This is a genomic window from Variovorax sp. Soil_C_33 (assembly GCF_057656935.1).
The window spans coordinates 113,366-159,067 of sequence record NZ_JBDGJK010000016.1; the positions used below are offsets into that span (position 1 = coordinate 113,366).

The window sequence follows — 45,702 nt, forward strand, 5'->3', positions numbered from 1 at the left end:
CGCGGCCGCGCTGTTATGCGCTGCCGGCATCGCCGTGGCGGTGATCTATCCGAATCTGCCGGATGTCTCGGAGCTTTCCGACTACCGGCCCAAGCTGCCGCTGCGAGTCTTCACCTCCGACGGTGTGCTGATTGGCGAGTTCGGCGAAGAGCGGCGCCAGCTCATTCCGATCGCCGACATGCCCCGGTCGCTGAAGAACGCGGTGGTCGCGGTCGAGGATGCGCGCTTCTACGCGCATGGTGGCGTCGATGCCAAGGGCCTGCTGCGCGCGGTGCTGGCGAACCTGCGGCACGGCACGCGCCAGGGCGCATCCACCATCACGCAGCAGGTGGCGCGCAACGTCTACCTGAGCTCGGAGCGCACGCTGACGCGCAAGGCCTACGAGGCCCTGCTTGCGTTCCGGCTCGAAGAGCGGCTCAGCAAGGACCAGATCCTCGAGATCTACCTGAACCAGATCTTCCTCGGCCACCGTGCTTACGGCTTCGCAGCGGCTTCGGAGGTCTATTTCGGCAAGCCCCTGAAGGACATCACGCTCGCGGAGGCCGCCATGCTGGCGGGCGTGCCGAAGGCGCCCGATGCCAACAATCCGCTGAAGAATCCCCGCCGCGCGCGGGCCCGCCAGTTGTATGTGCTCGATCGCATGCAGGAGGTCGGCGCCATCACGGCCGCGCAGGCGGCGCAGGCGAAGAAGGAAGCGCTGCATCTGCGCGACCCCTCCGAGCCGAAGCGCCTGCATGCGGAATACGTGGCCGAGACGGTGCGCCAGCTGATGTATGCGCAGTACGGCAGCAGTACCTACACGCGCGGCCTCCAGGTCACGACCTCGCTCGTGGCGGCCGATCAAGCGGCGGCCTACAAGGCGCTGCGCCGCGGCATCATGGACTACGAACGGCGCCAGCCCTATCGCGGGCCCGAGCGCTTCGTCGACCTGCCCGCCGAACCCGCCGAGCTCGACGATGCCGTCGATGAGGCTCTGGCCGCGCATCCCGACAACGACGATGTGCTCTCCGCCGTGGTGCTGCAGGCCGACGCGAAGGAGGTCAGCGCCGTGCGTGCCAACGGCGATCAACTGAGCATCACGGGCGAGGGCCTGCGCCTTGCGCAGGCGGGCCTGTCGCAACGGGCCGCGCCGAACGTGCGCGTGCGGCGCGGCGCAGTGATCCGCGTGGCGAAGACGCCCAAGGGCGCGTGGGAGATCGTCCAGATGCCCGAAGTCGAAGGCGCCTTCGTGGCGCTGGACCCGCGCGACAGTGCGATCAAGGCGCTGGTGGGTGGCTTCGATTTCGGCAAGAGCAAGTTCAACCACGTGACGCAGGCCTGGCGCCAACCGGGCTCGAGCTTCAAGCCCTTCATCTATTCGGCCGCGCTCGAGAAGGGCTTCACGCCGGGCACCATCGTCAACGATGCGCCGCTGTTGTTCGACCGCGCCGCGACCGGAAGCCAGCCGTGGGAGCCGAAGAACTACGACGGCAGTTTCGATGGAGCCATGTCGCTGCGGCGCGCGCTCGAGCAATCGAAGAACATGGTGACGATCCGCGTGCTCGAGTCGATCGGCCCACGCTTCGCGCAGGACTGGATCGGCAACTTCGGATTCGAGCGTGCCAAGCATCCGGCCTACCTGCCGATGGCGCTCGGCGCAGGCTCCGTCACGCCGATGCAGATGGCGGCCGCCTACGGCGTGTTCGCCAACGGCGGCTATCGCGTCAGCCCCTGGCTCGTGACGCGCATCACCGACCCCAAGGGCCAGGTGCTGTTCGAGGCCGAGCCGCCGGTGCGCGACGAGAGCGTACGCGCCATCTCGCAGCGCAATGCCTTCGTCATGGCTTCGCTGCTGCAAAGCGTGGTCACGAACGGCACCGGCTTCAAGGCCCATCAGGCGCTCAAGCGTGGCGACCTCTACGGCAAGACCGGCACCACCAACGATTCGATCGACACCTGGTTCGCCGGCTTCCAGCCAAGCCGCGTCGGCATCGCCTGGATCGGCTACGACACGCCGCGCCAGCTCGGCGTTCGCGGCGAGACCGGCGGCAGCCTGAGCCTGCCGATCTGGACCGGCTACATGCAGGCGGCGCTGCAGGGCGTGCCGATGGCCGAGCTGCCGGCGCCCGACGGCGTGGTGAAGGTCGACGGCGAGTGGTACTACGACGACTACGCGCCGGGCCGCGGCATCACCAGCCTGGGCATTGACACCGGCCCGACGCCGCCGGCCGAGGCGCTGGCCGCGGTGCCGGTCAGCGCGATGCCGCCGCCGGAGGAGCGCAACCGCATCCTCGACTTGTTCAGGTAGCGGATGCCATCCGGCTGTCGTCGCGGCCCTTCTATGATCGCGCGCATATGCAGCCGCACCGCGTGATGCCAATCGACCAGGACGCCGTGACGGTGGGTGTGGTGCGCTACGCGCCGGCCAAGTCGCTGTGGTTCGTCGGCATGTCGACGGTCGCGATCATCGGCGGGGCGCTCAGTTTCAGCTGGAGCGCCTTGCTGCTTTTTGCGGGGAGCACCGGCGTCGTGCTGCTGTTCGGTCATTCGCTGGGCAGTCACCGCAAGCTGATCCACAACAGTTTTCAATGTCCGCGGTGGCTTGCGTATGCCTGGGTCTGGTGCGGCGTGCAGGTCGGGCTGGGTGGGCCGTTGGGGTTGTTGCGTCAACACGATCTTCGCGATTGCGCGCAGCGCCTGCCGGTATGCCACGACTACCTACGCCATGGCCGTGCGTGCTGGATCGACGCCTGGTGGCAACTGCATTGCGAGCTGCAATTGGCTGATCCGCCGCACGTCGAGATCGAGGCCGCGGTGGCCGAAGACCCTTTCTATCGCTGGCTCGAACGCACGTGGATGCTGCAGCAATTGCCGCTGGCGGTCCTGTTCTGGTTTTGGGGTGGCTGGGGATACGTCGTTTGGGGGGTCTGCGCACGCATCGCTGCCGGCGTCTTCGGCCATTGGCTCGTCGGCTGGTTCGCGCACAACCATGGCGGCATGCACCACGAGGTGCGTGGCGCCGCCGTGCAAGGTCGCAATATTCGCTGGACGTCCCTGCTGACCATGGGCGAGGGCTGGCACAACAACCACCATGCGTTTCCGGGCTCGGCGCGGCTGGGCCTCAGAGCCGGGGAGTGGGATCCGGGCTGGTGGGTGCTCAGCGCGCTGAACCGCATCGGGCTCGTGTGGGAGCTGCGCCTGCCTGCCGATCTGCCGGCACGTCCCGAGCTGATATCGCTGGGTGATTCTGGCGAGCCCACGGTGTCGGGTGCAGAACCGAAGAGAGTCACTGGGGCAGGAGTTCCGAGAATGAACGGCTGACGCCGGAAACCTCCCTGAAGGCTGCCGCTATCGGTGCGGCTGTGTGGGCAGCGTGAGCGTCGCAAGCGCGCCGCCGCGCGGCGCGTTCGCGAGCTCGATGCGGCCGCGGTGCAGCGCCGCGATCTCCTTCACGAAGGCCAGGCCGAGGCCGGTGCTCTTCTTCTGGCTGTGCGGGCGCGCAAGCGAATAGAACTTCTCGAACACCTTGTCCTTCGCGTAGTCGGGGATGCCGCGGCCGTGGTCGCGTACCGTGACGCGGGCCTCGCGCGCGCCGGCATGCAGCGCGAGCGCGACCTCGGCGCCCGGCGGCGAGAAGTCGATCGCGTTGTCGAGCAGGTTGCTGACCGCGCGGCGCAAGAGGAAGGGATCGCCCTCGACGCGGGCCTCGGTGTCGATCGCGACATGCAGCCGGATCTCGCGCGCCGCCGCGGCGCCCTGCGCGCTCGCGGCGACCTCCCGCAGCAGCGGCGCCAGTGCGACCGGCTCGCTGCGCTCCAGCGCGCGCTGGGTCTCCAGTGCCGTCAGCTCCATCATGCGGTCGACAATCTCCTGGATGCGCTCGGTCTCGCTCGCGATGTTGGCGAGGAAGCGCTCGCGCTCGGCCTGCGGCATGGAGGGTTCCTGCAGGAGCTCGGCCGCACCGCGGATCGCCGACAGCGGGCTCTTGATCTCGTGCGTGAAGGTCTGCACGTAGTCGGCTACGTAGTTGCGGCCGGTCAGCGCGTCGCGAATCTCTCCGACGCCGCTGCGCAGCGTGTCGACCGCGCGGCGTACCATGCGCCCGAGGCTCCAGCTGCGCTGGCTGCGCAGCCAGCGCCAGTAATCGGAAATCAGACCGAAGGGCCGCACCAGCCAGACCGACATGATGAGCGCCAGCAGCAAGAGCGCGAAGGCCGAGCCGACGCCGACCCACAGCGTGCGCGCGCGTGCGTCCTCGACGAACTGGCCGAAGCTCTGCACCGGCTTGCCGACGCTGACCACGCCGACGATCTCGTTGTTCCAGCGCACCGGTGCGGCCGCGTACATCACGGAGGTCATCGGGTCGCCTTCGATGTCGCGCGAGGTGCGCGCGCCGTAGACGCCGGCCAGCGTGCGGCTCACGTCGCTCCATTTCGAGAAGTCGGCGCCGACGCTGCGGCCCAGCGAATCGAAGAGCACGCGGCCTGAGCGGTCGGTGACGTAGATGCGCAGTTCGACGCGGCTCTTGTGCAGGTTGTAGATCTGGGCCGAGAACTGGCGCGCGTAGGCCGAACGGAACAGCGGCTCCAGCCGCGCCGTGTTGATGGCGCCGGCGATCACGTCCTGCTCGATCAGGCTGGCCATCAGCTGCGAGGTCTCGACCAGCGACTCCTCGGCCGACTCGCGGTAGCGCGGGTCGATGTCGGACACCACGCGGTAGAGCAGGAAGGCGATGCCCGCCGTGTAGATCAGCAGGATGCCGATGAAGATGCGGGTTCTTCTGCTCAAGGGATGGGCCCCATGCCCGGCGCCGGCCTGGTGCTCATCTCCGATTCGCCGGCAACTCTTCGTTGAGCGCGTAGCCCGTGCCGCGCAGGGTGCGGATCGGTTCGACCTCCGGCGCGATGGCGCGCAGCTTGGCGCGCAGGGTCTTGATGTGCGCGTCGACGGTGCGGTCGAAGCTGTCGCTGGCATCGTCCCAGACCAGTTGCAGCAGCTCGTCGCGCGTGAACACTCGGCCCGGGCGCTGGATCAGCAGGCGCAACAGGCCGTACTCGTAGCGCGAGAGTTCGAGCAGGCGGCCGTAGTAGCGGATCTGCATGCGCTCGGCATCGAGCGTGAAGGGCGCGGGGGGCGCACTCTTCGGCGGTGCAGCGGGCGCTGCCGAGCCGTTGCCGCGCCCGCTGCGCCGCAGGATCGTGCGCACGCGCGCCACCAGCTCGCGCGGAGAAAAGGGCTTGGCAATGTAGTCGTCGGCGCCGAGCTCGAGGCCGACCACGCGGTCGATCTCGTCGCTGCGCGCGGTGAGGAAGAGCATCGGCACCTCGGCGCCGCCGGCTTCGCGGTTCAGGGCCTGCAGGCGCTTGAAGAGCTCGAAGCCGTTCATGTCGGGCAGGCCGACATCCAGGATCGCGAGCGCGGGCGGATCGGCGGCGAATTGCGCGATCGCCTCCTCGGCCGTGGCGCACCAGACGGGCGCGAAACCGTCGGTCTTGAGCACGTACTGCAGGGTGTCGGCGATGCCCGACTCGTCTTCGGCGATCAGGATCCGGGGGTTGAAGGGCATGTTTCGGATGGTAGCGGGCCGGAACCTTTGCGCGCGATGCCGAACGAACAGGGCCTTGCATTCTGGAGAACCGCACCGTGACCCCATCCGAAACCCGGGCCATCGTCACCCTCAGCCTGCTGGCGGCTTTCGTCGACGGCGAGAAGCACGAGCGCGAACGCGCAGAGATCAAGCGCATTGCCGAAGGGCTCTCGCAGGCCGACGGCGTGCAGCTGCCCATGCTCTATCAAGACGTGCTGATGAAACGCGTGTCGCTGCCCGCAGTGGCGGCGGAGTTGAAGAGTTCCGAATCGAAGCAGCTCGCCTACGAAATGGCGGTCTGCGTCTGCGATGCCGACGGCACGCAATCGGAGGCCGAGCGCATGTTCCTCGCCGACGTGCGCAGCTCGCTCGGGCTCGATGCGCCGGCGGCGCAGCAGTTCGCCAAGGAGGCCGAGGAGATCGCGGCGGTGCCGCTCACTACGGGTGCCGCCACGGTTTCCGCGGCGCCGGCCGCCACCGTCGACAACGCCGAGCTCGACCAGGCGATCCTCAACGCCGCGATCCTGAACGGCGCGCTCGAGCTGCTGCCCGAGACGCTCTCGACCATGGCCATCATCCCGCTGCAGATGAAGCTGGTCTACCGCATCGGCCGCGCACACGGCTACGAGCTCGACAGCGGCCATGTGAAGGACTTCCTCGCCACGGTCGGCGTCGGCCTGACCTCGCAGTACCTCGAACAGGCCGGGCGCAAGCTGCTGGGCGGCCTGCTCGGCAAGGTCGGCGGCGGGATGCTGCGCGGCCTCGGCAAGCAGGCGGTGAGCTCGGGCATGAGCTTCGCGACCACCTATGCGCTGGGCCATGTCGCCAAGCGCTACTACGCAGGCGGGCGCACGCTGTCGACGCAGATGCTGAAGGAGGCGTATGCGAGCGTCACGCAGGAAGCCCAGGGCCTGCAGACGCGCTACCTGCCGGCGATGCAGGAGAAGGCGCGCACGCTGGACGCCGGGAAAATCCTGTCGATGGTGCGCGGAGCCTAGCCTTGGCGCTTCAATGCAGATCGAAGCAGCAGCCCGCGTAATAGGGCTTGTCGCCGCCGTCGACGAAAGGCACCTCGATGGGCTTGCCCTCGTTGCGCCAGGCGTCGCGCCGCTTGTACCCGGCGGCGGCGAGCTCGGCGAAGAGCTCGTCGTGGTGCTGGATCCGGTAGGGACAGACGGCGAAGCCGATGCTGTTGAGCGTGTAGAGCGTGCGCTCGGGATGCACCGCCGTCGTGTTGAGGATGATGCGCCGCGGCTTCACGGCAAGCGCGGCGATGATTTCGGACATGTGCGTCGGCAGGTACTGCAGGCTGCCCGAGGCGTAGAGCACGTCGCAGCCGCTCGCGTCGCGCCAGTCGGTGGTGAAGCCGAGCTGCGCGCTGGCCTCGCGCTGCACCGCGAGCTCCCGGCCGCTCTCCACCACCTTGGGCACGTCGCAGACGGTCCAGCGCAGGTCGGCAGGGTAGTGGAGCATGCGGCGAAAGGCGTAGTACTTGATGCCGACGTGGCCGCCCAGGTCGAAGATGCTGCGCATGCCGTCGTCGAGCGCGCGGCCTAGCCAGAACAGGCCCGGGTAGTCGTAGAAAGCGACCTGGTGACTGTAGAAGGCATCCGCCGGGGCGTTGTCGTATCCGACGGCCTTGGAGGGCGGCGCGCCGGCTTCGGCAGCGGCGAAGCTCTCGAAGGAACCCATGAACAGGTTCTCTTCGCGGTTGTCCAGGAACTTGCGGCGGTAGGCAGCTTCGCGGACCGATGACGGCAGCAGACTCGACAGCATGGAAGCCCTCTTTGCTCACGGTGGATGCAGCGCATATTTTGCACTTTGAAACATAAAGTATTCAACTGTTTCGTGCATTTTCCGGTGTCTCCGGCTGGCTTCAGCTCGGGCCTGGCTTCACTGCGCCTGGTAGCCGGCGTTCTCGATCGCCACGATGATGTCCTGCCGCGGCTGATGGCTCAGCACGTCGACATGGCCGGTTTCGAGATCGACCGTGACCTGCGCCTCGGGATCGACCGTCTGCACTGCGTTCTGAACGGCGCTCGCGCAATGGGCGCAGCTCATGCCCAGGACCTGGAATTTCTGGCTCATCGTTGCTCCTTTCATGGGGATGACGCGCAAGTGTCAACCTTCTCACGTTGTCAACGTCCAGTACAGGGGCGCTCGCCGCTTGCCGTATCCTCGCCTGCGGCCCGCGGCATGCCCCGGTAACGAACTCTCCACTCCCTGTCCCATGCGAATCCTGCTGGTCGAAGACGATGCGGTGCTGCGCGGCGTGATGCTGCGCAGCCTGGGCGATGCCGGGCATCGCGTGGACGTCGCGGCGAACGTGGAGGATGCCGACCACCTGTGGCGCGTGCAGCTCTTCGATGCGGTGCTGCTCGATCTCAGCCTGCCGGCAACCGCCAGCCCGACCAGCGGCCTCGCCAGCGGGCTCACCGTGCTGCGCCAGGCACGCGCACGCGGCGACCGCACGCCAGTGCTGGTGCTGACCGCGCGCGATCGCACCGAGGAGCGCATCGCCGGCCTCGATGCGGGCGCCGACGACTACCTCGGCAAGCCTTTCGACCTGGCCGAGGTGGAGGCGCGTCTGCGCGCGCTGGTGCGCCGCGCGCAGGGCACCGAGGACATCGCCACGCTGGGCCGGCTGCGGCTGGACCGCAAGGCGCGCCGCTTCTCGATGGCCGGCGCGCCGCTGGAGCTGCCGGCGCGCGAGTTCGAGGTCTTGTGGGAGCTCATGAGTCCGCCGGGCCGCGCGGTCAGCAAACGGACCATGTCCGACAAGCTCTCCAGCTTCGACGATGCGCTGGGCGACAACGCGCTGGAGGCCTTCATCTCGCGCCTGCGCAAGAAGCTCGCGGGCAGCGGCGCGGCGATCCGCACGCTGCGCGGCATCGGCTACCTGCTGGAAGCGGCCGAGTGAAGCCGGCGCCGCGCCGGGCGTCGGCGGGCGCGCCTTCGCTCACTTCGCGCGTGCTGCGGCGCGTGCTGCTGCCGCTGGCCCTGACCTGGCTGGTGGGCACCGCAGTGGCGGTAGCGGTGGCCGGCCACTTCACCGAGCAGGCCTTCGACCGCGCCTTGCTCGACGATGCCTATTCGGTGTCGGCCAACGTGGAGGCCGGCGAGCGCGACATCCAGTTGCAGCTGTCGCCGCGCGAGGTCACGAGCGTGCTCTTCGACCAGTCCGAAACGGTGTACTTCGCGGTGCTGCGGCCCGACGGCTCGCGGCTCGCCGGCCACCCGGGACTGCAGGCACCGGCGCCGGAGGAGGGCGCGCGGCATCGCTTTTCCGATGTGGACTACGGGGGCCAGGCGCTGCGCGCGGTGGTGCTGAACCACGACGCGCCCAAGGCATTCCGCGTCGTGATCGCGCAGACCACGCGCGCACGCAGCGCGCTGGTCGAGCGGCTGCTGCTCTATTCGCTGGCGCCGCAGGGCGTGCTGCTGGCGCTGCTGGCCATCTGGCTGTGGCGCGGCATCGAGGGCGAGCTGCGCCCGCTCGGCGAGCTGCGCCAGACGCTGGACCGCCGCGATGCGCATGACCTGGCGCCGGTGCCGGTGGCGCGCGGCTCGCGTGAACTCGAGCGCCTGGGCGAGACGCTCAACGCGCTGTTCGAACGCTTGGGCCACAGCGTGCGTGCGCAGCGCGAATTCGCGGGCAACGTGGCGCACGAACTGCGCACGCCGCTGGCCGGCATCCGCGCCCTGGCCGACTACGGCCTCGCGCAGCAGGCGCCGGCCGTGTGGCGCAAACAGCTGGCGCAGATCGCCGCGAGCCAGGCGCGCGCGAGCCACCTGGTCGACCAGCTGCTCGCCCTGGCACTGGCCGACGAGGGCCGCACCGGCCTGCAGCGCATGCCGCTTCGACTCGACGAATTGGTGGAGCAGGCGGTGCTGCGCCATCTCGCGCGCGCCGATGCACAGGGCGTGGACCTGGGCGCGCTCGGTCTGGACCAGCCGGTGACGGTGCAGGCCAGCGCCGCACTGGTCGAAGGCATCCTCGACAACCTGATCGACAACGCGCTGCGCTACGGCGGCCGCACCATCACCATCGAGCTTGCGGGTCGCACGCTCGCCGTGATCGACGACGGCCCCGGCATCGCGCCCGAGGTCCAGCGCGACCTGCTGCAGCGCTGGTCGCAAGGCCCGGCCGGGCAGAAGCTGGGGCAGGGCGCCGGCCTCGGGCTGGCGATCGTGGCGCGCTATGCCGCGCTGCTGGACGCCGAGCTGCACTTCGACAAGGCCTCCGACGCGGGCGGGCTGCGGGTCAGCGTGGCCTTCGCGCCGAGCCCGCCCGGGGACGGTCAGCCCAGCGCCGGATAGTCGATGTAGCCCTTCGCGCCGCCGCCGTAGAAGGTGTTCTTGTCCCAGGGATTGAGCGGCGCGCCTTCGCGCAGGCGGCGCACCAGGTCGGGGTTGGAGATGAAGGGCTTGCCGAAGGCCACGAGGTCGTCGCCTTCCTTCAAGGCCTCTTCGGCCAGCGGCTTGTCGTAGCCGTTGTTCACCATCCAGGCACCCTTGCCGCCGGCCCGGCGGTAGGCGGCCTTGAGGGCTTCGTAGTCGAAGGGGCGGTCTTCCAGCTCGCGCGGGCCGCCGGTGGCGCCCTCGACGACGTGGATGTAGGCCAGGTTGAGCGTGGCGAGCTGTTTCACGACGTACTCGAAGAGCGGCTGCGGATTCTGGTCGTGCACGTCGTTGGCCGGCGTCACCGGCGAGATGCGGATGCCGGTGCGGCCGCCGCCGACCGCGTCCACCACGGCACGCGTCGCTTCGAGCAGCAGGCGGGCGCGGTTCTCGATGCTGCCGCCGTAGTCGTCGCTGCGCTGGTTGCTGCCGGTCTTGAGGAACTGGTCGAGCAAGTAGCCGTTGGCGGCATGCACCTCGACGCCGTCGAAGCCGGCCGTCTCGACGGCATTGCGTGCCGCCGCAGCGTAGTTGTGGACGATGCCGGGCAGCTCGCTCGCGTCGAGCGCGCGCGGCTCGGAGGTCTCGACGTAAGTGGGAACGCCGTCCCTGAAGAGCACGGTCTTGGTCCTGGCCGTGATGGCCGAGGGCGCGACCGGCTGGCCGCCGTCTGGCTGCAGCTCGTTGTGCGAGACCCGGCCCACGTGCCAGAGCTGGACCACGATCTTGCCGCCCTGCGCGTGTACCGCATCGGTCACGCGCTTCCAGGCCTCGAGCTGCTCGCTGCCGTAGAGGCCGGGCACGTCGGCATAGCCCTGGCCCTGCTGGCTGATCGCGGTGGCTTCGGTGATCAGCAGTCCGGCACTGGCGCGCTGCGCGTAGTAGGTGGCGGTGATGTCGCGCGGCACGGCGTCGGGCGAGCGGTTGCGCGTGAGCGGCGCCATGACGATGCGGTTGGCCAGCTTCAGGTGGCCGGCCTGGATGGGGTCGAAGAGGGAGGACATCGGTTCTGCTTGTTGGGGTGGATGAGCAGCGCGAACGGTAAACCGGCGCGCCTAACCGTGCTGCCGCGGGGTTGTCGGTTTGCTGCTAGGGGATGCAGCAGAATGCCCGCACGCCATGACGATGCACGCCACCACGCTCACGCCCGCGCAGGCCTTGCGCCTCGCGCTCGCGTTGTCGATGGGAGCCGCGGTTTCGCTCGGCATCACGCGCTTCTCCTATGCCTTGCTGCTGCCGCCGATGCGCGCGGACCTGGGCTGGAGCTACACGCTGGCAGGCGCGATGAACACCGCGAACGCGGCCGGCTACCTGCTGGGCGCGTTGATGACGCCGGCGTTGATGCGGCGCTTCGGACCGGTGCGCCTGCTGGTCGGCGGCGCGCTGTGGGCCAGCCTGTTCATGGCGGCCAGCGGCTTCTTCACCTCGGCCTCGGCGCTGCTGCTTCAGCGCTTGCTGGCCGGGCTGGCGAGCGCCTGGGTGTTCGTCGCGGGCGGGCTGCTGGCGGCGCGGCTCGGGACGCTGCAGCCTTCGCGCGCCGGGTTCCTGCTGGGCCTGTACTACGGCGGCACGGGCTTCGGCATCACGCTGTCGGCCTTGCTGGTGCCGCCGGTCTTGCAGGCCGCGGCGAGCGAAGCACATGGCTGGGCCTGGGCCTGGTGGGCATTGGCGCTGGCGAGCTTCGCGGGGACGGCCGTGCTGGGTTTCGCGGCGCATGCCATGCCCGGCGGGGCGCATGCATCAGCGGCTGCGGCGTCGACGCAGGAGCCTGCCGCGCAGCCCGCGCACGTGCATCGCTTCGGCTGGGCGCTCTGCGGCTATGCGCTTTTCGGAGCCGGCTACATCGGCTACATGACTTTCGTGGTCGCGCTGCTGCGCGAGCAGGGCGCGAGCCCGCTCCGTATCACGATCTTCTATGCGCTGCTCGGCGTGGCCTGCGTGGCGTCGTCGCGGCTCTGGGCCGGCTTGCTGGATCGCTTCCACGGCGGCCAGCCGCAGGCGGTGCTCAATGCGCTGCTGGGCCTGGCGACGCTGCTGCCGGTGCTGAGCGCGGCGTGGCCGGTGACGCTGGTCTCGGGACTGCTGTTCGGCGCGGTGTTCCTGTCGGTCGTGGCCTCGACCACCGCGCTGGTGCGCCACAACCTGCCGGCCGAACAATGGGCCACCGGCATCAGTGCCTTCACGATCATCTTCGCGCTGGGGCAGATCGTGGGGCCCACCGTGACCGGCTGGATCTCCGACGGCCCGGGCGGGCTGGGGCGCGGCCTGGTGGCCTCGGCGATCACCTTGTGGGCTGGGGCGGCGCTGGCCTCGCGGCAGCGGCCGCTGCTGCTTACTTGAGCAGGCCTTCGGTCTTCATGGCTTCCTGCACCGCCGGACGGGCGCCGACGCGTGCGTGCCAGGCCTGAACGTTCGCGTAGGGCGAGATGTCGACGCCGGTCGGCTTGGTCCAGTTGGTGACGGTGAACAGGTAGCCGTCGGCCACCGTGAAGTGCTCGCCCATCAGATAGCTCTTGCCTTCGAGCTCGCCGTTGAGCCACTCGTAGCGCGATTGCAGTTTGGTCCTGAAGATGGCCTTGGCTTCTTCGGGCATGTTGGGGTTGAACATCGGCGAGTAGGTCTTGTGCATCTCGGTGCCGATGAAGGTGAGCCACTCCTGCAGCCGGTAGCGCGAGAGCGTGCCATTGGCGGGGGCGAGGTTCTTGGTCGGCGCGAGGTCGGCGATGTATTGCACGATGGCCGGACCTTCGCGCAGGCGCGTGCCGTCGTCGAGCTCGAGCATCGGAACGTAGCCGAGCGGGTTGATGCCGTAGTAGTCGGTGCCGTCCTGCAGTTTGTGGCTCTTGGTGCTGGCGAGCACGGGTTCGAAGGCGAGGCCCGCTTCGCGCAGCGCGATATGGGGCGACAGCGAGCAGGCGCCCGGCGAGTAGTACAGCTTCATGCGAAAAACTCCAATGGATGTTCGGAAAGCGTTCTTTCTTGCAAACGCGAGGCCGATGCTAGCGGGTTCGCTGCGAGCGCGTTTGTCCTACGGGGCCTTGGGCACGGCGACTATCGGGGCGATCGGCACGTCTTTCTAAGCTGCAGGCACCGCGGACCGGTGTCCGCACAAGGAGCTCGCTCATGTTGAAGTACGCCATTGTTTTCGCAGTGATCTCGCTGATCGCCGGCGCGCTTGGCTTCGGCGGCGTGGCGGCCGGCGCGGCTGGCATCGCGAAGGTGCTGTTCGGCCTGTTCCTGATCCTGGCCGTCGTGTTCCTCGTTCTTGCCGCCCTGGGGGTGGGCGCAGTCAAGAAGGCCATCGATTGACGCACTATTCGAACGTGGAGACGGTGCTCGACTACGAGGTCGAGGCGCCGTCGCACCTGGTGTTCAACATCGAGGCCGCGCGCAGCGGCGCACAGGCCGTGATCAGCGAGGATCTGGCGATCGTGCCGGCAGTGGAGATGCAGGCTTTCTGCGACGAGGGCAGCGGCAATCGCTTCATCCGCTTCGATGCAAACCCGGGGCCGCTGAAGATCCGCTACCGGGCCAGTGTGCAGCGCGCGCACGTGGAAGTGCCGCCGGATCTGGCCGAAGTGCCGGTGAACCAGGTGCCCAACGAGATCCTCCACTACATGATGCCGACGCGCTATTGCGAGTCGGACCTGATGTCGCGCTGCGCGCAGCAGCTCTTCGGCGACCTGCCGCCGGGCATCGGCCGCGTGCAGGCGATCGCCGACTGGATCCACGACAGCATCACCTACGAGCCGGGCAGCAGCGACTCGACCACAACCGCGCGCGAGGTCTTCGTCGAACGCGCCGGCGTGTGCCGCGATTTCGCGCACCTGGGCATCACGTTCTGCCGCGCGCTCAACATTCCGGCGCGGCTGGTGGTGGGCTATGTGTGGTTCGACGAGCCGCCGCAGGACTTCCACGCGGTGTTCGAGGCCTGGCTGGGCGGGCGGTGGGTCCTGTTCGATGCCACGCGCATGGCGCGGGTCGACCGGCTGGTGCGCGTGGGCACGGGGCGCGATGCGAAGGACGTCGCTTTCTGCACCATCTTCGGGCCGGTGCGCATGACCGGCAAGTCGCTGGTCGTGCGCGAGCTGCAGGACGAACGCCTCACGCCGCCTGCAGCGCCGGCGCCGAGCGGGCAGCTGGTGGGGATCGAGAAGCCGGAGCCGGTGGCCGCAACGACCGAATTGCTATCAAATTGATAGCAAAAGATCCAGGCCCGATCGGTCGCAGGCGCTTGTCCCTGTGCGCGGCACGGAGCGGCGCCCGCGATTAAAATTGGCGCCCCTTTCCGCGAGCGCACGCGCAGGTGCGCCCCCACTCTCCATGCTGTACCCCGAAGAATTCGATGTGATCGTCGTCGGCGGCGGCCATGCCGGCACCGAAGCCGCGCTGGCCTCCGCGCGCATGGGCGCGCGCACGCTGCTGCTCACCCACAACATCGAGACGCTGGGGCAGATGAGCTGCAACCCCTCGATCGGCGGCATCGGCAAGGGCCACCTGGTCAAGGAGGTCGATGCGCTGGGCGGCGCAATGGCGATCGCGACCGACGAGGGCGGGATCCAGTTCCGCATCCTCAATTCGAGCAAGGGGCCGGCCGTGCGAGCCACGCGCGCGCAGGCCGACCGCGTGCTCTACAAGGCCGCGATCCGGCGCCGGCTCGAGAACCAGCCTAATCTGTCGCTGTTCCAGCAGGCGGTCGATGACCTGATGATCGAAGGCGACCGCGTCGTCGGCGCGATCACGCAGGTCGGTATCGCGTTTCGCGCGCGGGCGGTGGTGCTGACCGCTGGTACCTTTCTCGACGGCCGCATCCATGTCGGGCTCGACAACTACCAGGCCGGCCGCGCGGGCGACCCGCCGGCAGTCAGCCTGTCGGCGCGCCTCAAGGAACTGAAGCTCCCGCAGGGCCGGCTCAAGACGGGGACGCCGCCTCGGCTGGACGGGCGAAGCATCGATTTCTCGAAGTGCGTCGAGCAGCCGGGAGACGGCATGCCGGGCGGTGCCGGGCCGATGCCGGTCTTCAGCTTCATGGGCCGGGCCGACATGCACCCGCAGCAGATGCCGTGCTGGATCACGAACACCAACGCACGCACGCACGAGATCATCCGCTCCGGTTTCGACCGCAGCCCGATGTTCACCGGCAAGATCGACGGCATCGGGCCGCGCTACTGCCCGAGCGTCGAAGACAAGATCAATCGCTTTGCCGACAAGGAAAGCCACCAGATCTTCCTGGAGCCCGAAGGCCTGACGACCAACGAGTACTACCCGAACGGGATCTCGACCAGCCTGCCGTTCGACATCCAGTACCAGCTGGTGCGCTCCATGGCCGGGCTGGAGAACGCCCACATCCTGCGACCGGGCTACGCGATCGAGTACGACTACTTCGATCCGCGCGAACTCAAGAGCAACTTCGAGACGCGCGCGATCCAGGGGCTGTTCTTTGCGGGGCAGATCAACGGCACCACCGGCTACGAAGAGGCGGCGGCGCAGGGCTTATTCGCCGGCATCAACGCGGCGCTGCAATGCAGAGGGGAGGCCGCCTGGCTGCCCCGGCGCGACGAAGCCTATCTGGGTGTGCTGGTCGACGACCTGATCACCAAGGGCGTGACCGAGCCCTATCGCATGTTCACCAGCCGTGCCGAGTTCCGGCTCCAACTGCGCGAAGACAACGCCGACATGCGGCTCACCGAGATGGGGCGCAAGCTGGGCCTGGTGGACGATGCGCGCTGGGATGCCTTCTCGCGCAAGCGCGATCTTGTTTCACGTGAAACAGAGCGCTTGCGTTCGATCTGGGTCAATCCGCGCAACCTGCCGGCGGCGGAATCCGAGCGCGTGCTCGGCAAGCCGATCGAGCGGGAGTACAACCTGGGCGATCTGCTGCGCCGGCCCAATGTGAGCTATGCCTCGCTGATGTCGCTAAACGGCGGCAAGTACGGCTGCGAGCAGGCGCTGGGCGAATCGGAGATCGAACAGATCGAGATCGCGGCGAAGTACGCCGGCTACATCGACCGCCAGCATGACGAGGTCGAGCGGGCGGCGCACTTCGAGAATCTCAAGCTGCCTGCCGACCTCGACTACAGCCAGGTCGCCGCGCTGAGCTTCGAGGTGCGGCAGAAGCTGAGCAAGCACCGGCCGGAAACCTTGGGGCTGGCCTCGCGCATCTCCGGGGTGACGCCGGCGGCCATCTCCTTGCTGATGATCCATCTGCGCAAGGGCGGGCACCGCGCCTTCGCCAAGGACGCGGCGGCCGAGCCGCAGCAGATCGGCGAATGAGCCAGCATCTGGCGCTGCGCGAGGGTGCAGCCAAACTCGGCCTCGCCCTGAGCGATCGCCAGTGCGAACGGCTGCTGGCCTACGGCGCGCTCATCCTCAAGTGGAACAAGGTCTACAACCTGACGGCGTTGCGCGATCCGGCGACGGTGCTGACGCATCATCTGCTGGACAGCCTGTCGGTGATCGGGCCGCTGAACCGTGAATGGCCGGGGAGAGCGAAGCTGCTCGACGTCGGCGCCGGTGCCGGCTTGCCGGGCGTGGTGATTGCGATCCTGCGCGAGGACATCGAGGTCAACTGTCTCGATGCGGTGGCCAAGAAGGCCGCTTTCGTCCAGCAGGTCGCGGCCGAGCTGGGGCTGTCCAATCTGCGGGGCGTGCACGCGCGCGTCGAATCGCTGGCTGGAAGCTACGAGCTCATCAGTTCGCGCGCCTTCGCCTCGCTGCCCGACTTCTTCAGCGGTTCGAGGCATCTGCTGGCGCCCGCCGGGCTTTGGCTGGCCATGAAGGGCAAGATGCCCGACGACGAACTTGCCGAGCTGCCGCCCGGAATCGATGTGTTTCACGTGGAACAATTGAGCGTTCCGGGCCTCGATGCGGAGCGTTGCATCGTCTGGGCGCGAAAACCTGCCGCCTGACAGGCGCCCGGTGCGTCGACCTCGCTTAGACTCGACGCTCTCCCATCGAAGGCAAATTCCATGTTCGGCATCGCTGACTACGGCGCGTTCGTCGCCGCCATCATCCTCTTTCTCGCGATTCCCGGGCCCGGGAACCTGGCGATCATTACTTCGACGGGCAAAGGCGGAATCCGCGGCGGATTGGCGGCTGCCTTCGGCCTGATCGCCGGAGACCAGATGCTGATGTGGGCTGCGGTGGCCGGCGTCGCCGCCTTGTTGGGTGCCTATCCGGCCGCATTCAAGGCCGTCCAGTGGCTGGGCGCGGCCTACCTGGCCTGGCTGGGCTTCAAGATGCTGACCGCCAAACCCGGCGCTGCGCCGATTCTGAACATCCGGCCGCGGCAGTACTTCCGTCAGGCCTTGATGATCACGCTGCTGAACCCGAAGGCCATCGTTTTCTACATGGCCTTCTTCCCGCTCTTCGTCGATCCGGCGCGCCACCAGGGGCTCACCACCTTCGCGGTGATGGCGCTGACGATCGCCGTGCTGACCTTCGTCTATTGCCTGATCGCGACGCTGCTCACGCACTTCCTCGCCGAGCGCCTGCGCGCCAATCCCCGCATCTCGGCCATGCTGGAAAAGCTGGCCGGCGTCTTCCTGATCGCCTTTGGCGTCAAGCTGGCGGTGTCCCGATAGCATGGCGAAGATCTTCTGCATCGCGAACCAGAAGGGCGGCGTCGGCAAGACCACGACCACCGTCAACCTGGCCGCCGGCTTGGCCAAGGTGGGCCAGCGGGTCCTGATGATCGACCTCGACCCGCAGGGCAACGCCACCATGGGCTCGGGCATCGACAAGCGGAAGCTGGAAACGACGGTGTACGACGTGCTGCTCGAATCCGCTTCTGTGGCCGAAGCGCGGGTGAAGTCCGAAAAGTGCGGCTATGACGTGCTGGGCGCGAACCGCGAATTGGCCGGCGCCGAAGTGGAAATGGTCGCGCTCGACCGACGCGAAAAGCGCCTGCGCACGGCATTGGCCGCCATCGGCGCCGAGTACGACTTCATCCTGATCGACTGCCCGCCGAGCCTGAGCCTGCTCACGCTCAATGGCTTGTGCTGCGCCCACGGCGTGATCGTGCCGATGCAGTGCGAGTATTTCGCACTCGAAGGGCTGACCGACCTGGTCAACACCATCAAGCAGGTGCACGCCAACCTCAACAAGAACCTGCAGATCATCGGCCTGCTGCGCGTGATGTTCGATCCGCGCATCACGCTGCAGCAGCAGGTCAGCGAACAGCTCAAGTCCCACTTCGGCGAAAAAGTGTTCGACACCGTGATCCCGCGCAATGTGCGGCTGGCCGAGGCGCCAAGCTACGGCCTGCCAGGCGTGGTCTTCGATCCGGCGGCCCGGGGCAGCCAGGCGTTCATCGCCTTTGCGCAGGAGCTGGTCGAGAAGATGCCGCCGGCCAGTGCGATGGCGGGTGCCGCCACCGCGCCCGCGCCGGAACCGATGGATGCGCCGCCGGTGGCGATCCAGAATCCGAACGGCCTCTGAGGCCCGTCGGACCCTTTTTTGCTATCAATTTTGCAGCAGATGACTGTCCCGAAAATCCTGTTGCTGCCCGGCTGGCAAGACAGCGATCCGCCGCATTGGCAGAGTCGCTGGGAGGCGGTCCATGGCGATCACCGAGTCGAGCAGCACGACTGGATGCGCCCCTTGCGCGGCGACTGGTCGGCCCGACTCGAAGAGGAGATTCTGGCCGCACCGGGGCAGGTCGCGCTCGTGGCGCACAGCCTGGGCTGCATCCTGGTCGCCGCCTGGGCTGCGCATTCGCGTAACACGCACAAGGTGGCGGCCGCGCTGCTGGTCGCGCCGGGCGACCTGGAGCGCGAGGACCTGCGCGAGCTGATCCCCGGCTGGGCGCCGATCGTGCGCCAAGCCTTGCCCTTCCGCGCTCTCGTGATCGCGGCCAACGACGACCCCTACTGTGCCGCCGAGCGATCGCGCGAGATGGCACGCGACTGGGAAGCCCGCTACATCGACGCAGGTCGGGGTGGCCACCTCAACGGCGAATCCGGCCTGGGCGACTGGCCCCGGGGCCGGCAATTGCTGAACGATCTACTGAAAGAAGAATGACCTCGATGGCCACCAAGAAACCCAAGGGCCTCGGCCGCGGACTCGAAGCCCTGCTGGGCCCGACCTTCAACGGCCCGGACAGCTCCGCCAACGACGATGCCGCGCCGCCCAATCCGACCGCACTGACCCTCGACCAGATGGTGCCCGGCGTCTACCAGCCGCGCACGCGCATGGACGAGGGTGCGCTGTACGAGCTGGCCGAGAGCATCAAGGTGCAGGGGATCATGCAGCCGATCCTGGTTCGCCGCCTCGACACCGACGCGGCGCGCGCCAAGAACGCCGAGTTCGAGATCATCGCGGGCGAGCGCCGCTTCCGCGCGGCCAAGCTCGCCGGCCTGGACAGCGTGCCGGTGCTCGTGCGCGATGTGCCGAACGAGGCCGCCGCGGCCATGTCGCTGATCGAGAACATCCAGCGCGAAGACCTTAATCCGCTGGAAGAGGCCCAAGGCCTGCAACGTCTGGTCGCCGAGTTTGGGCTCACTCACGAATCAGCGGCCCAGGCGGTAGGCCGCTCGCGCAGCGCCGCCAGCAACCTGCTGCGCCTGCTGAACCTGGCCGAACCGGCGCAGGCGATGCTGATGGCGGGCGACATCGACATGGGCCACGCGCGCGCGCTGCTTTCGCTCGACAAGGGCACTCAGATCACCGCGGCCAACCAGATCGCCGCCAAGAAGCTTTCGGTCCGCGAAGCCGAGGCGCTGGTCAAGAAGCTGGCCGCCGAATTCAGCCTCACGCCGTCGCCGCGGCGCGGTGCCGCCGAGAAGTCGCGCGACCTCCAGCGCGTGGAGGAAGAGCTGGCCGATCTGCTGGCGGCCGAAGTCGAAGTGCGCATCAGGAAGCGCAGCAAGCGCAACGGGAAGGTGGAGGAGAGCGGCGAGCTCGCCATCCACTTCGGCTCGCTCGATGCGCTCAACGGTCTGATCGACCGCATCCGCCAAACGGCATAACTCAACAACATCGTGGATCCCTTGCTTCCGGGCGATTGATCCGGCGGCTTCTTTGCGCATATCCTCGGAAGTTACTTTTTTTAACTTCAATCCGAAAGATCTCGGAGGGGATTCCACCATGCACATCGCTCGACTTCCGCTTGCCGCCGTCGCCGTGGGGGCGCTTCTTTTGACCGGTTGCCAGACCACCGACATGCAGATGGGCAGCCAGAGCGCGAAGACCGTGGCCACCGGCAGCGCCGCCGGCAGTGCATCGGCCAACACCAGCAGCTCGCTCGAGCGCTGCGCCTCGCCGCTGGGCACGGTGTCGCTGATCGAGAACCAATCGGCGGGCTGGTACACCGTCCTGCGCAACGAATACAAGCTGCCCCCGACGGCCAACCTGCTGCGCCTGCTGATCCAGCAATCCAACTGCTTCGTGGTGGTCGAGCGCGGCGCGGCCGGCATGAACGCGATGTCGCGCGAACGCGATCTCATGGCCTCGGGCGAAATGCGCCAGGGCAGCAATTTCGGCCGCGGCCAGATGGTGGCCTCCGACTACGGCATGTCGCCGGAGATCGTGTTCAGCAACAGCAATGCCGGCGGCGCGGGCGCCTCGCTAGGCGGCCTGGTCGGCGGCCGCTACAGCGGCGTGCTGGCCGCGGTCGGCGGCAACCTGCAGACCAAGGAAGCCAGCGCGCTGCTCACGCTGATCGACAACCGCTCGGGCGTGCAGGTCGCGGCTTCGGAAGGCAGCGCCTCCAAGACCGACTTCGGCGCCTTCGGCTCCGTCTTCGGCGGCAGCGGCGCCGGCGCGCTCGGCGGCTACACCAACACGGCGCAGGGCAAGGTGATCAGCGCCGCCTTCATGGACGCCTTCAACCAGATGGTCGTTTCGCTGCGCAACTACAAGGCGCAGACGGTGCAAGGGCAGGGCCTGGGCGGCGGCGGCCGGCTGGGCGTCGATGGCGGCGTGGCACCGTCCCAGACCTCGGCGCCTGCAGAGCGTGCGCCGGTTCGGCGCAACGGCAGCACCAAGAAATAAGGCACGGCGCTCAGGGTGCAAAGCCCGGCGGCTCTCAGAGCCCCGGGCTTTTTCTTTCTCAGAGGCTGAAGATCTTGCCGGGATTCATGATGTTCTTCGGATCGAGCGCGCGCTTGATCGTGCGCATCATGTCGATCGCGCCGGCGCCGGCTTCGGCGACCAGGAAGTCCATCTTGTGCAGGCCCACGCCGTGCTCCCCGGTGCAGGTGCCTTCGAGCGCCAGCGCGCGCGACACCAGCGCATGGTTGAGCTTCTCGGCCGTCACGCGCTCTTCGGGCGCATTCGGATCCAGCAGATAGCCGAAGTGGAAGTTGCCGTCGCCCACGTGGCCGACCAGGAAGTAGGGGATGCCGCTGGCGTCGGCCTCGGCCACCGATTCCAGCAGGCAGTCGGCCAGCCGCGAGATCGGCACGCAGGTATCGGTCGAGATCACGCGGCAGCCGGGGCGCGACTGCACGGCCGCGAAGTAGCTGTTGTGCCGCGCGGTCCACAGGCGCGTGCGCTCCTCCGGTGTGCTGGCCCACTCGAAGGCCTTGCCGCCGTGGCCGCTGGCCAGTTCCTGCACCGTCTCGGCCTGTTCCTTGACGCCGGCCGGCGACCCGTGGAACTCCATCAGGAGCATCGGTTCCTCGCGCAGGCCGAGCTTCGCGTAGGCGTTCACCATGCGCACCGTGTTGACGTCGATCAGCTCCACGCGCGCGATCGGCACGCCCAGCTGGATGATCTCGATGGTGGTGCGCACAGCCGCCTCGATGCTCGGGAAGGAGCAGATCGCCGCCGACACGGCCTCGGGCAGCGGATAGAGGCGCAGCGTGATCTCGGTCACCACGCCCAGCGTGCCCTCGCTGCCGACCATCAGGCGCGTGAGGTCGTAGCCGGCCGATGACTTCTTGGCGCGCGTGCCGGTGCGGATCACCTCGCCGCTCGCCGTGACCACCTCGAGCGCCAGCACGTTCTCGCGCATGGTGCCGTAACGCACCGCGTTCGTGCCGCTCGCGCGCGTGGCGGTCATGCCGCCGATCGAGGCATCCGCGCCAGGATCGATCGGGAAGAAGAGGCCGGTGCTCTTGATCTCGTCGTTGAGCTGCTTGCGCGTGACGCCGGGCTGCACCGTGACCGTGAGGTCGTCGGCATTGACCGAGAGCACGCGGTTCATGCGGCTCACGTCGACGCTGATGCCGCCTTGCACCGCGAGCAGGTGCCCTTCGAGCGAGGAGCCGACGCCGAAGGGAATGACCGGCACGCTGTGCTCGCTCGCGAGCTTGACCGCATCGGCCACGTCCTGCGTGCTCTCGGCGAAGATCACGGCCGAGGGCGGCGGCGCATCGAAGGAGGACTCGTCGCGCCCGTGCTGCGTGCGCACCGCCATCGCGGTCGAGCAGCGCTCGGCAAAGCGCGCCTTCAGGGCTTGGATCAGCGCGTCGGGCACCTCGCGCAGCGCGATCTCGGGCGTGAGATGGGAAATGGCGGCGGGGGCGTTCATCGGCGGGTCTCCTGAAGGGTCTACCATTCTACGAACCGCATTCGAAAAGGGCCCCGACATGGGCAATCGACTTACCCAGATCGCCACGCGCACCGGCGACGACGGCACCACCGGCCTCGGCGACAACACGCGCGTGTCCAAGGACCACCTGCGCGTGCACGCCATGGGCGACGTGGACGAGCTCAACTCGCAGATCGGCGTGCTGCTGTGCGAGCCGATGCCGGCGCCCGTGCGCGAGCTGCTGGTCGACGTGCAGCACCAGCTCTTCAACCTCGGTGGCGAGCTCTCGATGCCGGGCCACACGCTGCTCAAGGCCGATGCGCTGCTGCAGCTGGACAACGCGCTGGCCGAGCACAATGCGGCGCTGCCGCGCCTGGCCGAGTTCATCCTGCCGGCCGGCACCCGGGCCGCCTCGCAGGCGCATGTGTGCCGCACGGTCGCGCGGCGCGCCGAGCGTGCGGTCGTCGCGCTCGGCGCCGAGGCCGAACTCAACGATGCGCTGCGCCAGTACCTCAACCGCCTGAGCGATCTGCTGTTCGTGCTGGCGCGCGTGCTCAACCGCATCGACGGCGGCGACGACGTGTACTGGAAGAGCGAGCGCATGGCGCGTGCCGCTGCCAGTGAGGAATGACGACTTGAACCCAGGAACCCGAACCATGCCCATCGAACCCCGTTCTCCCGCATCGATCGCCGCGCTCATGTTCGCGGCCGTGCTCGCGCTGCCGGCTGCCGCATCGGCCCAGAGCGCCGACAACCCACCGAAGGCGCAGCGCGCCCACACTCTGAAAAACCCGCCTCGCGACAGCAAGGTTCTCGGCGGCATCGAGCGCGGCGCCGATGCCACCGGCCGCGGCATCGAGCGCGCGGGCAGCGCCACCGAGCGTGGCGTCAACAACGCGTCGGAGCGCGCGAGCCGGCCGGTGCGCAGGGTGGGCGAGGCCTTCGGGCGCAAGCTCGGCGGCGGCCATGCCGCGCCGCCGCCGGTCGGGCCCCAGACCAGCGCGCCGTAGCTTTACCTCGCGCCTACACGCACCGCGCGTGCGCGACACATGGCCCGCCGACACTGAACTCCTCATCAACGCGAAGGAGTTCCAAGATGATCAAGTCCAAGAGCATGGCCGTGGCCGCAGCGGCGCTTGCGATGTGCATGGCGGGCGGCGCCTTTGCGCAGGATCGCCGGTTCGACCATGACGATCGCCGGGGCCTGCAGCAGCACCAACAGCAGCAGCGCCAGTTCGACCGCCACGGTGCTCGCCAGGACTTCCGGGACGGCCGCCAGTTCGACCGCCACGGTGCTCGCCAGGACTTTCGGGACGGCCGCCATTTCGACCGCCACGGCTACGCCCATCCGCGTGCCGAATGGCGCCGCGGCGGCTACGTGCCGCGCGAGTACCGCGGCCGCAACTACGTGGTCGGCGACTGGCGCGGCCATCGCCTGCAACAGCCCCCGCGCGGCTACCAGTGGGTCGGCGTCGGCGGCGACTATGTGCTGGCCGCCATCGCCACCGGCCTGATCGCGCAGATCATCGCGGGGCAATAAGGCTTCAGACGGCGGTCGGTGCCGTCTGGGCGCACACGTTGCGCCCGGTGATGGTCAGGCGCAGGCCGCCGCCGTGCCATTCGAGCCAGTTCAGTTTCACGTAGGCGTCGATGTCCTTGTCGTCGATCCGGTCGGCCTGGCGCTGATTCAACAGATCGACCGTGGCGGGCAGTGCCTGCCGCAGTCGTTCCCGGGCCGCAGCCTCATCGGTCGCGGAAGTACGTGCTGGAATGGAAGTCGATGCCATGGCTGGTTCTTTTCCGATCGCTGAGGAATGGGGACCAATGTACGCTTCCTGTGTGAAGCGTCACGGACCTTTTTCTCGGATCAGGCCACAAGACGCCGACCGGCCATCATTTGCGCTTGGGCTGCAGCAGCTTGCTGACCTCGTCCACGTTGGACCGGATGCGTTCGCTCACGATGTCGAAGGCCTCGGCCTGTGACTTGGCCGCCAACTCCGACAGTTCGCGGATATCGTCGAGCGCCTGCTTGAAGGCGGCCTTGCCCATGGCATCGAGCTTGGCAAGGTTCTCGCGCGGCTCGGCGGGCGACATGCCCTTCACCGCGCCCTGCCATTCGACGATCGATGCCTTGAGCATCTCGGTCTGGCGCTGCACCACCGCCTGCAAGCCCTGATAGGACTTCTCGTTGGCCTGCACCATCGCCTGCAGGTCCTTGCGCCCGCTCTCGACGATGGCGCCCGCGGCGCCCGCCAGAGGAAGGTTCTGCAAGCGCTCGGCCATGCCCTTGAGCGGCTTGATGAAGGCGTCCTGGACGTCGTCCGTCGTCGCCGTGGGGCGCGCCTTTTTGGCGGCGGTGGTGCCGCTCGATTTGCTGCTTGTTGCCATGCCTGTCTCCGTTCTGTGGTTGGGGCTGCCACGATACGCCCACATCACGGTTTCATGGAAGCGGCTTGCAATTTCGCACGTATGTGCTAAATTGCCCCCGTGGACGCCAAGACCCAGAAAAGCGAGATGACCCGCACCGCCATCGTCGGTGCGGCGATGGATCTCGCCTCGGCCGAAGGCCTGGAGGCCATCACGCTGCAGGCGGTGGCCACGCGGCTGGGCTTGTCCAAGAGCGGGGTGTTCTCGCGCGTGGGTTCGCGCGAGGCCTTGCAGAAGGCGGTGATCGAGGAATTCGGCCGCCGCTTCCTGGCCGATGTCTTCGTGCCCGCGATGCAGAAGCCCAAGGGCCTCGCGCGCCTCGACGAGATCGTGTCTCGCTGGATCGTGCGCACCCGCGACGTGGAGATCGAAACCGGCTGCATCTACACCGCCGGCGCCTTCGAGCTCGACGACCGCGAAGGCGAGCTGCGCGACCTGCTGCTGGAAGAAGTCACGCGCTGGCGCGCCGCGCTCCGGCGTACCGTGCTGCAGGCGATCGAAACCGGCGAGCTCAAGGCCGACACCGACCCCGCGCAGCTGGTCAGCGAGATCAACGGCCTGATCATGGCCCTGCTGCACGACGCGCGCTTCCTGCGCGATCCGCGTGCCGCCGATCGCGCCGTGCTGACCTGGCAGCGGCTGGTGGCCAGCTACCGGGCCTGAACCCCATGTCTTTGCCTTGCCCCTTCCCTTGTCTAGATTTCGCACAATCGTGCGATAAAAGGAGAGCCTCATGTTGATCGCCTTTCTCTTTCTCGGAGCCTGCCTGGTCGGGCTCGGCATCCGGTCCATCGCGGATACCGTGCGCGGTCTGCCGCGCAGCAACGAAGACTGGGTCTGGTACTGAGCATGGAATCCACCATCAGCACCAGCACCAGCGCCAGCGCCGTCGCTTCCAACTACTACGGCGCCAGCCTCGCGATGCGCGCGCTGCGCGTCGCGCTGGGCGCGGCGCAGCGCGCCTGGCCCGCCCTGGGAGTTCGCGCCGCCTTTCGGCTCTTCGGCACGCCGCTGCCGCTCAAGTGGACGAACCGGCGCCACGGTCCGGGTGCGGACTGGCGGCGCGAGGCCTGGGCCTTCGAGGATGCAAGCCTGAGCGTCTACGTGCCCGCCGTGATGGCCGCGGACACGCCGCGGGTGCTGCTGGTGCACGGCTGGGGCGGCCATGCGGGCCAGATGCTGGCGCTCGCGCAGGCCGTGGCGGCCGAGGGTTTCACGCCGGTGCTGCTCGAGATGCCGGCCCATGGCCGCAGCGCGGGCACGGCCAGCAACCTGCCGCAGTTCGCACGTGCCATCGACTACGTGGCGGCGCGGCTGGTGCAGCAGGGGAGCGTCCTGCAGGCCGTGGTCGCACATTCGCTGGGCGCCAATGCGCTGGCCTATGCCGCGAGCCGGAGCCTGCCCGTGCAAAGCCTGGTGCTGCTGGCGCCGCCCGCGTCGCCGCATGCGTTCACGCGCTACTTCGCGCATGTGTTCGGACTCAGCGAGCGCACGCGGGCCGCGATGCAGCGGCGGATCGAGGCGCGCGAGGGCATCCTGATGCCGCTCCTGGAGCCGGCCGCCGTGGGCCCGCGCATCGCCCAGCCCACGCTGGTGGTGCACGACCGCGAGGATCGCGTCAACCGCTTCGCGGACGGGGTGGCCTACCGTGACGCGATCGCGGGCGCGCGGCTGATCGCGACCGAGGGCCTGGGCCACCGGCGCATCCTCAAGGAGCCCGCGGTGCTGCAGGAAGTGGCCGCGTTCGTCGTCAGGCCTTGAGAAGCGGACGAGGAAGAAGCCTCAGCGCGCCGCGAGCGCGGCCGCCGCCGCGTCCGGCAGCTCGATCTTGACCTCGAGCACCTCGAGGTCGTCCTGCTTCTCCAGGTGGACCTTGATGTCCTCGGCCTTGATCGACACGTATTTCGAGATCACCGCGATCAGCTCGCGCTGCAGCTCGGGCAGATAGTCGGGCCGGCGCTTGCCGCTCAGGGCGCTGCGCTCGTGCGCAAGAATGATCTGCAGCCGCTCCTTGGCGACGCTCGCCGTCTTCTTCTTTTCGCCCAGGAGGAACGAGAAAAAGGACATCGCTTACCTCCCGCCGAAGAAGCGCTTGAAGAAGCTCGGCTTCTCGGCATCGACGAAGCGCATCGGCTTGTCCTCGCCGAGGAAGCGCGCCACCACGTCGCTGTAGGCCTGGGCCACGTCGGTCTCCTTGTCGTGGATCGCGGGCACGCCCTGGTTGGAGGCCTGCAGCACGCTTTCGGATTCGGGGATCACGCCGAGCAGCTTGATGCGCAGGATGTCCTGGATGTCCTCCAGCGAGAGCATCTGGCCGCCGGCCACGCGGTTCGGGTTGTAGCGCGTGATCAGCAGGTGCTCCTTGATCGGCTCGCCGCCCTCCTTGGCGCGCTTGGTCTTGGAGCTCAGCATGCCCAGGATGCGGTCGGAATCGCGCACCGAGGAGACCTCGGGATTGGTCACGATCAGCGCCTCGTCGGCGAAATGCATCGCCATCAGCGCGCCGGTCTCGATGCCCGCCGGCGAGTCGCAGACGATGAAGTCGAAGCCCTGCTCGGCCAGCTCCTTGAGGATCTTCTCGACGCCTTCCTGCGTGAGCGCGTCCTTGTCGCGCGTCTGCGAGGCGGCCAGCACGAACAGGTTGTCGCACTGCTTGTCCTTGATGAGCGCCTGGCTCAGGTTGGCCTCGCCCTGGATCACGTTGATCAGGTCGTACACCACGCGCCGTTCGCAGCCCATGATGAGGTCGAGGTTGCGCAGGCCGACGTCGAAGTCGATCACGGCCGTCTTCTTGCCCGCGAGCGCGAGCCCCGATGCAAAGCTCGCGCTCGTGGTCGTCTTGCCGACGCCGCCCTTGCCCGAGGTCACCACCACAATCTTGGCCATTCCTATCCTTCTTTGTTCAGTTGTTCAGTTATCACGCGCAGGCGGCCGCCGCCGGGCCGCCGCCGGACCGTCCCAAGGCGGGCCGCGCCTCCCCCTCGGGGGTGGCGAAGCGCACGAAGTGGCAAGCCGGGGGCTCATTCGATGGCGCTCATCACGATCTTTTTTCCGTCGAGCGAGATCTGTGCCGGCTTGCCGGCGATGTCCGCCGGCAACGCGACTTCCGAAGTGCGGTAGATGCCCGCGATCGCCACCAGCTGCGCTTCCATGCAGGTCGTGAAGATGCGCGCCTCGGTGTTGCCGCGCGCGCCGGCGATCGCCTTGCCGCGCAGCGGTGCATAGACGTGGACGTTGCCGTCCGCGATCACTTCGGCGCCGAAGCTGACCACGGCGGTCACGACCACGTCGCCGCCGCGCGCATAGACCTGCTGGCCGGAACGCAAGGGCTTGTCGATCACCAGCGTGCCGTTCGCGGGCACAGGCACTTCGCGCACGATCTGCGGCGCCTCGCTGGGCGCTTCGGCCGGCGGTGCACTCGGGCGGGGACTCGGCGTCACCGGCATCGCGGCCAGCGACAGGCCGGCGGCACGCGCCGCGGCGTTCTGGGCATCGTTGCCGCCGCGCACCGCGATCGGCTGGGTCTGGTGGCGCGCCAGCAACGCGCGCAGCGCAGCAAAGTCGATGGCGGCGCCCGCTTCGTCTTCCTGGAGCTGCGAAAGGTCGATGACGACCGGCTCCTGGTCGAAGAAGTCGGGCGAATCGGCCAGCTGGACGTCCAGCGCCTCGGCCAGAACGTCGAGCTCGGCCGTCTTGAGGATGACGGCGATCAGCGGCAGCGTCGCGCTCTTGAATTCGAATACCGCCTTGGTGCGCGCGGCGGAAGCATCGGCCATGGAAAACGTTGGTGCGAAAAGCGTTGGAGTCTAACGGGGAGCAGGCCGCAGGCTGCTGACAGGCCGGTGAAAGAACACGCGGCACAACATCTCTTGCACCAGGTTGCATATTCGCGCTCACGAAGGAGCGCCCGATTCCTACACGGACCCCGGAAATCCCTCCGCAGACTGGCTCGCTTCAAAAACGGCGCGATGCGCACTCCCTCCGATGCAACCCATCCTCGATATCCGGACCGTCCAGCCTGATCTTTACACCTACAGCCTGGGCGCGGCGGCGCAGGGTGTCCTTCCTCGCGACGATTTCTTCGAAACCGCGGAGCACTGCCTGCAGGATGCGGGCGAGGGCCTCTCCCTGTATTTCGACAGCGTCCAGATCTGCTTTGCCGGCTTCGCGCTCGGCAGCTACCCCGTCGCGCGCATGGTTCAGGACCCGATGGGATTGTTTCGCGAACTCATGGCGCGCATCGAGATCGTCTATCGATCGCGCACCCTCCCGCGCCGGCGCATTCAGGCCTGGCGCGAGCGGCTCAGCAGCGCATAGAGCAGGATCGCGCCGAAGGTCGCGGTGCCGATGCCGCCGAGCGCGAACTGGCCGAACTTGAGCGTGAAATCGCCAGTGCCGATGATCAGCGTGATCGCGGCCACGATCAGGTTCTTGTTCTGCGAGAAGTCGACCTTGTTGTCGACCCAGATCTTGGCGCCCGCCACCGCGATCAGGCCAAACACCACGATGCTCACGCCGCCCATCACCGGCAGTGGAATCGCCTGGATCAGTGCGCCGAACTTGGGGCTGAAGCCCAGCAGCAGCGCGATCAGCGCGGCGACCACGAACATCGCGGTCGAGTAGATCTTGGTGGCGGCCATCACGCCGATGTTCTCCGCATAGGTCGTGACGCCGGTGCCGCCGGCCGCGCCGCTCACCATGGTCGCGATGCCATCGCCGATGAAGGCGCGGCCGAGATACGGATTGAGGTCGCGCCCCGTCATCGCGCTCACGGCCTTGATGTGGCCCAGGTTCTCCGCCACCAGGATCACCGCCACCGGCGCGATCAACAGCATCGCGTTGACATCGAAGACCGGCGCCGCGAATTTCGGCAGGCCGAACCACGGCGCTGCGCCGAGCGCCGTGAAGTCGATCGGCTTGCCCAGCCCGAGGCCGTTGGTCAGCACCGCATAGATCACGCTCGCGGCGATCAGCCCCATGAGGATCAGCAGGCGCTGCACCATGCCGCGCGTGTAGACCGCGATCAGTCCCACGCAGAGAAAGGTCAGCGCCTGGATCCAGGTGTCGAAGCCGGTCGGCGCCATGTTCTTGATCGGCACGCTCGCCAGGTTGAGCCCGATCACCGCTACCACCGCGCCCGTGACCACCGGCGGCATCAGCCGCTCGATCCAGTGCACCGCGACGTCCTGCTCGATCTCTTCGACCTCGACGCCGCGGATCGGCGCGGTCTTGTGGTGGCGTTCGTTGGTCACGGCCACCAGGATGCCGATCAGCGTGTAGACCAGGCCGCAGGCGATGATGCCGCCCAGCGCCACACCCAGGTTGGCGTTCGGTCCCTGGCCGGCATAGCCCGTCGCCGCGATCACCACGCCGATGAAGGCGAAGCTCGAACCCAGGTAGCTCGGCACCCGGCCGCCGGTGACGACGAAGAAGATCAGCGTGCCGACGCCGCTCATCAGGATTGCGATGTTGGGATTGAAGCCCATCAGGATCGGCGCCAGCACCGTGGCGCCGAACATCGCGATCACGTGCTGCACGCCCATCGCAGCCGTCTGCGGCCAGGGCAGGCGCTCCTCGGGCGCCACCACGGCGGTGCTGCCGGCTGCGACCTCGCGCCAGCGGGGAAGGTAGGAATCGCTCATTGTTTTCTTCTCCTCGGTTGTTGTCTTTGTTGGGGTCCCGGGCTCAGCCGGTTAGCGGGCACTTAACACCGCCATCGTGATGCGCGAGACGCAAGTCAGCTCGCCGGCGTCGTTGGTCATGTCGATCTGCCACACCTGCGTGCTGCGGCCGCGGTGCACCGGCCGCGCGGTGCCGGTGACCCAGCCCGAGGTCGTGGCCTTGAGGTGGTTGGCGTTGATGTCCAGCCCGACGCAGCGCTCGCCCTCGGGCGCCGAGTAGTGCGCGCCGCAGGAGCCCAGCGTCTCGGCCAGCACCACCGACACGCCGCCGTGCAGGATGCCGAAAGGCTGGCGCGTGCGCTTGTCTACCGGCACGCGGGCGCGAATGAAATCGTCGCCGACCTCGAGGAACTCCACGCCCAGTGTCGCGACGGCGGTGTCGATGTGGCTGCGGGTCAGTTCCTCGATCGAGATTTCTTTTTTCCAGATGGGCATTCGGCATTCTCCAGTTCGATGTGGCCAAAACTATAGCGACTGGCCCTGATACGACGGGCCCCTGGCCGACACGGCGGCCAAGCTTGTACGGCATAAGCTTTCAATATGACGCGCACCGGAAGATGGATCAGCGGGATCGCCGTCGCCGTGCTGTTGCTGCTCGGCGGCCTGGCCCTCCTGGCCTGGCGGCTGTTGCCGAGCGACGAGGCGCTCGCGGCTGAGATCAGCCAGCGCTTCGAGAAGGCCTCCGGCATCGGGCTGCGCATCGGCGCGGCGCACTGGTCGTTGAGGCCGATCCCTGTGGTGGTGCTGAGCGATCTCGCGACCGCGCAGGAGCGCCCGATCACCCTGCGGCGCGTCGTCGTGCGGCCGCAGCTCGCCGCGTTGTGGGACCGCAGGATCGCGATCGACACCGTCGAGGTCGAAGGCGCCGTGCTGCCGCGCACCTCGGTGCGCGCCTTCCGCGGGCGCTGGCAGTGGAGCGACGCGGCCACTGCGCTGGCCGGCGCATGGAGCCCGGCGGAGATTCCGCTCGACCACCTGCGGCTGCGCGATGTGACGTGGATCGACCGCCGCGGCATCGCGCTGGCCTACGACGCCGACCTGCGCTTCGACCGCGGCTGGCGCCCGCGCGAGGCCGAGGTATCGCGGCGCGGCGCATCGCCCGTCGCCAGGATGCGCGTCGAACGCGAAGGCGAGCAGGACCGCTGGCGCGTGAAGATCGATGTGGGCGGCGGCACGTGGAACGGCGAGGCGGCGCTGCGGACGCTCGAGAAGGGCCGGATGCGCCTCACGGCCCAGCTGACGCCGAAGGGCGTGGACATCGCCGGGCTGGTCGGCGCCTTTCAGCGACGCAACGCCGTCGAAGGAAAGATCGACGGCGCGACCGAACTCGAAACCGAGGGCGACAACCCGGGCGAGATGGTGCGCCGCCTGCACACGCGCACCCGCTTCACGGTCAAGCCTGCGACCCTGAAGGGCTTCGATCTCGCGAAGGCGGTCAGCACCGCGGGCGCGGACCGCAGCGGCCAGACCGTGTTCGACGAACTCACGGGCACGCTCGACACACAGTCCGGCGAAGACGGCATCCGCTTGCGCTACAGCGGCCTGCAGGCGCGCTCCGGCCTGCTCACCGCGAGCGGCAGCGCCACCGTGTTCAACCGGCGCCTGAACGGCGAGGCCGCGATCGACCTGGTCGACGGCGTGGTCGGCGTGCCCTTCAAGCTGGCCGGCACGCTCGACAACCCCGAGCTCTCGCTGACCGGCGGCGCGCTGGCCGGGGCAGCGGTGGGCACCGCCGTGCTGCCGGGCGTCGGCACCGCGATCGGCGCGCGCATCGGGCAGCAGGTGGAAAAGCTGTTCGGCGGCGAGGAGGAGGAGGAGGAGAAGAAAAAGAAGCCGTCGCAAAAGCCGCGCTGATGCTCACGGCGCCGGTCGGAAACCGGGCAGCGCATACATGCGCCGCTTGAGCGCCTCGATGAAGGCGGTCACACGCGCGGGTCTGTAGATCCCCGGCGGCAATGCGACGTGGATGCCGATGGGCTCCAGCCACCATTGGGGCAGCACCCGCTTGAGCCGGCCGGCCTGCAGGTCGTCCTGGCACATCCACGGCGCCGCGGCCCCGATGCCAGCGCCGTTGAGGATGGCGCGGTAGCTCGACAGCAGGCTGTCGGTGCGGATCGGCGTGTCCAGCGCCACGAGGCGCGAGCGCCCGGCCTTGTCGAGCAGGCGCACGCTGCCCATCACATAGGGCACCAGCCCGACGCAGGGCAGCGAGGGCAGCCGCGCAAGGGTCACCGGGCCCAGGCGCTTGAGCAGCGCGGGCGTGGCGAGCAGCACGCGCTCCATCGAGCCGAGCTGGCGGCAGACCAGGCCCGGGTCGCGCACCTCGCCGACGCAGACCCAGCACTCCGCGCCCGAAGCGGCGAGGTCGACCACGCGATCGGTCAGCGTCAGTTCGATGCGAAGGCCGGGATGGGCGGCGCGCAGGTCGGTCACTGCGTCGGTCAGGAAACCCGTGCCGTAGCCCGAAGGGCCGATCACGCGCAGCGTGCCTTCGGGCCGGCTCTGGCCGCCCGACAGCCGGCTCGACAGGCCCGACCAGCGATCGGTCAGCTCGTGCGCCTCGGCCAGCAGCGAGCGGCCTTCGTCGGTGAGCGAGAAGCTCGCGGTGGTGCGTATCGCGAGCTTGCAACCCAGCACGCGTTCGAGCTCCAGCAGCCTGCGGCTCACCGTCGGCTGCGTGGTGCCGAGCAGACGGGCCGCCTTGCTGAGCGAGCCGGTGTCGCCGATGCGCAGGAAAGTGTCGAGCAGGTCCAGTCGGTCGTGCGTGGTCTTCATGCGCAGCACGTATAGCACTTCATCGTTCCATACGTCTACCGCCGGCGCCAGTCTCTTCGTATCTTCCGCGGCATGAGCACCCACAACCCCATCGCCCGCCTCGTCGGCGATACGCCGCAGGGCGGCACCGTCCTCGGCTTCTACGCGCCCAAGGGCGCGCCGCGCCCGCCGTGCATCGCGCGCGGCGAAGGCATCTTCCTGTGGGACGCCGACGGCAAGCGCTACCTCGACGCCACTGCCGGCGCGGTGGTCGCCAACATCGGCCACGGCAACCCGCGCGTGCTGGCCGCGATGACCGAGCAGGCGGCCAAGGTCAGCTTCGCCTATCCGCGCTTCTTCGAGAGCGAGCACAACATCGCGCTGGCCGACTGCGTCTGCGGCCTCGCCGGCGAGGGCTTCGACCGCGCCTTCTTCGTCTCCGGCGGTTCGGAAGCCAACGAGGCCGCGATCAAGCTCGCGCGGCAGTACGCGGTGATCAGGGGCCAGGCGAGCCGCGCCAAGGTGATCTCGCGCAATCCGAGCTACCACGGCTCCACGCTGGGCGCGCTCGCGGTCACCGGCGACGCCAACACGCTGAATCTCTATGGGCCGATGGTCCGCGCGATGCCGAAGGTGTCGGCACCGCTGTCCTACCGCGTGCCGGAAGGGCACACCGTCGAGTCCCATGCGATGGCCTGCGCCGACGAACTCGAGCAGACGATCCTGCGCGAAGGCCCGGAAACCGTGCTGGCCTTCATCCTCGAACCGATCGGCGGGCTCTCGACCGGCGCGGTGGTGTCCTCGGCGGCCTATTTCGAGCGCGTGCGCCAGATCTGCGACCGCCACGGCGTGCTGGTCATCTACGACGAGATCATGAGCGGCGCTGGCCGCACCGGAGCCTTCCTCGCGGCGCACCACTGGCCCGCCGCGCGGCCCGACTTGGTGACGCTGGCGAAGGGGCTGGCTGCCGGCTACACGCCGCTGGGTTGTCTGCTCGCGCCTGACCGCATCGTCGATGCCGTGGCCGCCAGCGGCGGCTTCGTGCATGGCCACACCTACTTCACCAATCCGCTTTCCTGCGCGGTCGCGCATGCGGTGGTCGACGAGGTGGTTCGGCAGGACCTGGTCGTGCGGGCGCGCGACAGGGGTGCGCATCTGATGGCGCGGCTCAACGAAGTCGCTGCGCGTTCGCCCATCGTCGGCGACGTGCGCGGCAAGGGTTTGCTGACCGCGATCGAGATCGTGGCCGACAAGCCGACGCGGCGCCAGCTGCCAGTGGCGTTCAACGCGCCCGCGCGGCTCACCGAGCACGGGCTGAAGCACGGCATCGCGCTCTACAACCGGCGCGCCAACCTGGGCGCCTTCGGCGATTTCCAGATGATCACGCCGCCGCTCACGATCACCGAGCCGGAGCTCGACGAGCTCGCCGACCTGCTCGAGAAGTCCTTGCGCGATCTCGCCGACGAGATCGCGCGCAAGGGCCTCGCTTGATTCCTCGCCTCCTTGCCTGAAAGGCCCTCGATGAAACTCCATGCCGCTCTCCTGAAGACAGCGCTCGCCTGCGCGACCTTCGCCTTCGCCGCTGCCGCGCCCGCGCAGATCGCCACCACCAAGGGGCCGCTGAAGCTCATCGTCGGCTACCCGGCCGGCGGCTCGGCCGATGTGCAGGCGCGCACGCTGGCCGACAAGCTCGCGGCCGAGCTCGGCACCACGGTGGTGATCGACAACCGCACCGGCGCCGGTGGCCAGATTGCGGCCGACTACGTGCGCGCGGCGCCGCCCGACGGCCTCACGGTGCTGCTGGCCAACATGCACATGATGGTGATGCTGCCGCTAACCTCGAAGTCGGTGCGCTACGACCCGGTGAAGGACTTTCACGCCGTCGGTCGCATCGCAAGCTTCTACGAGGGCATCGCCGTGCCGACCGCGCTGCCGGTGCAGAACGTGCAGCAATGGCTGGAGCTCGCGCGCACCGATGCGTCGAAGGCGAGCTACGGCGTGCCCGCACCCGGCAGCGTCGCGCAGTTCATGGGTTTCCGCCTCGGCAGCGAGGCCAAGGCCAGCCTGGTGGCGGCGCCTTATCGCGGTGCGGCGCCGCTGGTGCAGGACCTGCTTGGCAATCAGATCGCAGCCGGCATCATGCCGATCGCGGACCTGGTCGCGCACCAGCAAAGCGGCAAGCTCAAGGTGCTCGCCGTCAACGGCGCCAGGCGCGCCTCGCTCCTGCCCGATGTGCCCACGCTCAAGGAACTGGGCCAGCCGCACTTCGACAACCTCGAATGGACCGGCCTCTTCGTGCCCGCCGGCACGCCGCGGCCCATCGTCGACCAGCTGCATGCGGCGCTGGGCAAGGCGCTTGCCAACAAGGAGGTGCAGGAGCGCCTGCACAAGCTCAGCAGCGATCCGAGCCCGAGCACGCCGGAGGAGCTGACCAGGCTCATTGCCGACGATCTCAAGCGCTGGGCTCCGGTGGTCAAGGCCTCGGGCTTCAGCTCGGAATGACGCGCGCGCCGATCCCGCCGCACAAGTCCCTGCGCCTGCCCGGCGTCCATGGCTATGCCGACTGCAAGAGCGTGGCCGCCGGCGAGCTGGTGCGCTTCCACATCAGCAGCGACCGGGGCTATCGGCTCTCGGTCTGCCAGCTCGGCAGCGATGTGGAAGGGCGCAGCGACGACCTGGTGCTGCATGCCTTCGCGCCGTCGCCCGCGCGCGTGCAGCCGATCCACCCCGGCTCCTATGTCTTGGTCGAGAAGGGGCTGGATGCGATGCTGCCGCTCTCCGGCCTGACGCTGGAGTGCTGGGTCAAGCCCTGGAGCGTCGCAGCGCGCCAGACCTTGATCGGCCAGTACGACTTTCCCGCCCGCTGCGGCTGGGGCCTTTTCATCGAGGAGGGCGGGGCGCTCGCCTTCTACCTCGGCGATGGCCGGGCCTTCCGCGCCGAGGCGCAGCAGGCGCATGGCCGGCTCTCTGCGCGGCGCTGGCAGCATGTGGCCGCCACGTGGAACGGCCGCGTCGCGGCGCTATGGATCGATGGTCAGCAAGTCGGGCAATGGGATGCGGTGCAGGAGGTCCGGCCCGGTCCCGCGCCGCTGCGAATGGGCGCGAGCGGCGTCGACGGCCTGGCCGATGTCTTCCTCGAAGCCGATCTCATCATGCCGGCCCTCTACGGTCGCGCGCTGGCGCCTGAAGAGATCGCCGAGCGCCACGCGCAGCGCGGCCTCGCGATCGCCTCCGGCCGCTCGGTGCTGGCCTGCTGGCCGCTGCGCGAGGAGCGCGGCGCGCAGGTGGCCGACGCCAGCGGCCATCAGCGCACCGGCCGCATCGTCAACCACGGCACCTGGATGATCGTCGGCCCCGCGTTCGAGCCGGCCAAGGTGGGGCACAGAGAAGACGCCGAGTCGCGCTACGACCCCTTTGCCGATCCGACGCGCGGGCACGGCCTGCGCTTCGCGAGCGACGATCTCTACGATTGCCGCTGGGAGGCGACGCACGAATTCCGCATTCCCGCGGACGCGAAGTCGGGCGTCTATGTGGGCCGCATCCGCTACGAGCTCGACGGCCGCGAGGCCGACTACGACATCACGTTCATCGTGCGCAAGCCCGCGCATGCGGCGCCGGCGCCGGTCCTCGTGCTGTGCGCCGTCAACAGCTGGCTGGCCTATGCGAGCACGCCCTTCGCGAAGAACGTGGTCGACGACCCTGTGTGGCCGCGCCGTGCGGCCGGCCTCGAGAACTGCCATCCGCAAGCGCCGGCCTACAGCAGCTACACCTACCACCGCGCCGGCCAGCCCTGCTACCAGGTCGGCCTGCGCATGCCCTGGCCCAATGCCAGCCCCAATGCGCTCTACGACCCCGAGGGCAGCGGCTTCAGCCAGTGGACGCGGCTCGAGCGGCGCCTGCACGCCTGGCTCGCGCGCGAGGGCTATGACTTCGACGTGATCGGCGACATCGACCTGCACCGCGATCCGGCGCTCCTCTCGCGCTACAAGACCGTGTTCGTCAACGGCCACAGCGAATACTGGTCGCTGCCCGCTGTCGACGGGCTCGACGACTACCTCTGCCGCGGCGGCAGCGCGATCGTGCTCTCGGGCAACACCATGTACCTGCGCGTGAGCTACGACGAGGACTTCACGGTCATGGAGCAGCGCAAGGTCAACGGCCCCGACCATGACGAAACGGCGCCCCCGGTGGGCCCGCCGGCCGGCCCCTTCGGCGAGCAGTACCACGGCCAGGACTGGGCGCGCGGCGGGCGGCTCAGGGCCTCGGGCCGGGCGGCGGCCGACATCATCGGGCTCGAAACGGCGGGCTGGGCCTTCGCCGACAGCGAGGACTTCGGCGTCTACCACGTGGCGCAGCCCGCGCATGCGCTCTTCAACGCGCCGTACCCGCTGGGCCTGGCCAGGGGCCAGACCTTCGGCCATGCGCCGGACGGTGGGTTGCCGCGCGCGATCGGCCACGAATGGGACCTCACGATCGCCACGCTCGCGCGCATGACGAAGCGCATGCCGCCGGGCGCTGCGCTGCCCGTGCCGCAGGAAGGCATCGAGGTCATCGCCCAAGGCATCCGGCGCGTGCCCGGCCGCCTCGACGCCTACCTCGACTGCTTCTCGAACCTGACCGAGTCGCTCGACGGCCTCTCGGCCGAGATGATCTACTGGGAGCGGCCGCAGGGCGGGCGCGTGTTCCACGCCGGTGCGGTCGGCGCAGCCTGGGTGCTGGGCAGCGACCCGAATTTCGGCAAGCTGCTGAAGAACGTGCTGTGGCGCTTCGGCGTAGAGCCCGAGTAGAGCGCAGGCCCGAGGGTCAACCCGCGAGCAGGGCGCCGAAGCGTTCCACGTCGACATTGCCGCCGCTGATCAGCACGCCGATGCGTTTGCCGCGCAGCTGCGCCTTCATTTCGCGCGCGGCCGCAAAGCCCAGGCAGCCGGTGGGCTCCACCACCAGCTTCATGCGCGAGGCGAAGAAGCGCATGGCCTCGACCAGCTGCGCGTCGCTCGCCGTGAGCACGTCGTCGACATCGCGGCGGATGATCGGGAAGGTGTGCTGACCCAGGTGCTGCGTCTGCGCGCCGTCCGCGATGGTCTTCGGCGTATCGATGTGGACGATCTTGCCGCTGCGAAAGGACTGCTGCCCGTCGTTGCCCGCCTCGGGTTCCACGCCGTAGACCTTGCATTGCGGCGAAAGCGCGCGCGTCGCGAGCGCCGAGCCCGAGATCAGCCCGCCGCCGCCCATGGGCGCGAAGAAGGCATCGAGCGGCCCCACTTCCTCGTACAGCTCCTTCGCCGCCGTGCCCTGGCCCGCGATCACGTCGGGATGGTCGTAGGGCGGGATCAGCGTCAGGCCGTGCTTCTCGGCCAAGTCGCGGCCAATCTCTTCGCGGTCGTCCTTGTAGCGGTCGTAGATCACCACCTGGCCGCCGTAGCCCTTGGTGGCCGCCACCTTGGCCGCCGGCGCGTCGTGCGGCATCACGATGGTCGCGGGCATGCCGAGGATGCGCGCCGCGAGCGCGATGGCTTGTGCATGGTTGCCCGAGGAGAAGGCGACCACGCCGGCACGTCGCTGGCGCTCGTCGAACTTCGACAAGGCATTGAAGGCGCCGCGGAACTTGAAGGCACCCATGCGCTGCAGGTTCTCGCACTTGAAGAAGACCTCGGCGCCGAGCTCTTCGTCGGCCGTGCGCGAGCGCAGCACCGGCGTGCGGTGGGCGTGGCCTTCGATGCGCGCGGCAGCGGCGGCGACGTCTTCGAAGGTGGGCAGTTTCAGGGTTTCAGACATGGCGCTCCTTGATGTGGACAGATTATCTATATCTGGACAAATTATCAAAGAACTTCGAACCAGCGGTCCGCCCACTGGTTGAGCGGCTTCAGGCGCCTCACGAGCTCGACGCCCGATTCGGTGAGCGCATAGCCGAGCTCGGCCGGCTCGACGATGTTCAGCGCGCGCAGTTCCTTGAGGATACGCAATGTGCCTTAGCGGCCGATCTGCTCGAGCAGGGCGCCGGGCCATGACGGGGAGGGCATCTGAGGTCTTGGCGTTCATGCGGGAGGTGGGGGCGCAACGGCGCGGTGGCGAGCGGGATGAAGCTGGAGTGAGCGCTACCGTGCCAATTTTTCCGGCGCCGCCCTGTTCGCCGGCCCCTGGTCTGCCGATATACCGGCATGACCCCCACGAAGACGCCGGCCCCGGGCGAGCCGAACTACAGGATCCAGCAACGCGAAGGTTGCAGGATCGTGTACGGCCACATGCCGCTGCGCGACTGGCTGCTGCTCTTGAAAGAGGCGAGCGACATCGACGTGCTGCATGCCGACGTCGCGCGCATGCTGGGCGCCACCGCGGTCCTCGGGCCGCCGCAAGGGCTGGCGCGCATCCGCGAGCAGGAAGCGCCCGCCGCGATGGGGCGCGTGCGCGCACAGCTGGGCCGTGCCGCACGCCGGCTCAAGCCGGATGCGGTGCGCTGGCTGGCGGCGGGTGAACAGGGGCTGTCGAGCCTGGCGCTCTTCACGCTCCTGACCGGCGTCCGTCCGCCGCACTACGGCGGCACGGCACTCGACCTGCCGAGCAGCGCGAGCGAATTCCGCCGCTGCCGCCTGCTGGTGGAGCAGACGCCCTCGCTGCGGCGGCCCCTCCTGCTGCTGGCGGGGCGCGTCGGCGAACCGGCGGTCGTGCCCTGGGCCGCGCTGGCCGAGGCCTGGAAGGATCTCTGCACCCAGATGGACCACGAGCTCCCGCACTGGCGCGACCAGGCCGGCCGCGCGCCGGGCGTCAATGCGATGCTGGCCTGCTTCCTCGAAGTGGAGACCGACCTCGCCGTGCTCCAGTCGAGCCGGATGACCACCGCATCGCTGGCGCTGCCGGACGGCTTCCCGAGCCCGGTCGCACGCCGCGCCGGCGGCGCGCGCTGGTTGATGTAGCCTTGCCGCCGGCAGTCATGGGGGCTGCGATGAGGTGACCCGGTGAGCCGTCCGAAGCTCTTGTTTATTGCCGCGCTCGCGCTTTCGATGAACCTGGCGGCGCACGCCGGCGCGTGGGGCGACGGCGCCTTCGACAACGACGCCGCACAGGAATGGCTGGCCGAATGCGCGCGCTCGACCCATCCGGCCCTCGCGTCCGAGGCCCTGGACATGGCGCTCCTCGCAAGCTACGTCGATGCGGACGACGGCGCCGCGGCGGTCGCCGTCGCCGAGCTGATTGCCGCTGCCATCGCAAGAGACAGCGCGGCATCGAAGGCGCGGGCAGTGCCCTGCCTGGCCGGCAAGCGACCCGAAGAACTGCAGGCGCTTGCATCGCGCGCCAGGCAGGCCCTGGCCCGTGTCGCGGACCGCAGCGTGTCCGAGCTCGCGCAGCAATGGGAAGAAGAAAAGCCGAACCAGTGGGCCTCCAACCTGGCTCGGCTTGCGGCACGTCTGCAGCGCTAGGCTCTTCTTAACGCGCGGTTACCAGCGGGACAAGGAGTTCAGGCGATGTCCGACAGAAAAATTCGGAGGCTCGGATGTGATTCCCTGCTTATGGCTTGTCGTGTCGGAAGGTAAAGATGTCACAGGGTTTCGATTCAAGGTCTGTGCGGGCAACAGAGGTATCGATCGGCGAGCAGTTGGACGCTGCCCGCAACGCGGCGAGCGCAAGAGAAGCGGCGCAGGCCGACATCGTCCGCTCGTTCGGAAGCTTCATTCGCGGCGGCCCGGGGCCCACGGATGAGCAGCTCAGACAGTTCGCCAGGCTGGCAGCCGACGAGGAGCGACGGCGGCGCCGGCTCGCCGACCGCCTGGCGGCACTGCCGGCCGACAACGAGCCCGAGACTGCACCGCCCGTCCTGGCGAGGAGGCCACTGCGCGCCGTTGCGTTGCTGGCCGCATGGACCGTGGCGATCCCGCTCATGGTTGTCGCGGCCTTCGGGCCGCGTGACGGATCCTTCTCTTCGGCGAGCGACAAAACGCCGATGCACGCGTCGCCGTCGCCGGCTGGGCCGGCCGTCGCGCTGGCACTGGCGCCGAAGGCGGAGGAGATCGAACCTGTTGCCGCCACTCCGGAGCGCTCCCGCGCGAGCTCGGGCAAAACCCCGCGCAGGTCTTCTTCATCGGCCCGCGCCGCTGCAGCACCGCTGCTGGTCCGCGCCGGCGCCCGGGGCCCATTGGCCAAGTGCACGGGCCTGAGCTTCATCTTCCAGGCGGTCTGCACGAACTACGCGTGCGCGCAATCCTCCGCCCGCCGCAGCCTGCAGTGCGCCGAACCCTTGCGCCAGCGCCGTCTCGACGAAGCGCGCCGCAATCCGCTGCAGCTCGGCTGAGCCTGCGCCAGTCGTTCAACTGCGCCTGGCTGCGAGAGTCGGATCGCCGAGCGTTCGATTGAGGGCGACCGCTTTTCGCGTCAGGAGGCGCACGGTGGCGGGGTCGACCGTCGTTCCCTCATAAAGTTCCAGCGTGGCCATTTCGTATTTCCCTCCAGGCTTGAGCCGGGGTTCAATGGTGCGCAGCTGCTGCCCTCGCCAGAAGCCGAACAGTACCCGGGCTTCCTCCGCGCGAATGAGGAGCACGGGCCCGTTCGCGAGATAGACGAGGTGGCGCCATTTCACGACCTCCTCCATCGCCGACGCGGCGCGAACCGCCGCACGCAACTCCTCGACGCACGCCCGACGCCAGCCATCGAGGGCGGCCACATAGGCGTCGGGACTGGCAGCAGGCGTCGTCTTTTGCATTCCGGACAGGCTTGATCGGCGAAGCTTAAACGGGAGCGGGGTGCCAAGGCGTCGTTCGACGAGCTTCGGCTGTGGAGTCGGAGTGCCTGCGGTATCGTGGGTGCGCCTCGCCGGCCGGTCACGGCCGCGGGGCTGTCTACCAAGGAGAGGCAATGCGAACCATCTTCGCGATCGCGGGTGTTCTCATCCTGGCGGGCTGTGCGGGGGCTGCGCATGCGCCGCCGCCGTCGGCCTGCGGCACCGACCCTGCAGGGCAGGCCTGCGAGGTGGAGCGCTACATGACCGCTCCGTAGCCGCGCCCCGACCGGTCGCTCAATCGTCCAGGCGCACGACGTCCGGATCGGCTGCGCTGCCATGCAGCCGCTCGACCTCGGCCGCGCGCCGCGTCAGCACCGCGCGCTGGTTGATGTAGCCCTTGTCGGTGATCTCGCCGGCATCGATGTCGGGCGGGGTAGCGAGCACCAGCGCGCACACCGGACGTTGCGAGGAACCAGCACCCGCGTCGCGCATGGCTGCCATCGTGCGGCGCAGCGCGTCCGCCAGCTCCTCGCGCGGCAGCGCGGCGCCCTGCGGGCTGGCGAACACCAGCATGCCGACCGCCTCGCGGTCGTGGCCGGTGATCACGACGTCCTGCACCAGCGGCGCGAGGCGCGAGACTAGCTCCACGCGCAGCGTGCCCACCGACACCCAGGTGGCGCTGGTGAGCTTGAAGTCCTCGGCCACGCGGCCGTTGAACATCACGCCGCGCTCGGGCCGCGTGTCGTCGACCAGGTAGCCGGCGTCGCCGATGCGGTAGTAGCCCTCCTCGTCGAAGGCCTGCGCGGTCTCGCGCGGCGCAGCGCGATAGCCGGGAAACACCGAGACGCCCTTGACCCGCATCTCCAGCTTGTCGCCATTGGGAACGAACTTCAGCTCCAGCCCCGGCAGCGGCGCGCCGATGCAGCCGGCGCCGTCGAGCTTCCAGTGCGCCGAGGTGATGGCAGGCGAAGTCTCGGTCGCGCCCCACGAAGTGGTGAGCCACAGCGGCTGCGCAGGCCGCGCGCGCCGCGCCACCGCTTCGAGCCGCTGCCAGGTCGAAGGCGCGAGCGCCGCGGCGGCATAGAAGCACAGGCGCAGGCGCGAGAAGGCCTCGGCCGCGAGCGCGTCGTCCGCTTCGAGAAAGGGCAGCAGCATGTCGTAGCCGCGCGGCACGTTGAAGAGCAGGGTGGGCCGCACCTCGCGCAGGTTGCGCACCGTCTTCTCCATCAGCCCCGGCGCCGGCCGGCCCTCGTCGATGTAGAGCGCGCCGCCGTGGCAGAGCACGATGTTGAAGTTGTGGTTGGCGCCGAAGGTGTGGCTCCAGGGCAGCCAGTCGACCAGCACCGGCGGCTCCTGGTCCAGGAAGCGCCAGGTCTGCGCGATCATCTGCTGGTTCGCGCACAGCATGCGGTGCGTGTTGATCACCACCTTGGGCTTGCCCGTGGAGCCCGAGGTCAGCAGGTACTTGGCGTGGGTGTCGGGCAGGACGGCCTCGAAGGCCTGCATCACCGCCGGCGTCTCCGCGGTGGAAAGCAGCCGCTCGAACGGGAGGGCGCCGGGATGCGCATCGGCGTTGCGGCTGAAGACCGTGATCGCCTCGACGCCGCAGCCGGCCAGCGCCTTGCCGTAGACCTGGGCATCGGACGCGTAGATCAGCGCCGGCCCCAGCGCCTGCAGCATGGCGTGCAGGCGCGAGGGGTCCTTGGCCATGCGCGAATAGGCGCTCGAGAGCGAGCAGGCGGTGCGGCCGATGTGCATGGCGGCGAGCATCAGCACCGCATGGTCGATCGCGTTGTCGGAGAGGATCACCACCGGCTTGTCCGCCGGCACGCCCAGGTCCAGCAGCCCTTGCGCCACGGCGCCGACCGCGCGGCGCAGCGCACGGTAGTCGAGCTGTAGCCAGCCTTCGCCGGTTTCGTCGCGCTCGGCCAGTGCGAGCGCATCGGGCGTCTCGCGCGCCCAGCGCTCCAGCCATTCGCCGATGCAGCGCGCATAGGGCTTGAGTGCGACCGGCGAACGCAGCGCGAAGGAGCCGTCGTCGAAGTCGATGCGGATCGTGCGGGGCGGGGCGAGCTGGCGCTCGTCGTCGAAGAAGCTCTTGGTCATGCTGTTGCCTCCAGGGCGAGTAGGCGGCCGCCGCCGGGCCGCCCCAAGGCGGGCCGCGCCGCCCCCTCGGGGGGTGGAGTTACACGAGCGAAGCTCGTGAAAAGCCGGGGGGCCTTCATGTTTCGAGTGTGCCGGACGCGGCCTTGGCGCGAATCAGGTTCATCAGCAAGGTGTCGCGCGCGGCTTCGAGCTCGCTGGTGTGGCGTTGCCCCAGCTCCGCGGCCACGCCTTCGGCGACCTGCTGCTTGAGCTCGGCCGTCATCGTCGGCGCACCCAGATCCTTCCACCAGTCCTCGATCGGCCCGCCCAGGTGCGCGAGCACATGCGCGATGCCGCCCGCGCCGCCGGACAGATGCAGGTTCATGAACGGGCCCATCACGGCCCAGCGCAGGCCGGGGCCATGCGCAATGGCCGCATCGATGTCGGCCACCGACGCCACGCCCTGATCCACCAGGTGGAAGGCCTCGCGCCACAGCGCGGCCTGCAGGCGGTTCGCGATATGGCCCTTGACCTCGCGCTTCACGTGGATCGGGCGCTTGCCGATCGCCGCATAGAAGGCCATCGTGCGCTCGATGGCCGCAGGCGACGTCGCCGTGCCGCCGATCACCTCGACCAGCGGGATCAGGTGCGGCGGGTTGAAGGGATGGCCCAGCACCACGCGCTCGGGATGCGCGCAGCCGGACTGCACCTCGCTGATCGTCAGGCCCGAAGAGCTCGATGCGAGGATCGCCTGCGGCTTGGCGGCCGCATCCATGCGGCGGAACAGGTCGATCTTGAAATCCAGGCGTTCGGGGCCGTTCTCCTGCACGAAGTCTGCGTCGCGCACTGCGTCTTCCAAGGTTTCATGGAAGCGTAGGCGATCCATCGATGCGCCCTCAACCAGCCCGAAGCGCTCGAGCGTGGGCCAGTGCTGCGCCACCGCTTCACGCAGCCGCGCCCCGGCGCCCGGCGAAGGATCGGTGGCATCGACCTCGAGCCCATGGGCAAGGAAGTAGGCGGCCCAGCTGGCGCCGATCACGCCGGTGCCGACGACCGCGACGCGTGCGATGGCCGTGTCCATGTGCGCCACCCGTCAGGACTCGGCCGTGAAGCCGACCTTCTTGACCAGCGGGCCCCAGCGCTCGAACTCGGCGTGTTGCGAGCGGGTCATCTCCTCGACCGTGGAGCCCTGCGCGATCAGGCCGACCACCGCCAGGCTGTCGATGACGGCCTTGTCCTTGATCGCGGCGTTGACGGCCGCGTTGGCGGCGGCGATCTGCGCGGCCGGCGTCTTCGCCGGTGCATAGAAGCCGAACCACTCCTCGGTCGTCAGTTCCGGAAAGCCCTGCTCCGCCAGCGTCGGCACCTCGGGCGAGAACGGCGAGCGGGCCTTGCCGGAAGTCGCGAGCAGGCGCAGCTTGCCGGCCTTGTGGTTGGCGATGAAGTCGCCGCTGGGCGTCACCATCGCGGCGATCTGGCCGCCCACCACGTCGGTCACGCCGGGGATCGAGCCGCGGTAGGGCACATGCTTGAGCTCCACGCCGTTGTTGATGCCCAGCAGCGCGCCGATGAAGTGCGGCGTGGAGCCGGCCGCGGGCGAGCC

50 protein-coding genes (1 of these 50 running past the window's edge) are annotated in these 45,702 nt (G+C 68.7%); 29 read left to right on the top strand and 21 right to left on the bottom strand.

All coding sequences use genetic code 11. The annotated features are described in order from the left end of the window. Positions 1-2,287, top strand: partial view of a penicillin-binding protein 1A gene (locus AC3A6B_RS22825; RefSeq protein ID WP_487838927.1) — the 3' portion only. The gene continues 56 nt to the left of window position 1, outside the view; only the last 2,287 of its 2,343 coding nucleotides appear in the window; its start codon lies off the left edge, out of view; its stop codon occupies positions 2,285-2,287. Between the two features lie 47 nt (positions 2,288-2,334). Next, positions 2,335-3,300, top strand: coding sequence for an acyl-CoA desaturase (locus tag AC3A6B_RS22830; RefSeq protein WP_487838928.1), 966 nt, complete (start codon positions 2,335-2,337; stop codon positions 3,298-3,300). A 27-nt stretch (positions 3,301-3,327) separates the two neighbouring features. On the opposite strand, the gene creC is transcribed toward AC3A6B_RS22830, so the two are convergent. Next, positions 3,328-4,767 carry a two-component system sensor histidine kinase CreC gene (gene creC, locus AC3A6B_RS22835; RefSeq protein ID WP_487838929.1) on the bottom strand — a complete coding sequence of 480 codons (1,440 nt, stop codon included), beginning with the start codon at positions 4,765-4,767 and terminating at the stop codon, positions 3,328-3,330. 34 nt (positions 4,768-4,801) lie between these two features. After that, the gene (gene creB, locus AC3A6B_RS22840) at positions 4,802-5,545 is read right to left on the bottom strand and encodes a two-component system response regulator CreB (protein WP_487838930.1); all 744 of its coding nucleotides are present in this window, start codon (positions 5,543-5,545) and stop codon (positions 4,802-4,804) included. Between the two features lie 77 nt (positions 5,546-5,622). On the opposite strand from creB, the gene AC3A6B_RS22845 reads away from it, so the two are divergent. After that, positions 5,623-6,564 carry a YcjF family protein gene (locus AC3A6B_RS22845; RefSeq protein WP_487838931.1) on the top strand — a complete coding sequence of 314 codons (942 nt, stop codon included), beginning with the start codon at positions 5,623-5,625 and terminating at the stop codon, positions 6,562-6,564. A 10-nt stretch (positions 6,565-6,574) separates the two neighbouring features. On the opposite strand, the gene AC3A6B_RS22850 is transcribed toward AC3A6B_RS22845, so the two are convergent. Together AC3A6B_RS22850 and AC3A6B_RS22855 are read right to left on the bottom strand one after the other, a co-directional pair. Next, entirely contained in the window at positions 6,575-7,342 is a 768-nt protein-coding gene (locus AC3A6B_RS22850; RefSeq protein ID WP_487838932.1) for a TIGR04325 family methyltransferase, read from the bottom strand. Between the two features lie 117 nt (positions 7,343-7,459). Then, positions 7,460-7,654: a heavy-metal-associated domain-containing protein gene (locus tag AC3A6B_RS22855; RefSeq protein WP_093106988.1), complete on the bottom strand. Its 195-nt coding sequence runs from the start codon at positions 7,652-7,654 to the stop codon at positions 7,460-7,462. Positions 7,655-7,796: 142 nt separating this feature from the next. On the opposite strand from AC3A6B_RS22855, the gene AC3A6B_RS22860 reads away from it, so the two are divergent. Beyond that, on the top strand, positions 7,797-8,486 hold the full coding sequence (locus AC3A6B_RS22860) for a response regulator (RefSeq protein WP_487838933.1): 690 nt from the start codon (positions 7,797-7,799) through the stop codon (positions 8,484-8,486). Further along, a complete protein-coding gene (locus AC3A6B_RS22865) occupies positions 8,483-9,886 on the top strand; it encodes a sensor histidine kinase (protein WP_487838934.1) in 1,404 nt (467 codons plus the stop codon). Before AC3A6B_RS22860 ends, AC3A6B_RS22865 begins: the two co-directional genes overlap by 4 nt. On the opposite strand, the gene AC3A6B_RS22870 is transcribed toward AC3A6B_RS22865, so the two are convergent. Then, positions 9,868-10,971 carry an alkene reductase gene (locus AC3A6B_RS22870; RefSeq protein WP_487838935.1) on the bottom strand — a complete coding sequence of 368 codons (1,104 nt, stop codon included), beginning with the start codon at positions 10,969-10,971 and terminating at the stop codon, positions 9,868-9,870. The genes AC3A6B_RS22865 and AC3A6B_RS22870 overlap by 19 nt on opposite strands. A 115-nt stretch (positions 10,972-11,086) precedes the next feature. Between AC3A6B_RS22870 and AC3A6B_RS22875 the strand changes: the two genes are divergently transcribed. Next, complete coding sequence (locus AC3A6B_RS22875; protein WP_487838936.1) at positions 11,087-12,307, top strand: YbfB/YjiJ family MFS transporter; 1,221 nt, start codon at positions 11,087-11,089, stop codon at positions 12,305-12,307. Here the strand turns inward: AC3A6B_RS22875 and gstA are convergent. After that, a complete protein-coding gene (gene gstA, locus AC3A6B_RS22880) occupies positions 12,300-12,908 on the bottom strand; it encodes a glutathione transferase GstA (RefSeq protein WP_487838937.1) in 609 nt (202 codons plus the stop codon). The genes AC3A6B_RS22875 and gstA overlap by 8 nt on opposite strands. 182 nt (positions 12,909-13,090) lie before the next feature. Here gstA and AC3A6B_RS22885 point away from each other — a divergent pair, with 182 nt between their 5' ends. The 9 genes from AC3A6B_RS22885 (at position 13,091) to AC3A6B_RS22925 (ending at position 20,959) form a co-directional block, all read left to right on the top strand. Continuing rightward, positions 13,091-13,276: a DUF1328 family protein gene (locus AC3A6B_RS22885; protein ID WP_126839808.1), complete on the top strand. Its 186-nt coding sequence runs from the start codon at positions 13,091-13,093 to the stop codon at positions 13,274-13,276. Beyond that, the gene (locus tag AC3A6B_RS22890; RefSeq protein WP_487838938.1) at positions 13,273-14,166 is read left to right on the top strand and encodes a transglutaminase-like domain-containing protein; all 894 of its coding nucleotides are present in this window, start codon (positions 13,273-13,275) and stop codon (positions 14,164-14,166) included. Before AC3A6B_RS22885 ends, AC3A6B_RS22890 begins: the two co-directional genes overlap by 4 nt. Before the next feature lie 124 nt (positions 14,167-14,290). Beyond that, positions 14,291-16,240: a tRNA uridine-5-carboxymethylaminomethyl(34) synthesis enzyme MnmG gene (gene mnmG / locus AC3A6B_RS22895; RefSeq protein ID WP_487838939.1), complete on the top strand. Its 1,950-nt coding sequence runs from the start codon at positions 14,291-14,293 to the stop codon at positions 16,238-16,240. Next, a complete protein-coding gene (gene rsmG, locus AC3A6B_RS22900; RefSeq protein ID WP_487838940.1) occupies positions 16,237-16,875 on the top strand; it encodes a 16S rRNA (guanine(527)-N(7))-methyltransferase RsmG in 639 nt (212 codons plus the stop codon). Before mnmG ends, rsmG begins: the two co-directional genes overlap by 4 nt. Before the next feature lie 60 nt (positions 16,876-16,935). Further along, positions 16,936-17,550, top strand: a complete 615-nt coding sequence (locus AC3A6B_RS22905; RefSeq protein ID WP_487838941.1) for a LysE family transporter — start codon at positions 16,936-16,938, stop codon at positions 17,548-17,550. 1 nt (position 17,551) lies between these two features. Continuing rightward, on the top strand, positions 17,552-18,406 hold the full coding sequence (locus AC3A6B_RS22910) for a ParA family protein (RefSeq protein WP_487838942.1): 855 nt from the start codon (positions 17,552-17,554) through the stop codon (positions 18,404-18,406). A gap of 39 nt (positions 18,407-18,445) precedes the next feature. Continuing rightward, the gene (locus tag AC3A6B_RS22915) at positions 18,446-18,988 is read left to right on the top strand and encodes an RBBP9/YdeN family alpha/beta hydrolase (protein ID WP_487838943.1); all 543 of its coding nucleotides are present in this window, start codon (positions 18,446-18,448) and stop codon (positions 18,986-18,988) included. 5 nt (positions 18,989-18,993) lie between these two features. Continuing rightward, positions 18,994-19,935 carry a ParB/RepB/Spo0J family partition protein gene (locus tag AC3A6B_RS22920; protein WP_487838944.1) on the top strand — a complete coding sequence of 314 codons (942 nt, stop codon included), beginning with the start codon at positions 18,994-18,996 and terminating at the stop codon, positions 19,933-19,935. 118 nt (positions 19,936-20,053) lie between these two features. Then, positions 20,054-20,959 (top strand): CsgG/HfaB family protein, encoded by a 906-nt coding sequence (locus AC3A6B_RS22925; RefSeq protein ID WP_487838945.1) that lies wholly within the window; start codon positions 20,054-20,056, stop codon positions 20,957-20,959. Between the two features lie 58 nt (positions 20,960-21,017). On the opposite strand, the gene AC3A6B_RS22930 is transcribed toward AC3A6B_RS22925, so the two are convergent. Continuing rightward, positions 21,018-22,442 carry an FAD-binding oxidoreductase gene (locus AC3A6B_RS22930; protein WP_487838946.1) on the bottom strand — a complete coding sequence of 475 codons (1,425 nt, stop codon included), beginning with the start codon at positions 22,440-22,442 and terminating at the stop codon, positions 21,018-21,020. A gap of 58 nt (positions 22,443-22,500) precedes the next feature. Between AC3A6B_RS22930 and AC3A6B_RS22935 the strand changes: the two genes are divergently transcribed. From AC3A6B_RS22935 to AC3A6B_RS22945, 3 genes are all read left to right on the top strand, one after another. Next, complete coding sequence (locus AC3A6B_RS22935) at positions 22,501-23,073, top strand: cob(I)yrinic acid a,c-diamide adenosyltransferase (RefSeq protein ID WP_487838947.1); 573 nt, start codon at positions 22,501-22,503, stop codon at positions 23,071-23,073. Positions 23,074-23,098: 25 nt separating this feature from the next. Continuing rightward, positions 23,099-23,452 (top strand): hypothetical protein, encoded by a 354-nt coding sequence (locus tag AC3A6B_RS22940; protein WP_487838948.1) that lies wholly within the window; start codon positions 23,099-23,101, stop codon positions 23,450-23,452. Between the two features lie 86 nt (positions 23,453-23,538). Continuing rightward, a complete protein-coding gene (locus AC3A6B_RS22945) occupies positions 23,539-23,982 on the top strand; it encodes an RcnB family protein (RefSeq protein ID WP_487838949.1) in 444 nt (147 codons plus the stop codon). 4 nt (positions 23,983-23,986) lie between these two features. Here AC3A6B_RS22945 and AC3A6B_RS22950 read toward each other — a convergent pair whose 3' ends face one another. After that, positions 23,987-24,229: a hypothetical protein gene (locus tag AC3A6B_RS22950; RefSeq protein WP_487838950.1), complete on the bottom strand. Its 243-nt coding sequence runs from the start codon at positions 24,227-24,229 to the stop codon at positions 23,987-23,989. Positions 24,230-24,335: 106 nt separating this feature from the next. After that, positions 24,336-24,830, bottom strand: coding sequence for a TIGR01841 family phasin (gene phaP, locus AC3A6B_RS22955; protein ID WP_487838951.1), 495 nt, complete (start codon positions 24,828-24,830; stop codon positions 24,336-24,338). Positions 24,831-24,929: 99 nt separating this feature from the next. On the opposite strand from phaP, the gene AC3A6B_RS22960 reads away from it, so the two are divergent. Beyond that, positions 24,930-25,532, top strand: coding sequence for a TetR/AcrR family transcriptional regulator (locus AC3A6B_RS22960; protein WP_487838952.1), 603 nt, complete (start codon positions 24,930-24,932; stop codon positions 25,530-25,532). A gap of 186 nt (positions 25,533-25,718) precedes the next feature. Next, entirely contained in the window at positions 25,719-26,630 is a 912-nt protein-coding gene (locus AC3A6B_RS22965; protein WP_487838953.1) for an alpha/beta hydrolase, read from the top strand. Between the two features lie 21 nt (positions 26,631-26,651). Here the strand turns inward: AC3A6B_RS22965 and minE are convergent, their stop codons facing one another. The 3 genes from minE to minC all read right to left on the bottom strand — a co-directional run bounded on the left by minE (position 26,652) and on the right by minC (position 28,645). Continuing rightward, positions 26,652-26,936 (bottom strand): cell division topological specificity factor MinE, encoded by a 285-nt coding sequence (gene minE / locus AC3A6B_RS22970; protein ID WP_126839822.1) that lies wholly within the window; start codon positions 26,934-26,936, stop codon positions 26,652-26,654. A gap of 3 nt (positions 26,937-26,939) precedes the next feature. After that, a complete protein-coding gene (gene minD / locus AC3A6B_RS22975) occupies positions 26,940-27,755 on the bottom strand; it encodes a septum site-determining protein MinD (RefSeq protein ID WP_487838954.1) in 816 nt (271 codons plus the stop codon). 134 nt (positions 27,756-27,889) lie between these two features. Then, the gene (gene minC / locus AC3A6B_RS22980; protein ID WP_487838955.1) at positions 27,890-28,645 is read right to left on the bottom strand and encodes a septum site-determining protein MinC; all 756 of its coding nucleotides are present in this window, start codon (positions 28,643-28,645) and stop codon (positions 27,890-27,892) included. A 208-nt stretch (positions 28,646-28,853) separates the two neighbouring features. On the opposite strand from minC, the gene AC3A6B_RS22985 reads away from it, so the two are divergent. Continuing rightward, positions 28,854-29,186, top strand: a complete 333-nt coding sequence (locus AC3A6B_RS22985) for a hypothetical protein (protein ID WP_487838956.1) — start codon at positions 28,854-28,856, stop codon at positions 29,184-29,186. Here AC3A6B_RS22985 and AC3A6B_RS22990 read toward each other — a convergent pair. Both AC3A6B_RS22990 and AC3A6B_RS22995 read right to left on the bottom strand, forming a co-directional pair. Continuing rightward, a complete protein-coding gene (locus AC3A6B_RS22990; protein ID WP_487838957.1) occupies positions 29,153-30,511 on the bottom strand; it encodes a solute carrier family 23 protein in 1,359 nt (452 codons plus the stop codon). The two genes, AC3A6B_RS22985 and AC3A6B_RS22990, sit on opposite strands and share 34 nt — an antisense overlap. 51 nt (positions 30,512-30,562) lie before the next feature. Continuing rightward, positions 30,563-30,985 carry a hotdog fold thioesterase gene (locus tag AC3A6B_RS22995; protein ID WP_487838958.1) on the bottom strand — a complete coding sequence of 141 codons (423 nt, stop codon included), beginning with the start codon at positions 30,983-30,985 and terminating at the stop codon, positions 30,563-30,565. 105 nt (positions 30,986-31,090) lie between these two features. Here AC3A6B_RS22995 and AC3A6B_RS23000 point away from each other — a divergent pair, with 105 nt between their 5' ends. Beyond that, entirely contained in the window at positions 31,091-32,404 is a 1,314-nt protein-coding gene (locus AC3A6B_RS23000) for an AsmA family protein (RefSeq protein ID WP_487838959.1), read from the top strand. A gap of 3 nt (positions 32,405-32,407) precedes the next feature. Here AC3A6B_RS23000 and AC3A6B_RS23005 read toward each other — a convergent pair whose 3' ends face one another. After that, positions 32,408-33,343: a LysR family transcriptional regulator gene (locus AC3A6B_RS23005; RefSeq protein WP_487838960.1), complete on the bottom strand. Its 936-nt coding sequence runs from the start codon at positions 33,341-33,343 to the stop codon at positions 32,408-32,410. 54 nt (positions 33,344-33,397) lie between these two features. On the opposite strand from AC3A6B_RS23005, the gene AC3A6B_RS23010 reads away from it, so the two are divergent. From AC3A6B_RS23010 to AC3A6B_RS23020, 3 genes are read left to right on the top strand one after another with little or no spacing between them, the layout of a single operon-like run. Next, a complete protein-coding gene (locus tag AC3A6B_RS23010; RefSeq protein ID WP_487838961.1) occupies positions 33,398-34,795 on the top strand; it encodes an aminotransferase family protein in 1,398 nt (465 codons plus the stop codon). Positions 34,796-34,825: 30 nt separating this feature from the next. Further along, complete coding sequence (locus AC3A6B_RS23015; protein ID WP_487838962.1) at positions 34,826-35,806, top strand: Bug family tripartite tricarboxylate transporter substrate binding protein; 981 nt, start codon at positions 34,826-34,828, stop codon at positions 35,804-35,806. Then, positions 35,803-38,091, top strand: coding sequence for a N,N-dimethylformamidase beta subunit family domain-containing protein (locus AC3A6B_RS23020; RefSeq protein WP_487838963.1), 2,289 nt, complete (start codon positions 35,803-35,805; stop codon positions 38,089-38,091). The genes AC3A6B_RS23015 and AC3A6B_RS23020 overlap by 4 nt, the downstream gene beginning before the upstream one ends. Before the next feature lie 16 nt (positions 38,092-38,107). Here AC3A6B_RS23020 and AC3A6B_RS23025 read toward each other — a convergent pair whose 3' ends face one another. Together AC3A6B_RS23025 and AC3A6B_RS23030 are read right to left on the bottom strand one after the other, a co-directional pair. After that, on the bottom strand, positions 38,108-39,079 hold the full coding sequence (locus AC3A6B_RS23025) for a threo-3-hydroxy-L-aspartate ammonia-lyase (protein ID WP_487838964.1): 972 nt from the start codon (positions 39,077-39,079) through the stop codon (positions 38,108-38,110). Positions 39,080-39,123: 44 nt separating this feature from the next. Beyond that, positions 39,124-39,267, bottom strand: a complete 144-nt coding sequence (locus AC3A6B_RS23030) for a hypothetical protein (protein ID WP_487838965.1) — start codon at positions 39,265-39,267, stop codon at positions 39,124-39,126. Between the two features lie 195 nt (positions 39,268-39,462). On the opposite strand from AC3A6B_RS23030, the gene AC3A6B_RS23035 reads away from it, so the two are divergent. The 3 genes from AC3A6B_RS23035 (at position 39,463) to AC3A6B_RS23045 (ending at position 41,588) form a co-directional block, all read left to right on the top strand. Beyond that, positions 39,463-40,215, top strand: coding sequence for a hypothetical protein (locus AC3A6B_RS23035; RefSeq protein WP_487838966.1), 753 nt, complete (start codon positions 39,463-39,465; stop codon positions 40,213-40,215). 42 nt (positions 40,216-40,257) lie between these two features. Beyond that, positions 40,258-40,719 carry a DUF4259 domain-containing protein gene (locus tag AC3A6B_RS23040; RefSeq protein WP_487838967.1) on the top strand — a complete coding sequence of 154 codons (462 nt, stop codon included), beginning with the start codon at positions 40,258-40,260 and terminating at the stop codon, positions 40,717-40,719. 116 nt (positions 40,720-40,835) lie between these two features. Then, on the top strand, positions 40,836-41,588 hold the full coding sequence (locus tag AC3A6B_RS23045) for a hypothetical protein (protein ID WP_487838968.1): 753 nt from the start codon (positions 40,836-40,838) through the stop codon (positions 41,586-41,588). Positions 41,589-41,603: 15 nt separating this feature from the next. On the opposite strand, the gene AC3A6B_RS23050 is transcribed toward AC3A6B_RS23045, so the two are convergent. Then, positions 41,604-41,996, bottom strand: coding sequence for a DUF1801 domain-containing protein (locus AC3A6B_RS23050; RefSeq protein WP_487838969.1), 393 nt, complete (start codon positions 41,994-41,996; stop codon positions 41,604-41,606). 152 nt (positions 41,997-42,148) lie between these two features. Here AC3A6B_RS23050 and AC3A6B_RS23055 point away from each other — a divergent pair, with 152 nt between their 5' ends. Then, entirely contained in the window at positions 42,149-42,289 is a 141-nt protein-coding gene (locus tag AC3A6B_RS23055; RefSeq protein WP_487838970.1) for a hypothetical protein, read from the top strand. Positions 42,290-42,308: 19 nt separating this feature from the next. Here AC3A6B_RS23055 and AC3A6B_RS23060 read toward each other — a convergent pair whose 3' ends face one another. The 3 genes from AC3A6B_RS23060 to AC3A6B_RS23070 all read right to left on the bottom strand — a co-directional run. Continuing rightward, on the bottom strand, positions 42,309-44,120 hold the full coding sequence (locus AC3A6B_RS23060; protein WP_487838971.1) for a feruloyl-CoA synthase: 1,812 nt from the start codon (positions 44,118-44,120) through the stop codon (positions 42,309-42,311). Between the two features lie 115 nt (positions 44,121-44,235). Further along, positions 44,236-45,180 (bottom strand): 3-hydroxyacyl-CoA dehydrogenase NAD-binding domain-containing protein, encoded by a 945-nt coding sequence (locus AC3A6B_RS23065; RefSeq protein ID WP_487838972.1) that lies wholly within the window; start codon positions 45,178-45,180, stop codon positions 44,236-44,238. Positions 45,181-45,192: 12 nt separating this feature from the next. Continuing rightward, the coding region (locus AC3A6B_RS23070; protein ID WP_487838973.1) for a tripartite tricarboxylate transporter substrate-binding protein at positions 45,193-45,702 on the bottom strand (510 nt) is incomplete at its 5' end.

Bases quoted from the DNA above. Each gene is read 5' to 3' on its own strand.
- AC3A6B_RS22830 (WP_487838928.1), top strand. From the start codon at position 2,335: ATGCAGCCGCACCGCGTGATGCCAATCGACCAGGACGCCGTGACGGTG.
- creB (WP_487838930.1), bottom strand. From the start codon at position 5,545: ATGCCCTTCAACCCCCGGATCCTGATCGCCGAAGACGAGTCGGGCATC.
- AC3A6B_RS22850 (WP_487838932.1), bottom strand. From the start codon at position 7,342: ATGCTGTCGAGTCTGCTGCCGTCATCGGTCCGCGAAGCTGCCTACCGC.
- AC3A6B_RS22855 (WP_093106988.1), bottom strand. From the start codon at position 7,654: ATGAGCCAGAAATTCCAGGTCCTGGGCATGAGCTGCGCCCATTGCGCG.
- AC3A6B_RS22860 (WP_487838933.1), top strand. From the start codon at position 7,797: ATGCGAATCCTGCTGGTCGAAGACGATGCGGTGCTGCGCGGCGTGATG.
- AC3A6B_RS22870 (WP_487838935.1), bottom strand. From the start codon at position 10,971: ATGTCCTCCCTCTTCGACCCCATCCAGGCCGGCCACCTGAAGCTGGCC.
- AC3A6B_RS22875 (WP_487838936.1), top strand. From the start codon at position 11,087: ATGACGATGCACGCCACCACGCTCACGCCCGCGCAGGCCTTGCGCCTC.
- gstA (WP_487838937.1), bottom strand. From the start codon at position 12,908: ATGAAGCTGTACTACTCGCCGGGCGCCTGCTCGCTGTCGCCCCATATC.
- AC3A6B_RS22885 (WP_126839808.1), top strand. From the start codon at position 13,091: ATGTTGAAGTACGCCATTGTTTTCGCAGTGATCTCGCTGATCGCCGGC.
- mnmG (WP_487838939.1), top strand. From the start codon at position 14,291: ATGCTGTACCCCGAAGAATTCGATGTGATCGTCGTCGGCGGCGGCCAT.
- rsmG (WP_487838940.1), top strand. From the start codon at position 16,237: ATGAGCCAGCATCTGGCGCTGCGCGAGGGTGCAGCCAAACTCGGCCTC.
- AC3A6B_RS22905 (WP_487838941.1), top strand. From the start codon at position 16,936: ATGTTCGGCATCGCTGACTACGGCGCGTTCGTCGCCGCCATCATCCTC.
- AC3A6B_RS22910 (WP_487838942.1), top strand. From the start codon at position 17,552: ATGGCGAAGATCTTCTGCATCGCGAACCAGAAGGGCGGCGTCGGCAAG.
- AC3A6B_RS22915 (WP_487838943.1), top strand. From the start codon at position 18,446: ATGACTGTCCCGAAAATCCTGTTGCTGCCCGGCTGGCAAGACAGCGAT.
- AC3A6B_RS22920 (WP_487838944.1), top strand. From the start codon at position 18,994: ATGGCCACCAAGAAACCCAAGGGCCTCGGCCGCGGACTCGAAGCCCTG.
- AC3A6B_RS22925 (WP_487838945.1), top strand. From the start codon at position 20,054: ATGCACATCGCTCGACTTCCGCTTGCCGCCGTCGCCGTGGGGGCGCTT.
- AC3A6B_RS22930 (WP_487838946.1), bottom strand. From the start codon at position 22,442: ATGAACGCCCCCGCCGCCATTTCCCATCTCACGCCCGAGATCGCGCTG.
- AC3A6B_RS22935 (WP_487838947.1), top strand. From the start codon at position 22,501: ATGGGCAATCGACTTACCCAGATCGCCACGCGCACCGGCGACGACGGC.
- AC3A6B_RS22940 (WP_487838948.1), top strand. From the start codon at position 23,099: ATGCCCATCGAACCCCGTTCTCCCGCATCGATCGCCGCGCTCATGTTC.
- AC3A6B_RS22945 (WP_487838949.1), top strand. From the start codon at position 23,539: ATGATCAAGTCCAAGAGCATGGCCGTGGCCGCAGCGGCGCTTGCGATG.
- AC3A6B_RS22950 (WP_487838950.1), bottom strand. From the start codon at position 24,229: ATGGCATCGACTTCCATTCCAGCACGTACTTCCGCGACCGATGAGGCT.
- phaP (WP_487838951.1), bottom strand. From the start codon at position 24,830: ATGGCAACAAGCAGCAAATCGAGCGGCACCACCGCCGCCAAAAAGGCG.
- AC3A6B_RS22965 (WP_487838953.1), top strand. From the start codon at position 25,719: ATGGAATCCACCATCAGCACCAGCACCAGCGCCAGCGCCGTCGCTTCC.
- minE (WP_126839822.1), bottom strand. From the start codon at position 26,936: ATGTCCTTTTTCTCGTTCCTCCTGGGCGAAAAGAAGAAGACGGCGAGC.
- minD (WP_487838954.1), bottom strand. From the start codon at position 27,755: ATGGCCAAGATTGTGGTGGTGACCTCGGGCAAGGGCGGCGTCGGCAAG.
- minC (WP_487838955.1), bottom strand. From the start codon at position 28,645: ATGGCCGATGCTTCCGCCGCGCGCACCAAGGCGGTATTCGAATTCAAG.
- AC3A6B_RS22985 (WP_487838956.1), top strand. From the start codon at position 28,854: ATGCAACCCATCCTCGATATCCGGACCGTCCAGCCTGATCTTTACACC.
- AC3A6B_RS22990 (WP_487838957.1), bottom strand. From the start codon at position 30,511: ATGAGCGATTCCTACCTTCCCCGCTGGCGCGAGGTCGCAGCCGGCAGC.
- AC3A6B_RS22995 (WP_487838958.1), bottom strand. From the start codon at position 30,985: ATGCCCATCTGGAAAAAAGAAATCTCGATCGAGGAACTGACCCGCAGC.
- AC3A6B_RS23000 (WP_487838959.1), top strand. From the start codon at position 31,091: ATGACGCGCACCGGAAGATGGATCAGCGGGATCGCCGTCGCCGTGCTG.
- AC3A6B_RS23010 (WP_487838961.1), top strand. From the start codon at position 33,398: ATGAGCACCCACAACCCCATCGCCCGCCTCGTCGGCGATACGCCGCAG.
- AC3A6B_RS23015 (WP_487838962.1), top strand. From the start codon at position 34,826: ATGAAACTCCATGCCGCTCTCCTGAAGACAGCGCTCGCCTGCGCGACC.
- AC3A6B_RS23020 (WP_487838963.1), top strand. From the start codon at position 35,803: ATGACGCGCGCGCCGATCCCGCCGCACAAGTCCCTGCGCCTGCCCGGC.
- AC3A6B_RS23025 (WP_487838964.1), bottom strand. From the start codon at position 39,079: ATGTCTGAAACCCTGAAACTGCCCACCTTCGAAGACGTCGCCGCCGCT.
- AC3A6B_RS23035 (WP_487838966.1), top strand. From the start codon at position 39,463: ATGACCCCCACGAAGACGCCGGCCCCGGGCGAGCCGAACTACAGGATC.
- AC3A6B_RS23045 (WP_487838968.1), top strand. From the start codon at position 40,836: ATGTCACAGGGTTTCGATTCAAGGTCTGTGCGGGCAACAGAGGTATCG.
- AC3A6B_RS23050 (WP_487838969.1), bottom strand. From the start codon at position 41,996: ATGCAAAAGACGACGCCTGCTGCCAGTCCCGACGCCTATGTGGCCGCC.
- AC3A6B_RS23055 (WP_487838970.1), top strand. From the start codon at position 42,149: ATGCGAACCATCTTCGCGATCGCGGGTGTTCTCATCCTGGCGGGCTGT.
- AC3A6B_RS23060 (WP_487838971.1), bottom strand. From the start codon at position 44,120: ATGACCAAGAGCTTCTTCGACGACGAGCGCCAGCTCGCCCCGCCCCGC.
- AC3A6B_RS23065 (WP_487838972.1), bottom strand. From the start codon at position 45,180: ATGGACACGGCCATCGCACGCGTCGCGGTCGTCGGCACCGGCGTGATC.